The sequence below is a fragment of the Candidatus Clavichlamydia salmonicola genome, from assembly GCF_015356765.1.
Classification (GTDB): domain Bacteria; phylum Chlamydiota; class Chlamydiia; order Chlamydiales; family Chlamydiaceae; genus Clavichlamydia; species Clavichlamydia salmonicola.
The window spans coordinates 57,672-115,342 of sequence record NZ_WTCQ01000004.1 but is presented as its reverse complement, the minus strand read 5'-3'; the positions used below and the strand labels follow the sequence as shown (position 1 = coordinate 115,342).

Sequence of the window (57,671 nt, the reverse complement as noted above, 5' to 3'; positions counted from 1 at the left end):
ACAATAAATAATCCTTCAGGAAAGAAAAGGCTAATGTTTTTTAAATTATGATGAGAAACTCCTTTAAGATGAATGCCTTTTCCATTAGATACCTTATGAGGGCGATTTTTAGAAAAGGATATTTCCCTTCTTAAGTAATTAGCAGTAATAGTGTTGCTAGATTTTATAAATGTGTTTAAGGGGCCATTGTAGAGGATATGACCACCTAAGGTGCCTGCACCAGGTCCAAAATCTACAATAGTATCAGCAGCAGCTATAGTTTCTTCATCATGTTCTACAACAATAATTGTATTTCCATGAGATTGTAATAATTTTAAAGCATAGAGTAATTTTTGATTATCCCTAGGATGTAAGCCTATAGATGGCTCATCTAAAATATAAGTAACGCCAGTTAATTTTGACCCTAGATGAGCTGCAAGTTTTACTCTTTGAGCTTCTCCCCCAGAAAGAGATGGCATTGGACGATTTAAAGAAAGATATCCAAGACCAAGATAATCAAGAAAATTTAATCTTTGTAAAATAGCGTCAAAGACTTCTTCCAGCCCTTTTTTTATCTTTGTGGTATGTTGAATTTCTAAAAATAAATGATATGTATTTGAAATAGTTCTTTTACAAATATCATGAATTGTATGGCCTGCAAGAAGTGCCTCAGAAGGCAAGGGTTTTAATTTAGAGCCTAAACATGAAGAGCAAATTTTACGATGAATTAATGAAGTATCTAATTTTTCTTCTATATTTGTAATGCGATGAAATTTAGGGAAATGGCTATTTTTTTTTGAAAGATCCTCTTGTTTTAAGGTAGATAAAAAAGGTTCATATCCTAGTCCTCTGCATGTCATGCACATCCCAACAGGATGATTGAAAGAAAAGTCTTGAGGAGTGAAGACTGGAACCGCATTAGCATTTTGAGTAAATAGAGAAAACCGATGATTTATTTCTGTGTCAGTATCATAAATAATGATTTGGTCTTCCCCAATTTTTAAGGCAGAAAAAAAGCTTTCTGTAAATCGAGTAGGGTTATTTTTTATAATTTTTAAACGATCAATAAGAACATCAATAGATGTTAATGAATCATATTCTGCATCTAAAGCATCTTCAGTATCTTGTATAAGTCCATTGATACGTATTTTATAAAAACCTTTTTTTAGTAAGTTTTGTAAGATTTTTTTTATGCTAATTGTTTTTACTAAAAGCAGAGGGGAAAAAATAATAATTTTTTTTTGATCAAAAAATAATAATATTTTATTTAATAAACTTTCTTTATTCTCTTTTTTAATTGGATTTTTTGTAATAGGATCTATAGGAATAGCTATCTTTGCGAATAATAAGCGTAAATAATCATAAATTTCAGTAACTGTTCCTACTGTAGAACGAGGATTTTTAAAAGAGGAGCTTTGTTCTACAGCAATAGTAGGGGATAATCCTAAAATATTATCAGCATCAGGTTTTTTAATATTTTTAAAATATTGCTGTAAAAAAACAGATAAAGATTCTCCATATCGTCGTTGTCCCTCAGCAAAAATAGTGTGAAAAGCTAAAGATGATTTACCAGAGCCTGATACGCCAGTAAAAACAATAAATTCACCTATCTTTAAACATAACGAAACATCTTTCAAGTTATGCACAGAAACATTTTTTAAAATGATACACTGAGAATTCATATCAACACATTTTTTTTTCTAGTATAATTTTTCGAAAGAAAAAAATCTGTAAAAATAAAATAGATATAAAATAAACAAATAGTTTTTATTTGTGATAAAAAAATATGATAGTGGCAAATTATAAAAAAAAGTAAAAAATGGTGATAGTTTTATGTTTAGTCACACAAAAATTGTATGTACATTAGGGCCTGCTGTTGCAGATAAACAAAAAATCATAGAATTAATCGATGCAGGTATGAATGTTGCTAGATTAAATTTTAGTCATGGAGATTATGAAACACATGGCAATTTTATTAGATTAATTAAAGAAATTAGAGAATCTTTAAGTGTACCGCTTGCTATTTTATTAGATACAAAAGGGCCAGAAATTCGTTTAGGACATATTAAAGATAATAAAATTTCTGTTAATAATGGTGATCGAATCAAGTTAGTTAAAAAAGATGTGGAAGGAACATGTGCAGCTATTTCATTAACACCATCTGATTTAATTGATTGTGTGACAGTAGGTACTCAAGTCTTAATTGATAATGGTTATATATTGGCACATGTTATAGCTACTGAAGAAGGCGCTATTGAGTTAGAAATTGATCATGGAGGGGTAATATCATCGCGTAAATCTTTAACTTTTAAGGGTGTTGAAGCGCCTATTTCTTTTTTAACTGAAAAAGATAAAGAAGATATTATATTTGGATGCGCTCAAGATATTGACTGGATTGCAGCTTCTTTTGTTCGTTGTGGGCAAGATATCTCTTCTTTAAGAGATCTTGTTGAAAAAGAAGGAAAACCAGCGATTAAAATAATGGCAAAAATTGAGCATCCTTCTGGATTAGAAAATTTTCAAGATATTGTTCTTCTTGCAGATGGTATTATGGTTGCGCGGGGAGATTTAGGTGTTGAAACATCTTTAGTAGAAGTGCCTATATTTCAAAAGCGTATGTTAAAAAGTTGTCTTTCACATGGTAAAACTAGTGTAACAGCTACGCAAATGTTAGAATCAATGATTACTAATCCAATACCTACTCGTGCAGAAATTTCAGATGTAGCTAATGCTGTGTGCGATCATACATCAGCTGTAATGTTATCAGCTGAAACAGCAGCAGGAAATTATCCTAAAAATGCTGTGATGTTTATGAAAAATACTATTATAGCTACAGAAAAAGAATTTTTAAAAAAAGATCATTATGAAAATCCACTTTTTTTTAAAAATGTTATTCTTCCCTCTCAGGCTATTTTAAGTGCTTTAGATCCTATTTCTTCAGCTCCACATATTAAAGCAATCATTGTGTTTACTAAAGATGGTTTTTTACCGCGACAAGTTTCTGGCATTTGTTTGGCAATTCCAATTATTGCAGTCACAGACAATGAGCAATTATTTCATCAAATGGCATTAGAAAGAGGTATTTTACCATGCCTAATTAAAGATAGTGGTTGTTGGAAAAAATCTGCAGTATTACAAGGAATTCGACATCATATAATGGCTGCAGAAGATTATCTTATTATACTAGAAAAAGAAGGAACACCAGATGAATGTGATAGCCTTTTCGTCAAAGCTGTAGGAGATTTATTAATTTAAAGATCTTCTTGATGCCTAAGAAGGGCAGCTACAACTAAAGAAGCAGTATCTGTTTTAAGAATAAATGGATGTAATTTTGTGCCTTTGGCTCCAAGGGCACGTATATGCTTTTCTTCAAATTCTGATAATCCAGATTCAGGACCAATAATAAATCCTAGATCTTGATTAAGATGTTCTTTGTGTAAAGATACAAAAGGTGGTGCTGTTGGGCTTAAATCACCAAAATAACATAAAGGAGGTAATTCATTGATTTTCCATTTAAGAATATTTTTTACAACAGAAATGGAAGGCAAGTCAGTACGGCCACATTGTTTCATGGCAGAAATAGCAAGTGTTTGAAGACGAGTTAATCGATTAGGACTTAATTGTTGGATTTCACTTTTTTCTCCAGGGAAAAAAATAAAATGATTAATACCTAATTCTGTACCTTTTTCTACAATTAAATCTAAGCGATGGGGACGAGGTAATGCTTGATAGAGGGTTAGTATAGATTTTTTTGGGAAAACTGTAACATTAATAACTTCTAAAGATACTTTATGAGCAGAAATTTTTATAATTTGGCATTGAGCTAATTCAGAACAACCATTAACTATTTCTATTATGTCACCCTCTGAACTTTTCATAACTCTTATTATATGATGAAATTCTTTAGGATCATCAAGAATAAAAATTAATTTATTAGAAAGAGGTACATTACAAAAAAAGCGATCAGCTGGCATTTTTTATCCTTTATCATCATGTGGTTCTAGCAAAACAGTATTATTTCTATTAAGGTCTATATTCAAATTTAAAGGTTTTCCAGAAGCAGTATAAAGTAAAAGTTCTCTAAGGTATTCTTGAAAACGTAATCTTAATGATAGTTCTTTTTCTTCTTGAGCTTTTGTAAATAAATCATGGTCATCTTCCTTTAAAGAAACTTTTACAAAAGTATTCTCTAAAAATTTATGATTTATAACTTCAATGCTATGATTAATTTGAATATTATTATCGTGATTAGAAATTACTATAGCTAGTAATAAGTGGTCAGAAACAATATCTAAAAAAAGACGACTAACATTTTTTACAAATAGAGGAATGGAAAGTACTTTAAAGCCATTTTCTTCTTCAATAATTCCTCCTGTTCCTAGTTCATACAAATGAGGATTAAAATTAGTAGAGGTATTTTTAGGAAAAAAAAGAATTACAGGAATTTTTTTTTCAAGAGCAATCAATTCTTGTCTTAAAAAAACTATCCGTAAATTATCTGAATGAGGATCATTTAATGGAGTAAGAGCATTGCCTTTAAAAGAAATAGGTATTTGCTTCCATATTTCTGGAATTAAAAAAGATATTTCATGATTAAGGTTATTTTCTTCATATAATTCAGAAAGTTCTTTTTTTGAAATATTATTCATATTAAAACAAAGCTCTAATCCTTGTTGTTTTAATTTTTTTACAGGCTCTAAAGGCCCAGTAACTTCTTGAGAAAGTATTTTTGGAAAAACATCTAAGTACTGATAGCCAGTAGGCGCATGTCCAATAGGAGGTTTGACAGATATGATAATTCTTTCAGTAACAAGAGGTGAAAGATTAATAAATACATCATTAGCTAGTATGGTTTGAAGGTTATTTTGAATATCTGAATGATGATGAACACCTACTAAATTGCGTTTATCAAATGAAGCTACCCAACTTTCTCGTCGTCCTTCAGCATTAATAACTAATTCAAGATCAGAATTACGTAATTCAGAAACAAGTTTTTTATTTCCACTTAAAGTAATAGATACCTTTTTTTCTAATATTCCATCAGGTAATAGACCTATGACAGTTTGGTCTGGTACGAGATTAATAATACGTATTGGAATATCTGAAATGGTGCGAGTTAATGTAATGGTTTGATTTACTAAAACCCAGATAATGATAGCAAAAATTAAAGAAACACTTAATTGCTTCCATTTTAAAAACAAAAAATTTTTGAAAGAGGATTTCATGATTAACCAAGGAAGGAGTTAAAAAATTTACGAGGATGTTCATTAAAAAAGACACTTCGTAAAATGGCTTTAAAACGATCAATTTTAATACCCCGAGTTAAAATACCATTACGAGAAATAGAAACCTTACCAGTTTCTTCAGACACCATGACCACAATAGCATCACATTTTTGACTTGCTCCTAAAGCAGCGCGATGACGAGTTCCCATAGATGCTGATAATTGAGAAGTATCATGTGATAAAGGTAGGATAGCTTTAGCTGATATAATTGTTGTTCCTTTGATAATGACAGCTCCATCATGAAGAGGAGAAGATGGATGAAAAATGGCCTCCAATAATTCAGCTGAAAAATTAGCATTAAGACTTATTGATGATAAGACTATGCTTTCATAGGATTCTTGATTTTCTAAAACAAATAAAGCCCCTATTTGTCTTTCAGAAAAGCTATAAACACAAGCAGAAAATTCACTAATAAATGGGTCTGCTTCACTAATTACTCGATATTTTCTTCCTCTAATTTTAATTTTTGAAAGAGCTAATCGAATTTCTGGTTGAAAAATAATGAAAACAGCAATGGCAGCTATATTCACAACATGAAGCATAAGTTTTTTTATAACTGGAAGATTAAATTCAGTAGCTATAAAAAAAATGAATAAAAAAACAAGGAAACCAAAGACAACATCCATAGCTCTAGTTCCCCAAAAAAATTTAAGAAGATAATTGAGCATGAGCCATATGAACATAATTTCAAAAAACGGAATAAGAACATATATCACAATATTGCCTCACTTTCATTAAAAGGGCTTTTCGTATCTTAAACACCATAAGATTTGTTAAAAGGATAAAAATTATTTAATCGACGCGATAGTATACTCATTTTTAGTCTTCTTAATAAGAAACGTATCAACTTCAAATAGATAAAAATTTATTAAATATCAAAAAAATAAAATTTTAATTGTTTTTATTGCATATTTTTAATCAATTGCGATTATTTGCAGTTGTTGTTTCTAAAACAAAATAAGCAGGGAAAGCAAAATGATTATTGGGCCGAGAAACACAAATTATAGAAACTTGTTTGCCAACAAATTTATCTAAATCTATACATGTGCTATATAAAAAAGCTACAGGTAAGCCATTATTGCGCAACAAAAAATCACCTGGACAATTTTTTGCTATACGATTATAGGGTTCAACTATACCTGACAAGACAATGCTATTCTCTCTTTCAGCAGCATAAAATTCTTTTTTGGAAAAGGTGCTATCTTCTTTCATGGTTATCCAAAGAGAGCATAAGGCATCTTCTAAAGGAACCCATGCTAACATTTTTTCACTCAATAAGGGTGATGTAGAATCATTTTTTAAAGGTAATAGTTCAGTAGCAGAGTCTTCTGTATTTGGTTCTTTAATCGATGACTTTCCAGAAAGAAAAGAAAGTTTTTTTTGAATATATTGAGAATAAACTTTTTCCCAGGCCTCATTTGCAAAGCGTTGAATTTCTAAAAGATCTTTAGCGCCTTCAGATTTAAAAAATTCGAAATCTTTCTTTATTAACTCAAAATTTACAGCTTCAAAAGGTTTTTCAAGTTCTTTTTCAGCTATAATGATGGCTGTAGATAATAAGTTTTTGGCTTTTTCTGTTCTTTTTCGAATATCAGCCATAAGGTGGATAGAGCCTTTTTTTTCTACAAATTGTTTGGCTAAATAAAAATGACACATTGATGGAATTTCTATCTCAAACCATTGATCGACAGCAGCAGATGTAATATTAATCTGTTGACCTTTGGTTAATTGACCAATAATAGGCGCTTCAAGACCTGGAAAAAGACGAATATTGATGCGCTTACCTGTAACAACTCCATCAGCAACTAAAGTTTCAAATACATATCCACGCATATCTTCTAAAGGTTGTATTTTATAAAAATCTCCATCTTCTCCTACAACAGTAACTGCTTGACCTAAAGAAATTTCCCTAGCTATATACGATTGGGTGCTAGAGCCAGTGCGTAACCGTACTTTATTATCTGTAATTGAACCAGTAAAAGGCTCAAAAACAACAGTAGAAGCAACTATTTGACCACTATCAGGATTAATGGTGTTACCTAATAAATGAGCTTGGTTAAAACAAGCACATGAAAGGCAAAAAGTAAGAGCCAAAAGAACTGGTGCCTTTTTTGACATGCGAACAATCTCCTGATAAATCTTCGAGTTTCAGAACGTTTTTAAGTTTTCTATGTTAGATGTAGTGCAAGCAAAAATCACTATCATATTAAATCAGCTGTATAACACAGCTTTAATGTGTTCGCAATCTTTTTGTCCACACGTACAACCTATAGGATCACCTAAGAATACATTATACTGTTCATTAGGATCTAGAGGATTAATTACTGTAAATAAATTATCACCTGTTTGAGCTATTTCCCATGAAGAAAAATTTAATTCTTCATCTTTCACATCTTCTTCACTGTGAATAGATCGACTAGTTTGACAATGGATACATGTACAATGTGGTTCTGGATTTGGAAAAAGTTTGAGATTTCCATTGGTTACCACATGGACAATTCCTATCATTTTTTCTAAACTATCTTGATCTAAAAGAGGGTGATTATTTTGTGCAGAATTATGTTGTAAAATCATTTCAATACCTTCTAATCCTTCTATATTTGGAATTATAGTCTTACTAGAGTTACCAGAAAAGTCATTACCAAAATTACTCAACATTTGTTGCAGTAAAACACCAATTGTTTTTGATAATGGTGCTTCTTTGGTTTGAGGAAGCATTTTTGAAGCTTGATTTAGGTGTTGTAAATGCTCTAAAAATGCAATGTCAATTACTCCAGAAGCTAAGTTAGGTATCTGTACAACAAAACCATTATGTAAATGTAAAATTAATATAGGTTTTTTTGTTTCCACATCTTCTTCGGTACGAATAAGAGAAACTTGATCCCAATGTGTAGAAATATATGGAGGTATACAAATTAGATTTTCTGTAATTTTTATATTCATAAGCTTTCATCTTTGATTAGAGATTTTTATTTTTTTTGTTATTTGGATTATTTTATTTTAAATATTGATTTTTGGCCAAGAAATTAGCAGTCATTCTTGTTGAGCGCCAAAAAAAACTGTGTTTACCTAGAGGGATTTATTAAAAAAAACTCAAACATAAGGGGTAACAAAACAAAGCGCTAATAAAGAAAAGTAAATATTCAATTAAAAATGTAAGAAAGAAATTTCCTAATAAGAGTAGCGGTAGTCGGATTCGAACCAACGACCCACAGATTATGATTCTGTTGCTCTAACCAACTGAGCTATACCGCCTCTAAAATAGCGGGAGAAGGATTCGAACCTCCGGCCTTTGGGTTATGAGCCCAACGAGATAACCTCTACTCTATCCCGCGATAGATGACAGATGTTACTGCATTAGGACTATTTTAAACAAGCAACATATGCATAAATTTACATGAAAAAAAATGATCATTAATAAAACGCAAAAAAATCCTGAGCCTTTTTATAAGCAGCAAATTCTTATGAACACATGATAATTGAGTAATCGAATTAAAATCATTGCACATAACTGAAAAAAAACATGCAATTCAAGAAAATAGCGGGAGAAGGATTCGAACCTCCGGCCTTTGGGTTATGAGCCCAACGAGATAACCTCTACTCTATCCCGCGATCAAAGAGAGATCATATTATATTGCATGCATTTTATACAATAAAAAAGAAATTAAATAACAAAATTAATCAATTTTCCTGGTATGAAAATAGTTTTTTTTGGTGAAGAAGTCATGTATTTACTGATTTTAGGTTGCTCCAAGGCTTGTTTTATAATACATGCTTGGGGGGTATTATTTTTTATTGATATGTTATCACGTAATTTACCATTTACTTGAATTGCATAAATTATCACGTCAGTTATAAGGTATTTTTCATCTGCTATAGGCCAATTAGCTTGATCTATACCTGGTTTTTCTCCTAATAAAATCCATGCTTCTTCTGCAGCGTGAGGAGCAAATGGAGAAAGGACTTTTGTCACCATTTTTAAAGCTTTTTTTGATTGAATAGAAAGAGAGGAAAAATCATTCAAAAATTCCATGAATCGAGCTATGGCTGTATTGAAAGACATATCTTCTAAATCTTTAGTGACAAAAAATACTAATTTATGTGCTAAAGATAAACTTTCTTCATTATCTACATCAGTTAAATTTTTAGAGGAAACTAAAGCAAAAAAACGATTTAAAAATCGACGACAGCCATTGACCCCATCGTTATTCCATGTTTTTTCTTTTTCTAAAGGACCTGCAAACATTGCATACATACGCATCGCATCAGCGCCATACTCCTCAAGTAATTCTAAAGGATTAATGCCATTTAATTTTGACTTAGACATTTTTTCTGTACGTTTTTCGAGAAGATCCAAAGTTCCTTTTTTATAAAATAGTCCATCAGGGCCATTTTCAACATTTTTAGGATCAATATAAAGGCCTGAATTATCTTTATAAGCAGGAGACATGATCAGTCCCTGATTGATCAATTTATGAAATGGCTCTTTTGTAGAGACTAAGTTAAGATCATAAAGGACTTTATGCCAAAAACGGGCGTATAAAAGATGTAAGACAGCGTGTTCAGCACCACCTACATAAAGATCAACAGATCCCCAATATTGTTCAGCTTGTTTGTCCCAAGCTTTATCTTTATTGTTAGGATCACAAAATCGTAAATAATACCAAGAGGATCCAGCCCATTGAGGCATTGTATTGGTCTCTCTAAAACCTTCTTTTCCAGTTATAGGATCTTGTTGTATATGGACCCATTCTTTAGATTTAGCTAAGGGGCTTTTTCCTGAATCATCAGGATGATAATCTTCCAAAGTTGGAGGAAGTAAGGGTAATTCATCTGCATTTAATATACGACCAGAGCCATCTTTAAAATGAATAAATGGGATAGGCTCTCCCCAATAACGTTGTCTTGAAAAAAGCCAATCTCTAATTTTATAACAAACTTGATATTTTCCTAAGTGTTGTTCTTCAATAAATGCTGTTAGTTTATCACGACCTTCTTTGGTTGACATACCATTAATATCAATCCCATTAAATGAAGAATTTTGACAAATACCATCACCTTCCCAGCAACTAAATCCTTGCCTTACTTCTTCTTGAAGGGAGTGATCATATGGAATTATTACAGGAATAAAAGGAATATCATGAGCGATGGCAAATTCAAAATCTCTTTGATCATGAGCAGGAACTCCCATTACAGCGCCTGTTCCATAACCAGGTAAAACATAATCAGCAATCCAAATTGGAATTTTTTTTGTTGTATCTAGTGGATTGATAACATAGGCACCAGTAAATACGCCCTTTTTTTCAACAATTTTTTTTAATCTATCTCGTTCGCTGCAAAGTTTGGCTTTAGTTAAATAATTTGTTACAGCAATGCGGCAGTTTTCTGTAATTAAAGATTCAATTAAAGGGTGTTCTGGACTGATGGCGATAAAAGAAATACCACCTAAAGTTTCTATCCGAGAAGAAAAAATTTCTAAAGAAAATGTTTTTAGTAAATTATGAAATATTAAGGAAGTGCCTTCGCTACGACCAATCCAATATTTTTGTAATTTTTTTAAACTTTCTGGCCAGTCTAATTCTTTTAAATCTTCTTCTAATCGATCTGCATAATGAGTGATACGTAACATCCATTGTTTAAGCATTCGCTTTTCAATAGGATAACCACCTTCTTTTGAAACGCCATTATCGATCTCTTCGTTAGACAAAACAGTTTTTAAATGAGGGCAGAAATTAACAGGGATATTACTTTCAAAGGCTAAGCCTTTATTATATAATTGTATAAAAATCCATTGAGTCCATTTATAATAATCTGAATCACTGGTTGTGATTTCTCTGCTCCAATCATAGGAATATCCCATAGCTTTTAGTTGAAAGCGAAAGGTGTCAATATTTTTTTTTGTGGTAATGGAAGGGTGAATCCCTGTTTTTAAAGCATATTGTTCTGCAGGTAACCCAAAGCTATCCCAGCCCATTGGATGCAAGACATTGAATCCAATCGAACGCTTATAACGAGCTATAATATCTGTTGCTGTATAACCTATTAAATGCCCCACATGCAGGCCACTACCTGAGGGATATGGGAACATATCTAGTACATAATATTTAGGTTTTTTAGCATCTTCTTTTGTTAAAAAAATTGCGTTATCTTCCCAAAATTTTTGCCATTTTTTTTCTATTAAAACAGGATCATATATCATAATAATGAGGGGTGGGTAAGATTTTATAATTTATTGAAAAAAGAGAATATATAATAGTCTTTCAATAAAATCCAAGAAATCACTTCAACATCACATTTAGATCATCAAACATGTATTATGATTAAGAAATAGTAATGTAAAAAAATGATCACTAGTTTTAAATAAGATTTTTTAAAATATCTAAGCGAATTTTTTCCATCATATCTACCATGTATTGTAAATTATGAATAGAAGCTAAAGATAAACCAGCAAGTTCATTAGACTTAAATAAATGATGAATATAGGCGCGATGATGTTTTTGACATGTAAGGCATTTGCATAAAGAATCAATTTTATTAAAATCATTAGCATATTGTCTTTTTTCAATCTTCAAAGGACCTTCAGAAGTAAATAATGTTCCATGCCGAGCAGCTTTAGTGGGATAGGAGCTATCAAAAGAGTCAATACCATACTGAACTAAATTTTTTATAGAAGTAGGGTCTCCAATTCCTAATAGGTGTACAGGTTTTTCTGGAGGAAGGTGGTTTCTTGTAAATTTAACAATAGTATCAAGTTCTTCTTTGGTCTTTCCAACGCTACCCCCAATTGCAAATCCATTAAAAGACATGTCAGATAAAACATCACAGCTATATTTACGTAGATCTAAATTAGGACCCCCATGGACAACTCCATACATAGCTTGCTTTCTAGGATCTTTTAAATGTGTATCTAAAGAACGCTTTTCCCATCTATGCGTTCTGTTTAAAGATTCCTTTAAATACTCTTGATCAACATGATAGGGTAGAAGTTCATCTAGAGGGATAATAATGTCTGCGCCCAAATTTTTCTGAGTAGTAACTGAATTTTCTGGAGTTAATAAAATAGCTTTACCATCTCGGTATGATCGAAATAAAACACCTTCTTCAGTAATTTTTAATACACAACCAGAGCCTTTTTGTTTTCCTTTACTTTTTAATTCTTCAAACACAGAGCCATAAGCAAGGCTAAAAACTTGAAATCCTCCTGAATCTGTAATCAAAGGAGCTGAATGGTTCATAAAATTATGTAATCCCCCAGCAAGAGATATTGTTTCAGGTCCAGGTTGAAGAAGTAGGTGATAAGTATTGCAAAACATTAGTTCGATGTTAGGAAAAGGATTTAATAAGCTTTCAGGTACACCTTTTAATGAAGCATTGGTGGCAACAGGAACAAAGCAGGGGGTATTAATTACTCCATGAGGGGTTATAATTTGACCTAACTTGGCTTTAGATTTAGATGATTGATGAAGAATTTTAAAGCTAAAATCAGGCATAATATTTTCTCACTTTGCGCGCACAGACAATAGCAGGCGTAGAAATTAATGCAATTACAAGTTTAACTAAAAAAACAGAATAAATAATACTCCATAAAGGAGTTATAACGCCATACAGAGCTAAAAAAGAAAATAAAATACCATCAACAGCATGTGCGACCATATAACATATAAAAAATCTTAAAAACGTATATTTTGAAGAAAAATACGTTTTTAATTTTTTAAATAAAAATATATTTAATATTTGCATTATTAGGAAGGCAATGCATGAGGCGCAAGCAACTCTAAAATTTAAAAGAAACACTATTTTAAGGTGAGGATGCGCTATATCATGAAGAGAAGGTGTATAAAGCAGTTGAAAAGAAGACAAAAGAGCGAAAATACAAGAAATAATCATAGAAATTTTTAAATTATCTCTACTTTCTTGAGGAGAAAAAAATTCACTAAAGAAATTTATGGATAAAACGTATGCTACAGCCATAACATTGCCCAATGTTAGGTGTAATCCATATACAGATATTTGCTCAATTACAAAGATATTCATGGTGATTAATAAAAGGATATTCCATGCAAATAGCCATTTTGCGCCAAGGCATAAAAAAATTAGTGTTAAAGAGAATATAACAACAGATTCTATGCCTAAAAGTAAAAAATTATCTAAAAAAAAATGAAACATTATTGGGTCTAAGTAAAAAAAAGAGCCTTTATTAAATCTAATTTCTAAATTTTTAGTCATTATTTTTTAAAACGAAAGACCTAGTTTTTTTTCTGGATTACTGGTAAAAGATAAAATCTTTTTTTTATTTAGATCTTAAGAGGTGATACTATGTCGAGCGGCTTTTGTTCAACTATTCGTTCTTGCTGTTTCTCAGTTGTTAATTGTCCTTTATCTACAATGAAGATAAACCCTGATAATAAACCTCGTGTTGCAACTTGTGTTAGTATTTCTTTAATTATAGTAGGTATTTTATTATCTTTATTAGGTTTATTAACATTATCTGGAGGTCTCTCTTTTGTTTCAGCTGGATTTGGTGTTTCTTTATTAATAATAGGTTTTGGATTTTTATCAATTTGTTTAGGTAGTATTTGTTGTTCTGTTCGAAAAAAAATGATGCAAGAAGCTGAATTAGCAAAGCAACCAGCATTGAATTTGGCAGCTTTGCAAAGCTTGTTTACCTCGCCAGTAACATAATTTTAAAAAAGATTTTTATTGAATAAATAAAAAAAAAGCATATATGTCTTCTAAAATATGCTTGCCTGATCCTTTCCTTATGGGTTATATTGATGGCCTATCTTTATAGATTGACATCATGAGTTTTCCTAAAAATAAAAAGAAATTTTTTAAAAATTTTCACAGAACTGGTAATTATGATCAGAAGAAAGTGACTTCGAAGCACATGAGTGATGTTGCAGAAAAGTGGCTAGATTCCTTGAAACGTTTGCGTAAAACTCGCCCAGATTTGATTTTAGCTGCTTGGCCCAGGATTGTTGGTCCAGAAATGGCAGTTAATACTCAAGCAGTGTCTTTTTTAAAAGGTATTTTAACTGTTAAAGTAAAAAATTCTGTTTCTTATAGTATTTTACAACAGTATGATAAACAGATTTTATTAAAATCTCTTTGTGAAGAATTTCCAGAGCTTTTGATAGAATCAATACAATTTCGTTTAGGATAACCTCATGAGTGAACAAGATCTTTCTTCAAGATGCAGAACTTCTAAAGATTATAATGCCAGTGCTATTACAGTGCTTGAAGGTTTACAGGCAGTTAGAGAGCGGCCAGGTATGTATATTGGAGATACAGGATCTGGTGGATTACATCACTTAGTGTATGAAGTTATAGATAACAGTATTGATGAAGCAATGGCAGGCTATTGCTCTTCAATACTTGTGGTTATACATGAAGATAATAGTGTTACTGTAGAAGATAATGGACGAGGAATTCCTATAGAAATACATGAAAAAGAATCCATAAAAGCAGGTAGAGATATCTCTGCTTTAGAAGTTGTTCTTACAGTTCTTCATGCAGGAGGAAAATTTGATAAAGATACTTATAAGGTGTCAGGAGGTCTTCATGGCGTAGGTGTTTCTTGCGTTAATGCTTTATCTGAATATTTTCTTGTCACAATTTTTAAAAATAATCAAATGTATGAAATGACTTTTTCAGAAGGAAAACCTCTTTGTGTTTTACAAGAAAAAGGAGCAACAGAAAAGCAGGGAACACGCATTACATTTAGACCAGATACTACGCTGTTTTCAGTCTTAGAGTTTGATGCTAACATTTTAATTAAACGTTTTCGTGAGTTAGCTTTTTTAAATAAAGGTATCACTATTAATTTTGTTGATGAAAGGGATGGTGGATCAGAAAATCTTCAATTTTGTTATGAAGGTGGGTTAGTATCTTTTGTTGAATATCTTAATGAAAACAAGGAAAGTTTATTACCTACACCAATTTGTTTTTCTCAAACTAAGCAAGGAAATGATGGGCCGATCGTTTTTGAGGCTGCTTTACAATGGAATACAGGGTATCAAGAGCTTCTTTGTTCCTATGTTAATAATATTCCAACTCGTCAAGGAGGCTCTCATTTAACTGGATTTTCAACTGCTTTAACACGTGTTTTAAATTTATATATTAAAAATCATAATTTACTTAAAAATGACAAAATAGCACTGACTGGTGAAGATATGAGAGAAGGTCTTTCTGCTATCATTTCAGTTAAGGTTGCTAATCCACAGTTTGAGGGCCAGACAAAACAACGTTTAAGTAATGGTGATGTAGGCACAGTAGCTCAACAAATTACAGGGGAAGCTCTTTCTGAATTTTTAGATCAAAATCCTCAATTAGCTAAAATTATAGTAGAAAAAGCAACTTTAGCAGCCCAAGCAAGAGAAGCTGCTAAAAAAGCTCGTGAATTAACCCTACGTAAAAGTGCTTTAGATAGTGCTCGATTACCTGGAAAATTAATAGATTGTCTTGAAAGGGATCCAGCTAAATGCGAGATTTATATTGTCGAAGGTGACTCTGCAGGGGGATCAGCAAAGCAAGGAAGAGATCGTAAATTTCAAGCTATACTGCCTATTCGAGGAAAAATTTTAAATGTTGAAAAAGCACGTTTACAGAAAGTATTTCAAAATCAAGAAATAGGTTCTATTATTGCTGCTTTAGGGTGTGGCATTGGATCAGATAATTTTAATGTTGAAAAACTACGTTACCATCGTATTATTATTATGACAGATGCTGATGTAGATGGTTCTCATATTAGAACATTATTATTAACTTTCTTTTATCGACATATGCCTTCTTTAGTAGAAAATAATTTTATTTATATTGCTCAACCTCCTTTATATAAAGTTAGTAAAAGAAAAGAATTTAAATATATTCTTTCTGAAAGAGAAATGGATGAATATATTTTGGAGTTAGGCACGAAAGAAGCTGATATTTTCTTAGAACATAGTGATACACCTCTTAGTGATGTAGATAAAGAAGCATTAAAAAGTCTAATCATTGATTTTGAATCTTTTGAGCAAAGTATTGAAAGAAAAGCTATTCCATTTAAAGAATTTTTGGAAGCTGGAATTTCCAAAGGGAGTTATCCAACGCATGTAGCTGTAAGAACTAAAGGTGATAGAGGCAGGGGATTTGTGTTTGTTTTTTCAGATGAAGAAGCACAAGCGCTTGTTCAAGAACAAGAATCTGTTGAAGCAAATACTAATAAAGAGGAATTAGCAATTATTGAGCTATATAAGCCAGGTACATTAGTGAAATTTACAGAACGATTAATGCCATTTGGTTGTACTATACAAGATTATGATCTACCTTCAAAAGTATTATTTTGTCACTATACAGAAAAATCTGAATCAAAACCTTTATCTACATTAAAGGATGTAATGAATTTATTACGTACTTTGGGAAGAAAAGGTATAGATATTCAACGTTATAAAGGGTTAGGAGAAATGAATGCTGACCAACTTTGGGATACTACTATGAATCCTGAATGTCGTACATTAGTGCAAGTAAAGTTATCTGATTTAATGGCAGCAGATCATACCTTTACGATGTTAATGGGTGAAGAAGTCCCTCCACGGCGAGCTTTTATTGAAAGTCATGCGTTGTGTATTAAAATGAATAACCTTGATATCTAGGAGAAATTACAGTGTTAAATGATAGTCATGAGTCAGTAATTTCTCGTAATCTCGAAGATGAGATGAAGGAAAGTTATCTGCGATATTCTATGTCTGTTATCATTGCACGGGCTTTGCCTGATGTGCGTGATGGATTGAAACCTTCGCAACGGCGTATTCTTTTTGCTATGAGGCAATTAAATTTGAATCCAGGCGCAAAGCATAGAAAATGCGCAAAAATTTGTGGGGATACATCTGGGGATTATCATCCACATGGTGAAAGTGTTATATATCCTACCTTAGTGCGGATGGCTCAAGATTGGGCGTTACGTTATCCTTTGGTTGATGGACAAGGAAACTTTGGGTCTATAGATGGTGACCCACCAGCTGCTATGCGTTATACAGAAGCTAGATTAACAAATGGCTCTTTAGAGTTAATGGATGATTTAGATAAAGATACAGTGGATATGGTTCCAAATTATGATGAAACCAAAACAGAACCAGTTGTTTTTCCTTCTAAATTTCCTAATCTTTTATGCAATGGATCTTCAGGTATTGCTGTTGGGATGGCTACTAATATTCCTCCCCATAATTTAAACGAACTTATTCAAGCAGTTTTGCTTATACTTGCAAATCCAGATACTACAATTGCTGAAATTTTAGAAGTTATGCCTGGTCCTGATTTCCCTACAGGAGGAGAAATTTGTGGTAAAGAAATTATTCAAGAAATTTATGCTACAGGTCGAGGAAAACTGCGCTTAAGAGCAACTTTAGCTACTGAAGATCATGCTGAAAATAATAGACAAAGTATTGTTCTTACAGAGATGCCATACAGTGTAAATAAATCTCGTTTAGTGGAACAAATTGCTGATTTGGTAAATGATAAAGTTCTTTCTGGTATTTCAGATGTTCGAGATGAATCTGATAAAGATGGTATTCGTGTTGTTTTAGAGTTAAAAAGAGGTGAGTGTCCAGAAGTAGTTATCAATCAATTGTACCGATTCACTGATATTCAAACGACTTTTGGCGCCAATATGTTGGCTTTAGATAAAAATCTACCAAGAACTATGAGCATAACTAAGATGATCAAAGCTTGGGTTGATCATCGTATGGATGTCATTTGTCGTAGAACACGGTTTGAGCTTGGAAAAGCTGAGGCGAGAGTTCATATCCTTGAAGGATATATTCGAGCTATATCAGTCTTAGATGAAATTGTTAAAGTTATTAAAAATAGTTCAAGTAAAGAAGAAGCTCGCTTACAATTAAGGAGTCGATTTGATTTTTCTGAACGCCAATCCAACGCTGTTTTAGATTTACGATTGTATCAGTTAACAGGACTTGAACATGAAAAAATTCAAAAAGAACATGATGAACTATGTGCTAAAGTTCAAGAATATAAAGCAATATTGTCTGATGATCTTTTAGTTAAAGAAATTATTAAAAATGAGTTAGAAGAAATTAATCGCAAGCACTCTTCTCCTCGTCGTACAAGAATTATCGCAGATATCAATGATTTTCATATGGAAGATATTATTCCTAATGAAGAGGTTATCATTACTGTTTCTCGTGATGATTATGTTAAGCGTATGTCTGTAAGCTTGTTCAAAGAGCAGCGTAGAGGTGGACAAGGGGTAACAGGTGTTGATATTCGTAAAGATAAGGACTTATTAAAAGCTATTTACGCAGCATCAACGCATGATTATTTGCTCATGTTTACCCAATTAGGACAATGTCACTGGGTTAAGGTGTGGCAGTTACCTGAAGGAGAAAGACGTTCTAAAGGACGACCACTTATTAATTTCCTTGAAGGCATCAGTCAAGAAGAGCGGGTTGCAGCAGTATTAAAGGTGAGTGATTTTGAAGAAGGTGGTTATGTCTTTTTAGCAACTAAAAATGGTGTTGTTAAAAAAGTTGCTTTAGCTGCATTCAGTCATCCTCGTAAAAAAGGTATTCGTGCATTAGAAATTGATGAAGGTGACGAACTTATTGCTGCTCGAAGAATTTTAGCTGATACTGATCAAATTATGTTATTTACTCATAGAGGAATGGCAGTGCGCTTTAACCATGATAATGTACGACCCATGGGACGTACAGCTCGTGGAGTTAAAGGTGTAAGTCTTAAGAATCCTTCAGAAGATCGTGTTGTTGCTTGTGAAGTTGTATCTGATCAAAATTTAGATACAGTTTTAGTGGTATGTGAAAATGGATTTGGAAAGCGATCTGCAGTAAGTGATTTTAGGCAAACTCAAAGAGGTGGGCTTGGTGTTCGATCTATTATTATTAGTGAAAGAAATGGTAATGTGTTGAGTGCAGTCACAGTTTCTGATAGTGATGGTATTGTTATGATGTCAGCTTTAGGTCAAGCTATTAGGATTAATATGCATGATGTAAGAGTAATGGGAAGATCTACACAAGGTGTAAGACTGGTTAATTTAAAGGATAGTGATATCTTGGTGGCGATAGAAAAGCTTGCTGAAGGAGTAGTAGAAGAAACTTCCATAAGCATAGATACAGATGAGTCAATGAAGGAAGAGATTTCATTAGCATCTGATATATTATCTGAGCCTGAAGTTAATTCAGTGGAGTAAGTAGATGAAAGGTTTTTTTATCTCTTTAGAAGGTGGTGAAGGCACAGGGAAGTCATCTTTAGCAGCAGAGTTAGAAAAAGATCTTTTAGCTCATGGTTTAAAGGTTATAAAAACACGAGAACCTGGAGGATCTTCTTTAGGAGAATATTTAAGGCCTTTACTATTAGATGAAGAAATTTTAAAAAAAGGTGCTATAGGGAAATATGCTGAGCTGTTTCTTTTTTTAAGTATTAGAGCGCAACATATTGAAGAAATTATTTTACCAGGATTAAATGATGGTAATGTCATTATTTCTGAACGATTTTATGATTCTACAGTAGTTTATCAAGGATATGTTAAGGGGCTTGGGGTAAATTATGTCAGAGATTTATGTATAAAAAATTATCAGCCTTTTCCTGTGCCACAGTTAACATTATTGTTAGATTTAGATCCTGAAGAAGGGTTAAAAAGAAAATATATTCAAAAAATGCCAGATCGTTTTGAAAAAGAATCCTTAATTTTTCATGAACAAATTAGAGCAGGGTTTTTAAAAGAGGCTGCTCAGGCTCCTGAAAGAATAAAAATTTTAAATGCATCACAAGATAAGTTACATGTATTGCAACAAGCATTAAGGGAAATAAATACCCATGTATACTCAAACGTATCTTAATAAGCTCCTCGCAACTAATTGTATTCCACATTTAATGTTATTTGCTGGGCAAGATGATCTTTTAGTAGAAATAGCTGCTAGGTCATTTGCTTTAAGGCTTGTATTTGGAAGTAATAGTGATAACTGCCCTTTAAAAGATAAAATGCACCCAGATATTCATGAGTATCGGCCAGAGGGTAAAACTGGCCTGCATTTATTAGAGACTTTAAAATCTGTAAAAGATGATATTTGGCTTAAATCAGCAACAACTCAACATAAGATTTTTATTATTTATCGTGCAGATCAAATGCTTCCTTCTGGAGCTAATGCTATGCTAAAGATGTTTGAAGAGCCTTCAGAAGGCACAGTAATTTTATTAACAACATCTAATATTAATCGAATGTTGCCTACTATTGTTTCTCGAAGTCGGGTTTTTCATTTTTCTTTAAATGAACAACGAGCATTTTCACCACGAGAGCAAGCTTTGATAGATATTTTACAAGAAAGGCCATTTTCTTATTCAAAAATCAAAAATTTTTCTATTGCGTTTGAAACGCATAAAAAAAATAAAGAAAAAGAATTAAAAAAAAAATTTTGTGAAAAAAATGATATTAATGAATATTCTGCTAAAGAATTATCAGGCATCCTTGCTATTTGGTCTAAAGATGAAGTGGAAAAATTATTAAATGTTATTTTTCTTTGGTATAGAGATCTTTTTTTACAAAGCATTCATATTAAAGAGGAATATGGAACTTTTAAAAATTTCAATATTCCTCATAATTTGATTAAAGTTTTATCTTTGAAAAAAATAGAACTGCTTTTAGAAGATGCGCTTATTTTTTTAGAAAGATCAGGAAAGTTATCAGCATGTTTGGAATGGTTTTTTTGTAAAATTGAACAGCTAGAATCTTATACAAGCACAACTTTTTTATAATTTAATTTTAAGAATTTTTTAATTGTAATTCATCTATAAAATCGAATAAAGCAGATTGACAATCTGCAGTATAATAGTGAGCTTTTTCTACTTCTACAAAAGAACCTTCACACCCTTTGGATATTAAGTATTCATAAGCATCATCATTAGTTTCTATAGAAAAATATTCATCATCAGCAGAATGGACCCATAATAATTTCATTGGAGTAATAGTTTTAGGTAGTTGATCAGGAGCGATTACTGTTCCCATGAGAACAGCTAATCCCATAGGACTTTCTCTTTGTTCAGATAAAGTGTATTCTAAAGCCATAATAGCGCCTTGATTAAACCCACTTAAAATTATTGAACTCATAGGTATATCTAATTCTTTAAAAAAATTATCCAAAAGAAATAGAGAGTCGCTGATATCATTAGGAATATCATAGCATAATTGATTATCTTTAAAAGAAGCTTTCATTTTGAACCAAGAGCATCTGTAAACAGGTGGGGTTGATTTTGCAAAAATTTCAGTTTCTTCAAAACTTGAAAGGGTAGATTTTTTAGTTCTAGAACCTTGAAACTTTCTAGAGCTTTTAGGATTTTCAGCTAATTTTTTAGCAGTATAGCTTAGTACTGTATCCGCAGTAGTGCTTCTATTAGCAGGAATAACTGGATCAGGAAATTTAAAAGGAGCTTCTGGAATTATCCATGTAGGACGAGAAACATGACCCATAGAATAATCCATATTTAAGCTGCTCATGATAAAAGATGCTGCTGACATTTTATATCCATGAAGGCTAACAACATATGGAGCACCTGGATCTCCTTTTTTAATATAAGTTTTTAATCCACCTATAGTTTGTATTTCGAATAAATTTACATCCATTAGAACCTCTTTTAATTAAAAAATTAATAATTAAATTAATATCCAATTTAAAATAATTAAAAACAAATTTTAATTTAATCACTAAAAAATCATTTAGATTTTTTTAGTGATTATGAAACATTTTAGAATAAGAGGTGTGTTATAAATATTCTTATTATTCAAAAATGTAAAAGCTTATAGGTAAATTTATAAAAAAAACAACTACTTAATATTAAGCAGTTGTTTTAGATGTCTATGTAGAAATGAATATTAGATATAACTTCTTTCTTGCATAATTTTTGAGCAATTTTGAATAAAAAGACTTATGGAAACCCAACAAATCATTGTTATTTCATGTCCTCCTGGAAAATCAACAACAGTACCCTCACAACCTTTTGTTTTAAATGCTTTTTCGAGAATGAGAGCTTTATCCAAGGAAAAGAATGGATCATTTGTGCCATGAGTAATTAAAAATGGTAAAGCCAGCATATCTCTAGCCATAAATGCATCTACGTTTAAAAGAGTCCCTGAAGACATGATAATACCTAATAAAGAAACTTCTTTACGCGTAGAAGCAAATTCAGCAGTTAACATAGCACCTTGGCTAAATCCTGATAAAATGATGTTGTCTAAAGGATGATTGAGTTCTTGAAAAAATTTTTCAAGCAGATCACAAGATTCAGGTACAGCTTGAGGTAATATAGGAGTTACTTTATCTCCATCATTTATAAAGCTAATGCTAAACCATGCATGAGCATCTTCTCCATGTGTGCTTACAGGTAAATTTATAGGTCCTTGGGGAATGATCCAAGTGATATCATTATTTAAGTTGCCTACTTGATTTAGAGAAGAAACTATTTGTTGTGCTGAGGATCCAAATCCATGAAGAGCAACAACAGTAGGAAAACCAGGAGAGCCTTCTTTTATGTAGGTTGTTAATCCAGCAATTTCTTTTTTTATAAAATTCATTATAAAATCCTTTATAAAAATTAATAAATATTAATTTGATAACGCAGAATGATGGTTAATAAATTCTGCTATGCTAGATAAACATGTTTGATTTAAAACATGCTCTCCTTCAAAAATAACAGATTTTCCAGTCATTCCAGCATTAAGAAAAGCTGCTTCAGTAGCTGTAGCAGCAAAGACAGGAGCAATGCAATCCTGAGCTCCATGTGTAATTAAAAAAGAAACGTCAGCAACTTGATTAGGATCTAATTTATGAGCTTGAGTTGCAAATGAAGAAGATAAAATAATCCCCAAAGGCATCTCTTCTTTATTCAAGATATTTAATAAAGCAGCAGCTACCATGCCACCTTGGCTAAAACCACCTATAATGAGCTTCTTAGGAAAGATTTTCAAGTTTTTAATGAGGTTTTTAATAATTTGTGCAGGTGGGTCAACTTCCCAGGCTGCTACCATTTCTATCTTAGAAACAGAAAAATTAAATGAAAAATCAAACCAGCCTCGAAATTTTTCTAATTCAGTTTCGTTAACATCATAGGTTATTTGAGGAGGAGCAATAAGAGAAGACGTAATACTCTCATCAGGAGAAAAATCAAATGGATTTTGTAAAATATGGGGAGCTTCTGGAAAAATCCAGGTATGGGTAGTGTCAAAATCAGTAATTGTTGATACGTATTCTTTAACTGTAGCAGCTGAAGAATTATAGCCATGGAGAAATATAATAGTTAAAGGGTCTTTTTGCCCTCTAGAAATAAGTATATCTGTATCTCCAACTTTTTCTTTTTGAAAAGATGCTTTCATCATGGATGGATTCTTATGGGGTAAAATAATTAATAGAAAAAATTTATTAGACTCATTTTTTTATTTCAAGAAAGATTTTAATTATTTTTTAAAAGTTTTAAAATAAATTAAAAAGATAATTATTTATTTTGATTTTACGAAAATTAAGAAATCTTTAATAAGCTGTAAATATTTTTTTTGAGAATTGATTTTTTAATTATTGAAAATATTAGATGTAAATTGAAAATTGCTAAGAAAATAATATTTTTAAAATATATACTTATGAATGTAATTTTCTTATTTTAAATAATAAATCATTATTTCAGTATGTCATGTAAAAAAAATAGATATTTGTGCAAGATAACTTTATCAGAAAAATTTACTATGATTTTTATATGAAGGAGGTTTGTAATGACTCTAGGATGGTTACTTGGGCTATTATCTGGTTTTTTAGCAGGTATTGCGGGATGGGTTTCAGGGTTAATGTCAGGGGTATTATCATATGCAATTGGAAATGATGCTCAAGCTATTGCTCAGTGTCGAAATACATCTTTTGCATTGAAAGACCTTTTAGATCAAATTGATCATAATTATAAAATAAAAAATGAAAAAGCTTTGTTTGATTCATTAAAAGATTTTAAAAGAGTAGTAGAAAAATTTTCTGTTGAAAAAATTGGATTAGCTTTTTCTATTAAATTACTTGATTATTTACTTCAAGAAAGTCTTTCAATTATTCGAAAAGTAAAATTTTATCAAACAGATAATTTGCAACAAATACATGAGGCTGCAGAAGCAGTAGTTCATTTATGGAAACCAAAACAAGTAGATATTGATAGGTTTGAAGAACTAAAAGGTGTAGAGGGTTTATTAGATGATGAAGATGATGGCTGGTTATTAGCAGAGGTCCAAGGGATTTTGTATCGTTCTTTATCAGGTCGATTTTTTGCAAGAGCAACAGGTGGGATTTTTTCTTATTTTCGAGAAGAAATGAAAATACGACGTCTTAAGAAAAAAGCAATGAAATGTAAATTAAAACAAGAGCGTCAAGAACAAAAACAGCAAGCTATGGATGATTCAAAATAATAATTGAAAAGCCATAAATTTATTTTATGGCTTTTTCTAATACTTTTACTTTGCTATTTGACGATGTTACATTTTCAATAATTTCAGTCCCAGTATTTTTCCCAAAATGTTTAAAAGCACTAGCTAAAAGATAATTCAAGGAACTACGTAAACTTTTATTTTCTTGAACTGTAATAGCAGATCCTTTCCAAATAGGACGAGCAGCAGATCCTTTCGCAGAATGTACTTGCACAGTTAATTTATAAGTAAAAAGAGTAATTTCTGTTGGCACATAAACAAAAGAACCTGTAGAAATTTGACGTTCTTGGTAACGCATTGCATTATTTCCAGTAAACATTTCTCCAAATTTAAATGATGGTAAGCCAGGAATATACTTTATATTTGAGATTTTTCGAGATTCTTGTCTGGTTATAGTTTTAAAATTTAAATGATAATCAGCATTACTCTTTTCTGATATTCTGTATCCAGATGATAGTAATAAAACTTGAATCTTTTCTTTTAGTTCTTGATGTTCTAAAGAATATTGATCTTCAGCAGAGGCAACATAAAAAGAACTATTAGCATGAAATCCATTAGGTAAAACGGATGCATCCTTGAATGTACTAGTATAAACAGATAGACTTGAACATGAAGTAAGCAAGATGGCAAGCAAGCTATATACAGTTAATAGAAGGCTTTTTCTCATTTTTAGGACCTATAAATAAACATAATGCATAAGAGGTAAGAATCTTGCTCTTAAACACTAATGATGGTCAATAAAAAAAAGAAAAAGGAAATGATTTTAGAATAGAAATATTTTGTTTGTTATTTTTTTTTATTAAGATAAGGCTGTTTTAACAGCTTTATTAAGATAAGTGGCGTCAGCAAATTCTTCTACTGAAGGAATAACCCTATAAGACCAATTAGTAAAGGCAACTGTACCAGGTTGGTTAATTCGTTCACGGCATGACATAGGTGAAACAAAAGAAGGATCTAGAGCCAAGTAATCTTGCAGTAAATTAATATGTAAAATACTACCAGAACGATGACTGTCTTGTAAAATAGCCATATGATAAGGGTAAGATAAAAATCGATTATAGGTCCAATTTTTTATCTTACAAAAAGAAGTTGCTTCAGCTGCAGCATGTCTCCACCAAAGTTGAAGTGTTTCTGAATCATGAGATGATATATTAGTCATTGATAATAATGGGTATGATTTAGGATCAATAAATGATTGATCTGTTTTCCAATTACGTTCCCACCTTATAATTTTAGTTCCACAGATTCCCATAGAAGATAAAATTATCTTCATTTCTTCAAAAACCACTTCTCCAATGTCTTCTCCAATAGGAAGTAGTGTAGAACTATCAAGTAACATATGAAGAAGACGTTTTCCTTGTTTTAATTGGTCTACACGTTTTTCAGGAAGAAATATTCCAGTTAGATGGTTATCATGCTTGATAATAGACCATGCTCGAAAAAAACCACCAATATGATCAACTCTGTACATATGATAAAATGATTCATAATAATATAGTCGCTCACGCCACCATAAAAAATCATCTTGGGCCATACTTTTCCATTCATATAATGGAAAGCCCCAGTTTTGCCCTTTTGTATTGTGTTTGTTAGGGGGAGTTCCTAACGATGCATTAGAATTAAATAAGGAACGAAAATACCAAGCATCGACGCTATCTTTGCTAATAGAAAAGGGAATATCTCCTTTTAAAAAAATTTTATTTTTTTCTGCTATTTTTTTAACACTGCTTAATTGCTGAAAACAGAGATATTGTAAAAAGATATAAAATTCATATTTATCTTCATAATCAGTTAATAATTTTTGAAAATTAGAAGGATTTTTAAATTTTTCTGGCCAAAACCTCCATTCAGTCCATTCATATAATTCTTTAAAATATCGAAACAGTGCATATGGTTTTAACCATGTTTTAAATTTATTTTTAAAATTAGCATAATGTAAATCTGTAGCAAATTCATGCATAACTAAAGAAAAATATTGTTTAAGAAATTCTATTTTAAGAGTTTTAATTTTTGAATAATTTAATCTTACAGTTTTATTCCAAGCTTGCATTTTTTTTATGAGGTCATTAAAAAATGGAACTTTTTCTTTATTAGGTAATTTATGAATACTAATATAAATAGGGTTAAGGGCATGAGCAGAAATGCCATTGTATGGAGAAGCATCAGCACCAGAGTCATTTAATGGAAGTAATTGAATAATATCGAAGCCAACTTGTTTGGCCCATTCAATAAGTGGAATAAGATCATAAAATTCTCCAATTCCACAGCTATCTTTAGAATGCAGCGAAAACAAAGGAACACAAAAACCATGGTGGTCATAGATGCCAATTTTTTCCCAATGTTTGCCAGCTGCAGATTTTTTAATTTGCTCTATAACTTTTGGATCGAGGATACGCTTCATCTCTATGATATCCCAAGTTCTCTGAGGTCAGGAGTTTCTCCTTTTGGCAAGCATATAGCCCAAATAGAAGCATGCTTTTGTATTTCTAATAATCTTTCATGGATTTTTTTAGCCTGAATTAATTCTAAGTTTATTTTTTCATATATATAGAGAGAGTCGCTAACTTCGCCATAACATAGAATACCTTTTCCACAGTTAGAAAAAGATGCATTAATAGACAAAGCAGCATCAAAAATACGTTCTTTGTAAGTAGGCGCTCCAATTGGACCTAAATTTACTGAAATGATTAATGTATGCAGATTTTGACTGACATCTAATTCTAGACGCACAGAAATATTACTTTGATTAAACTTTAGTTGACAAACATGGTTTCTGTCAGGAGTAATGGGTATGCCCATTAAGGAGCTTAATTCTGTAGCTAATTTATCTAATTCATTCACGATAAGCTCCTTTGGGTGAGACAGCTGAGGATCCAGGTTGAGGATAGTTTTCATTATCTTTATTCAATAGATCCAATGTATTAGATATGACAAGTTGTAATTGTTGTCTTTGTCCTAATGTTGAAAAGGTGCGAGGGGAAACTTGATATAATCCCTGATAGAACATATTAAGAATACAACTTTGTCCTATGGGATTATTTCCAACTAAGGGTTCTAATACTCGTTTAACTTTTTCTGTATTTAAGAATTTTTCTCCTATTAAATTTGTAAATGCAAGGGCTAAATCTTTTGTAGTCACAGAATCAGGGAGTTTTAATCCTTCATCAGAAAATGATCGAGATAATGTACCCCTAGATGATTCAAAAAAACCGTACACACGCAAAACCGCTTGAAGAGTGTATGTTTCAGACATTAAAGCTCTTAGCTTAGGATGTTCTATAGAGGCACCCTCAGTTCTTAGTTCTGCTGCCATTCCTCGTAATAAAAATTTAGCGATTGATTTGATTTCAGGAAGAGAATAAGACTTACTCAATAATTGGAACATTTCTTGGTGGGTTTGTATATTTCCCGTGACATCATGATAAATTCCTCTTAAAGCAGAAGGTTTTATAGTAGAATCTGCTGCATTAGCTGATGATCCTACATATAATTCTGATGCAATATTAACTCCAGCTCGGATAGCGCGGGGGTTTTCAGCCATGAATTTAGTTTTAGCTTGAATGATTAAATTTTTGGCAGCTGTATCAGAAGCAGGAACACTTTCTTCTAAAAATGTTAAAGCTTTTAAGGCTAAAACAGGATCTGGAAACATTGCTGATACTCTAGAAAGGACATCTTCAACTGTATCTTCTGGATGAGAGGCTGCTTTTAATTCACGTAATTTAGGAGCTTCTAATTCAGGTGTTTCTTGTTGTTCATGCTCTGCTAAATCCTCCTCTTGCTTATCTTCGATACCTTCTACTTTTTTTTCATCTGGAGTAGAAGTTTCTGTAGATTTGCGTCTTTGCGCAAGAGTTTTAAAATCTTTTAATTTAGTAGTGACTCGTGTAGCTGCTGCAGGATTTGTAAAATCAGGATTATCATTTATTTGTGCCTGACTTTCTTGTTGTGCAACAGCTATTTCTTTTGCTTCAGCAGCAGCTGCTTTAGCAGCTAATGATGCAACATCAATAGTAGGGTATCCACCAATCCCTTTTGAGCTTGATGCAGCCATATCATACCTTTTTTAATCTTTAGTTATAGAGATTAAAATATTTGAACTCGACCTAATGGTTGAATTCTGATGTCTGGTAAAACTTCTTGGTAAGAAATAACAGCAACATCTGGGAACTCACTCTCTATTAATTTACGTACATAACGCCGAATGTCTATTGCTGTCAATAGAACAGGTGGTTGTCCTCCTTGAGGGACAGGTGTCATCAGGTTTCTCATAGATTTTAAAATTAAGTTAACAGAATCAGGATCAAGAGCTAAGTAGGATCCTGCAGATGTTTGTTTAATTGCACTTCTAATCATTTCTTCTATTTCAGGATCTAACAAATAGACTGAAATAGAAGATTGTCCTTGAGAAAATTTATAACTAATATAAACTTTTAATGAAGAACGAACATACTCTGTTAATAAAACAGTATCTTTTTCTGTTTGAGCCCAATCGCTCAAAGATTCCATAATAGTCCTTAAATCTTTGATAGAGACTTGTTCTTGTACCAATCGTTTGAAAATTTCGGTCAGTTTTTGTAATGGAATAAGTCGAGTAACTTCTTTAACGAGATCTGGAAATGAACGTTCCATAAACTCAAGCATAGAGCGTACTTCCTGAATACCTAAAAATTCTTGACCATGTTGCATAAAGAAATATGATAAATGTAGAATGACTACTTCAAGAGGGGCCCAATATTTAATGGAAGCTTTATCTAGAATGGCTTTAGCTTTTTCATCCACCCATGTAGCAGGTAATCCAGCAGCATTTTTATAAGTTGTATAAGGTAAGTTATAACGAGCTAGATTTTCTTCTGTTTCATTTGTTAATAAATGTTGACCAATTACTTTGCCTCTAGCAAATGGAACTTCATTAAGCATAATCACATATTCAGATGGCTCTAAACCTGGTGATTCTGTTTTAACATGTACCCCAGGAAAGCGAATACCAATATCATGGTAGAGAGCTTGTCGCATTTTAGGTATCATGTCATCAATTAAATTCTGGCCTGTTTTTCCTTTTTGGATAAGAGTTGATAAGTCTTTTCCTAATTCTAAAATGACAGGAAGAGTTAAAGTATAATCTTCATGTTTAGCATCATGATCTGTGTGTCCATCCATATCCATAGAGGCCACACCTGCTCCAGACATACCTGCTTTTCCTGCAGCGCGTTTTTTCTTATGTAAAAGAGCAAAACCACATCCAGCAAATATAAGAGCTAAAAAGGTAAAGGACCAAAGAGGGAATCCTTTAAAAAATCCTAATCCAAAAGCAGCAGCAGCAGCAATAAATAGTGCGCGAGGCTCTTTTAGTAATTGTGAAGAAATTTCCTTACCTAGATTTGTATTTTTATCACTAGATACTCTGGTAGTAACGATACCTGCTGTTAATGAAATTAATAATGAAGGGATTTGAGATACTAAACCATCTCCAATAGATAAGAGGGTATATATTTTAGCAGATTGACCAAGGGTCATTCCATGCATCGCCACCCCAATGATTAAACCCCCAATAATATTAACAAAGGTGATGATAATCCCTGCGATAACATCTCCTTTAATAAATTTCATAGCACCATCCATAGCACCATATAATTCACTTTCTTTTTGAATGGTTCCTCGTTTTTCACGAGCTTGATTAGCATCAATAATGCCAGCGCGAAGGTCAGCATCAATAGCTAATTGTTTACCAGGCATTGCATCTAAACGAAAGCGAGCTGCTACTTCAGCAACCCGTTCAGCACCTTTTGTGACTACGATAAATTGAACAATGGTAATAATGAAAAAGATGATGAATCCAACAACATAGTTACCTCCAACAACAAAATCTCCAAAAGCCTGAATTAGGTGACCTGCAAATGCTTTTAAAAGAATTTGTCTTGAAGATGAAATGTTAATACCCAAACGAAAAAGAGTAGTGATGAGCAATAAAGATGGAAATATAGAAAGGTGGATAGCACTTGGTATATAAATAGCTACCATCAGCAAAAATACAGATGCTGAAAGGTTAAAGGTAATGACTAAATCAATTATTCCAGGTGGAACTGGAAGAATGATCATTAAAATAACACCAATTAACCAAAAAGCCAGCAACATATCACTGGAACGATTAATTAGGTTAAGAGCGCCATCACCTCCAAGATTACGGCTGAAAAAATTCATTAGTTTTTTCATTTGATCCCATTATATTTGTTAGTTTTTGTTTCAGGACGCTGATCATTATTAGAACGAGGACCAAGAGCCGCTATGTAAATCAAGATCTCTCCTATCGCTTCATAAGTGGATTCTGGTATAAACTTCAACTCTTTTCCTTCATCTAATAATTGATGCGCTAATGGAACATTCCTCATTACTGGAATATTATATTTTTGTGCTTCTGCTATAATTAATTGAGCACGACGTTCAGTACCCATGGCAATAATCCAAGGAGCTTTATATTTGTCAGGCGCATAACCAATAGCTACAGCAATGTCTTTGGGGTTTGAAATTATTGTACTGGCATTTTTGATTTGGCCAATATTTTCTTCATAGGCAATTTCTTGTGCAATTTGTCTACGACGACCTTTAATTTCAGGATTACCTTCAGTATCTTTAAACTCTTGTTTAACTTCAAATTTTTCCATCTTTAATTCAGATGCAAAGTTATATTTTTGATAAAATAAATCAATAATAGCTACGATAATAAAGAATACACCAATATAAATAGTAGCTTTATAAAGAATTGATTTAAATACTTGTGCAATTGCTAAGGGCTCTAGGTTAACAGTGCCTATGATTGTGCCGAACTCATTTTTTAAAAGGATGTATAAAATCCAAGCAGCTCCAAAAATTTTAAAAATAGATTTAAGTAATTCAATAATGGTTTTCATTTTGAATTTTTGCTTAATATTTTCAACAGGATTGAATTTTTTAATATCTGGCTTTAGTACTTCAAAAGAAAATGTAGGTCCAACGACTAAAAAGCCAACAATAATACCAGCTATTGATACAGCTAATAGCACAGGCATGGAAGCATAAAGAATTAAAAAAAGGGAATCATTAAAATATTTAATAATTTCGCGTGAAGAATGAGATATTGGAGCTGAACTTAATATTGATCCTAAAAATGATCCAAGTTGTCCACAAAAAAATGATCCTAAAGAAAATGTTAAGCTCATAGAAACTATAAAAGTAACAGCAGAAGGAAAGTCTTGAGATTTAGCTACTTGCCCCTTTTTTCTTGCATCACGCAAGCGTTTAGGGGTTGCTTTTTCTGTTTTTTCGCCCATTAATAATATCCAATCAGATCTGGTGTGCTTGAAGAAATAAGCATTTAAAGGAAAGAAAAATCAAACACATTTTGAAATTATCTTATTTTTCTTTTTTTCTCATAGTAAAAGAAATAGTTTGGAGGCTTTTCTTCTTATTTTGTTTAAACTGGTCATGGTAAAACATATCTTATGATATTCTATATGTTTATTTTTTTTAGGAGATAATTATTATGTCCAGTTTAGATTGTGGTATTCTTGGATTGCCTAATGTAGGAAAGTCCACATTGTTCAATGCATTGACGAATGCAGGTGTTGAATTTTCAAATTATCCATTTTGTACAATAGAAAAAAATGTTGGAGTGATACCTGTTATTGATGATCGCTTAGATGCTTTATCTGAAATTTCTGAAAGTAAAAAAATTGTTTATGCAGATACCCGATTTGTAGATATTGCAGGTTTAGTTAAAGGTGCGTCTCAAGGAGAAGGATTAGGAAATAAATTTTTAGCTCATGTAAGAGAAGCTCATGCTCTTCTTCATGTTGTGCGTTGTTTTGAAGATGATGAAATTACTCATGTTGCAGGAAAAATTGATCCTATTAATGATATAGAAACCATTAATTTAGAATTGATATTAGCAGATATTCAATTAGCTGAAAATGTTCATGCGCGTCTTGAAAAGCAGTTTCGTTTAAAGAAAGAAGGGGGAGCTACAGTAGCTTTATTAGAGCGTGTTATTAAACATCTTGAAGCAGCTAAACCAGTACGTCACTTAGATTTTACTGAAGATGAAAAACTTTTATTACAACCTTATCCATTTTTAACAGCTAAAAAAATGCTGTATGTAGCAAATGTTAAAGATCCTGATATGCCATTTGATGAGAATCCATATGTAAGACTTGTTAAAGAATATGCTGCTAAAGAAGGTGCAGAAGTAGAACCTATATGCATAAAATTTGAAGCAGAGCTATCACAATTATCTAGAGAAGATAGAAAAGAAATGCTTAAAGACGCTGGATTAGAATTTTCAGGCACTGAGCTTTTAATTAAAAAAGCGTTTAACATGCTTGGATTAATTAGTTTTTTTACTACAGGTAAGCAAGAAACGCGTGCTTGGGCGATTACAGAAGGTACTTTAGCTAGGGATGCAGCAGGAAAGATCCATACAGATATCCAAAAAGGTTTTATACGTGCTGAAGTTATTTCTTATGATGATTTTATAAAATATGAAGGAAGATCAGGAGCAAAGGACTTAGGATTGTTAAGAGCTGAAGGTCGAGATTATTTAGTTAAAGATGCTGATGTTATTTTATTTCTTCATAACTAAATATCAAAATAGCGCTATGATCATGTTGATCATAGCACTAAAATCGTAACATTTTATGTACAGACATGTTAACACAATAGAGAAAAAAATTAATGCTATATTTTAAAAAAATTAATTTAATTTGTGGTGGCAATGTCATTTTCTGAAAAACATCGCAGATATGGAAGCACATTAAAATCATTATCTTCTAATAATTTGCCATCTAAACACTCACTCAATAAGAATTGGCCACTACGTGATCGTTGTAGATTACGAAGATATGCTCCACAGCCTAATAATAAGCCCATTTCATGAGCAATGCTTCGAATATATGTACCTTTACTACATGAAACGCGTATAGATATTTCTGGATAATCATATGAAAGAAGTTCTGAAGTTACTTTAATAGTGCAAGGAGCTCTCTCAATAGTTTGTCCTTTTCGGGCATATTCATATAATTTTTTTCCATTAACTTTTTTCGCAGAAAACATAGGGGGAATTTGTTGAATTTCTCCTTGAAAATGAGTAATAACAGATTCTATTTCTGATAATGTTGGAATTTTTTTAGAACGGCCTACTATTTTACCATCACAGTCATAAGAATCTGTAGTAGCTCCTAAAGAAACAAACGCAAGATATTCTTTGTCTTGAAATAATAATTTGTCAGATAAACGAGTATAATTACGTCCTACTAAAATTACCATTACCCCTGTTGCAAAAGGATCTAAGGTACCAGCATGACCAATTTTTTTAACGCCTAATAAACGCGTTAATCTTCTAATTAAGCTAAAAGAAGTTCTTCCTTGAGGTTTATCAACCAATAAAAGCCCTTCTTTTAATTCAGTAACGATTTGCATAACACTTAACAATTGGCAGTAATTGTTTCTAAAATCTCTTCTTCATTATTCATATTGGCAGCTCTTTCTAGCTGAATTTTATAAAATAATGATTCTATTTGATATTCAAATGCAACAGAGTTATCAGCATAAAACATCAAAACTGGAAAATACCGTAAGGTAACCTCCTGAGCAGATCTTAAGGCTATAAATCCACGAGCAGATTTTAAAGCAGCTAATACTTCTTTCTGTTCTTCTTCAGAACCTAAAACAGTAATATAAACTTTTGCATATCCTAGATCACTAGAAGCTGATACTGAAGTGACAGAGATGCATTGTCCTGAAATTTTAGGGTGCTTTACATCTCGATGAATAACTTTTGCAATTACTTCTTTTAATAAAGAATTAATTCTGATTACACGTCGTGCTGACATAAAATTAATACCTTTTTATAATTCTTGAGGAACATACTTAATTTCATAGCTTTCTATAATATCTTGTAATTGTAATTGATTAAATCCATCTAAAAGAATGCCACATTCAAAACCTTTTTTAGCATCTTTCAAATCTTCTTTTTCTCTCTTTAAAGAAAGCATAGAGCCTTTCCAGATAACTTCACCATCTCTTTTTACTCTTAATTTATGATTTCTGCCAATAATACCTTCTGTGACTAAGCATCCACCAATAAGACCAAGACGAGATGATTTAAATACAGCCTTAACTTCAGCTTTACCTAATTCATGCTCTTCTTTTAATGGATCTAAAAGATTCTTCATCAATAATTTTACATGATCCACAATATGGTAAATAATGTTATTTAAAAAGACAGATACGCCTAATTCTTTGATTAATGGATCAGCATGAGATTCAATTCCTGTGTGAAATCCAATAATCATTGCAGAAGAAGCAAAAGCTAAACGAATATCTGATTCAGAAATTTCTCCAACTTCATCAGATACTATCTCTACAGAAACTTTTTCTGAGATAACACCTTTTAAAGCTGTAACCAATGCTTCTAATGAGCCTTGAACATCAGCTCTGATAACTAAATTAAGATCTTTCTTATTAATGATTTTATTTTGCATCAAACTTTCGATCAAAGGTTTTTTCTTCTGTTGAAGTGCAAAACGTTGTTTTCCTTCCAATCGTGCTTCAACAATCTCTTTCGCTAGTTTTTCATTTTTTACACCAATGAAAGAATCTCCAGCTGATGGTAATGCAGAAAGACCTGTAATTTCTACAGGCATTGAAGGTTCAGCACCAATTAAAGAAATACCTTTTTCATTTCGCATTGTTTTAATACGACCATAGCATTCTTCAAAAACAATGGCATCACCCTGTTTTAACGTTCCATTAAGAACTAAAACAGTAGCTAAAAAACCAAGCCCTTTGTGTAACTGAGATTCTATAACCACGCCACGGGGTCTAAAACTAGGATTAGCTCTAAGTTCTAAAACTTCAGCTTGTAAGATTAAGGTTTCTAGTAATTCTGTAATCCCATCACCAGTAATAGCTGATGTATTCACAGTCGCTATTTGACCACCCCAAGCTTCAGGCAACAAATTGATGTTTGCTAATTGACGATAAACTAATTCAGGATCAAAATTGGGACGATCGCTCTTGTTAATAGCGACCACAATAGTAATACCTGCTTTTTTTGTATGTTCAATAGCTTCTAGGGTTTGTTCTTTAAATCCTTCTTCTCCAGACACAACCAATACCACAATGTCACCAACTTCAGCACCACGACTTCTCATTGCTGAAAATGCTTCATGACCTGGCGTATCTAAAATAGTTAAATTTCCAGAAGGGGTAGAGCAAGAAAATGCCCCAATATGTTGAGTTATAGAACCTGCTTCACCAGAAGCTACGTTACTGTGTCGAATCGCATCTATTAAACTTGTTTTTCCATGATCAACATGACCCATAAAAGCCACAACTAATGGACGTGTAACAAGATCATCAACAGGCATGCTGGCTATTTCTTCACGAATAGTTTGGGCTGTAATTTGAATGCGTTCTTTTTCAGAAGTATCGATTTGAATATCACATCCAAATTCAGAACCAATAAATTGAACTACTGTTTCATCATCCAAAATGTCATTTACAACATAAACCATTCCATGAATAAATAATTTCTGAATAATTTCAGATGCTTTTAACTTCATGTCAGCTGCTAAATCTTTTAGCATTATAGGTAAAACAATTTTTAAATTTGATGGATAAATTGTAACAGTGTCTTCCTTGAAACTTTTTCCTTTAGAAGATCGTCTTTTACGCCATTTATCATCATCTCCATCAGAACCACGACGATTCCATGAAGTAGATCCTTTACCAGCAGGGGCTCCACTAGGTCCACGACGAGATACTTGTCTTACATCTTTAAAAACAATTCCTTGAGGTTTTCTGAAATCTTTTTTTGGAGCTGTTGTTTTATTTGTAACAGATGCATCCTGAGGTTTAGCTGTTGGCGCATTTGAGGAAGTTCCCCAAGTTTTAGGACGAAAACCTTTATTTTGCTCATTTAATCCTTGGACACGTGGGTAAGCAGATGTTGTTTCTTCAGTTTTAGGCGGTAAAGGAGGTCTAGTTAAAAGTTGTTTTACATGTCTTCCTGTGGGTCCATATCTTTCCTTGACAACTGAAAAAGGCTTTGGAGGGGTAATAGTAACCAGAGGAGCTTTAGCAGAAGCAGAAACATTTAATTGAGGAGTTACTTCTTGTGTTTTTTCAATGAAGGAGCCCAATGGAACATTACTAATTTCTTCTTTAACAGAATGTATTTCTACAGAAGAAGTAGGAAAAGTTTTTTCTTTAGAAAATTGAGTAGTTATTGGTTCATTTTTCAAAATATTGATAGATTTTTTTTCTTCTACACAATGAAAAATTTCTTTTGCTTCATCTAATTTAACGCTCGTTTTCTCGTTTTCTACAGAAATTACTTCTTTTGAAACAGAGCTAAGAACAACTTCTTCTGAAGTAAATTCATCAGGTTTATCTATCATTCCAAAAGATGACCTTGATTTAGCACGAATACGAGGAGTGTCTTTTTTATGTTTATTTTCTTCAGGTAAAGAAGGAGAAGGTTCTATAGAAGGTATATTTTTAACCTTTAATAAATCTACAAGCGAATGCTTGTCTCCTGGTTTCTTAGCCAATTTAGCTTTTAATTTATCAAGACCTGCTGCTTGTGCTAATTGAAAATTTTTAATTTTGAGTTTCAGATTCTTTGTCAATTTTGGTGTCTCCGTATTTGCTAACTTGTTCTAAAATTTTACTGGCAATCTCCGCACTAATATTTGGAACCGCAGCCAGTTCTTCATTGGTTGAGAGTAGTACTTTTTTTAATGTATCATAACCAGCATGAACAAGATTTTGAACCACTAATTTACTAATATTTTCTAGCTCTAATGGTTGATCTAATTGAGGGTTATCAGATTCAGCTAACTGTAATCGTTGAATTTCAAGTAATTTATTATATTCACTCATGCGTTGAACTTCTAGTTCATAACCAAGCATTTGACTAATTAAACGCGCATTAATTCCTTTTTTTCCAATAATAGTTGCATAATCACTATCATGAACAACAACAGCAATTATACCATCTTCTTGAAGAATAGCAATTTTTTGAATTTCGACAGGAGAGGCTAAATTTTGCAATAACTCGCTAGTATCATTGTTAAATAAAACAATATCTATTTTTTCATCGTTTAATTCACGAATGATATTTTTAACACGGTTACCTCTCATCCCAACGAAAGCTCCAACAGGATCAATCTTTGGATCAACAGATCGAACAGCTAATTTTGTTCTATAGCCAGCTTCACGAACGATTTTAACAATTTCAACATTACCATCTTCAAGCTCAGGTACCTCTTGTACAAATAAATGCGAAACAAATTCAGGGCAACTGCGACTTAAAATAACTTCTGCTCCACCATTTTCCAGATCTTGAACTTCATAAAGAAGAGCGTACACTTTATCGCCAGGCTTATATTTTTCTATCTTAGGATAATGTCTAGCAGGTAATAAAGCTTCAACTTTTCCTAAATCAATGATTAAATTTAAACCATGAGAAAATCTTTTAACAATTCCAAAAACTAATTCATTAACTCGATGACGATATTCTTCATAAATAACATCTCTTTCAGCATTTCTTAATTTTTGATTAATAATTTGACGAGCAGCTTGAGCAGCTATTCTACCAAAATCAGCTAAAATAACTGGCATGTCAATAAATTGACCAATTTGACAATCAGGATCAAGTTCTTGAGCATCTTCTATTGAAATTTCTATAGAAGGATATTCACAAATAGCAACAATTTCTTTTTCTAAAAAAACTCCTACATCTCCAGTTTTTGGCTGAATTTGTACTGTAATATTTGCATCTTCTTTCAAAGTTTTTTTAGCAGCTGTTTTTAAAGCTTCTTCAATGGCTTCTATAACAACTGTTCTTTTGATGCCTTTTTCTCGTTCCATATACTCAAATATGGCAACCAAGTCTTTATTCATATAACCCCTTTAACAATAATGCTCTTTTAATCAAAAAAACATTAATAAATTATCTTCATGAATCATCATCTTGCTTAAAACAATAATGGTATAAGATTCTTTTCTTAAAATGAAAAAGAATCTTATATAATTCAAAATAAAAAACAATGTAGTAATATTGTTTTTTTACTTTATATCATTTTCTGATTCATCATCAGCTTGATCATTATCTTTGATAACAATCTCATCCCAATTTTTATTGTTTTTCTCGATCAAATACTCTTTTACAGATAAAGAAACTTTTTTGTGTTCAGGATCTAGTTTAATAACTTTTGCTTGAACTTCTGAATTTAAAGAGATTACATCTTCTACTTTAGAGAAAGCTTGATCAGATAATTCTGATACATGAATTAAACCTTCAATGCCATTATCTAATTCAACAAAAGCACCAAAAGCAGTAATTTTAGTAACAATACCTTTCACCAAGCTACCAATTGGCATCATTTGGCTAATTTCAGTCCAAGGATTAGATGTTAATTGCTTAACTCCTAAAGTTATTTTTTTACTATCTTTATCAACAGTCAGTATAACCGCTTGAACCATGTCTCCTTTTTTGAACAACTCTGAAGGATGAGCAACTTTTTTAATCCAACTCATATCAGAAATATGAATTAACCCTTCAATGCCAGGCTCTAGTTCAACAAAAGCTCCATAATTTGTTAAATTTTTAATTTCAGCTTCAACATTTAATCCTATTGGATATTTTGCTTCAGCATCATTCCAAGGATTACGTTCAGTTTGTTTTAGCCCAAGAGATATTTTACCATCTTCTTTTTGAACTGAAAGAACAACAGCTTCAACTTCATCGCCTTTATTAACGACTTCACTAGGATCAATAATATTTTTTACCCATGACATTTCAGAAACGTGAATAAGTCCCTCGATGCCAGGCTCGATTTCAATAAAAGCGCCATAAGGAAGTAATTTAACAATTTTTCCACGAACTCTTTTTCCTGGAGGATATTTTTTCTCAATATCGTTCCAGGGATTTTCTTCTTTTTGTTTCAGGCCTAAGGCTACTCGACCTTGTTTTTTATCTACATTTAAAATAACAATTTCAAGTTCTTGGTTTAATTCGACCATTTCAGAAGGATGTTTAATGCGCTTCCATGTCATGTCTGTAATATGCAAAAGACCATCAATACCATCTAATTCTAAGAAAACACCAAAGTCAGTAATATTTTTTACAATACCTGTACGAATTTCGCCTACTTCAATTTGTTCAATAAGTTCAGCTTTTTTAGAAATTCTTTCAGCTTCAAGCAATTCTCTTCGAGAAACAACAACATTTTTTCTTTCAACATTGATTTTAAGAATTTTAAATTCACAAACTCGGCCAACATAATCATCAATGTTTTTAATTTTTTTATTATCGATTTGGGAGCCAGGAAGGAATGCTTCCATTCCAATATCAACCATAAGTCCACCTTTAACTTTACGGATAATACGTCCTTTAACAATTGAGCCCTCTTCACAATGAGCTAAAATATATTCCCATTGGCGTTGACGAGCAGCTTTTTCTCTCGAAAGAACAACTTTGCCTTCTTCGTCTTCAGCTTGATCTAGATATACTTCAACTTCAGCTCCAATTTCTAAGCCTTCTGCACTGGCAAATTCTGGCATTGGTATAACGCCTTCTGATTTAAGACCAACATCAATAACTACAAAATCTTTGCTGATATCGACGACCGTTCCTTTTAGAATAGTTCCAGCAATGACTTCGTCCTGTTTACCACCTTCTTTATGATTTAATGGAGAGGTTCCAAGAAGAGAACAAAACTCTTCGTAATCTTTCTGATCGTATTCTACATCATCAAAATTTTTTTTTGCCACCCAGGTGTATTCTGCTTGTTTGGTCATTTATTATTTTCTCCTAAAAAATCGATAAAACTTAAAAGAAATAGTCTAAGTAGAAAGATTAAAAAAGGCAAGGTTTCCGTGGGTTAATAACAGGCCTTTCCAATATGCAATAAACATCTTACTCAAAAGCTCAAAGCGTTTTGCTTTTTTTCTTTTCAAAAGTCCAGTCTTTTTTTATTATTTTTTAAATTGTTCACTGTATCATTAACAAAATATTGCACCAACACGGAGAATATTATCCATGAATCATCAAAAATTGATTATAATTGGCTCAGGACCGGCGGGTCATACAGCTGCTATTTATGCAGCACGAGCTAACTTAGCGCCTTTATTATTTGAAGGTTTTTTTTCTGGCATTTCAGGAGGACAGCTTATGACAACCACAGAGGTAGAAAATTTTCCTGGATTTCCAGAAGGAATTACTGGACCAGCTTTAATGGACTTGATTAAAAAGCAAGCAGGTCGTTTTGGTACTACTTTTTTACAAAAAGATGTAACAGCTGTAGATTTTTCTATTCGTCCTTTTAAAATATTTTCTAAAAATGAAGAATTTACTGCAGATGCAGTAATTATTGCAACAGGGGCTGCAGCTAAAAAAATTGATATTCCTGGTGCTGGAGAAGATGGGTTTTGGCAAAAAGGCGTAACTGCTTGTGCTGTTTGTGATGGAGCAAATCCTATGTTTAGAAATAAGCCATTATTTGTGATAGGGGGAGGAGATTCTGCAGCAGAAGAAGCTATGTTTCTTACTAAATATGCATCTACTGTTTTTGTTGTTCATAGACGAGACTCTTTAAGAGCTTCAAAAATTATGGCAGATCGATTAGTAGCACATCCTAAGGTTAAGATGTTGTGGAATAGTGCCATAACAGCTATTCATGGAGATAAGGTAGTACGTTCAGTAACTGTAAAAAATCTTTTGAATAATGTTGAAAAAGAAGAAGAAAGTGCTGGGGTATTTTTTGCAATTGGTCATAAGCCAAATACAGATTTTCTTAATAATCAATTAGAGCTAAACCCACAAGGTTATATTCAAGTAACAGATGGTACAAAAACTTCTATAGAAGGTGTTTTCGCTGCAGGTGATGTATACGATCATCGCTATAGACAAGCTATTTCTGCAGCAGGAAGTGGATGTATGGCTGCTTTAGATGCTGAAAAATGGCTGCAAGAAAATAGTTTATAAAAATAATTTATGTACTAGTTTTTAGGTAAATTAATCATTTGTTTTTTAATAAAAATGACAAAAGCTGATGCATATTTTTGGCAATGAGATAAAGAAGTTATAAAATGTCCCCCATCAAGGATAATAGCACTTTGTCCTAGCACCTTTATCTCTGGTTTGCCATATTGATCATTAAATATTTCAAAATCTTTCCATTTTATACCATTTGTAAATCCATATCCTAATGCTTTAACCGCAGCCTCTTTAGCGCAAAAACGAACAGCATAACGCGCAGCTGGTTGTTGAAAAGATGAACAATAGGCATTTTCTTTTTCTGTAAAAATTTTTTTTGTGAAACGAATAGGATAACGTTTTAATAATTTTTTAATTCTTTCGATTTCAAGAATATCAGTGCCAATACCTGCGATAATGTCCATAAACAAGGGATTTGCATACATATATTTTTTATAAAATTTAATTTTGGCTATGTTTTTTTGTTAATCACTTATTGATAAAAAATAGTCTGTATTTTACAGGCTCTTAAAATAAAGAAAATGAATTACAAAAATTATGAATAGTATAGCTGACAAATTTATAAAAAATAACATCTAATGAAAAATTATGGTTTTTTTCTATCTTTTTTTTGAGTTTAATTTTAGATGCATAATAGAAGTACCTCTATATAGGTGACCCATGTTTTTTTCTGTTTTTGGCACCATTTATTGGTCATGTCCTAAAATATTTTTTGTAATACCCTTTATTAATAGAGAGGTAACTTGGTATGGGATGTTTTTTTCAGCAGGATTTTTTATTTGTGTTGAACCATTATTTATTATTTTAAAAAAAAAATTTGCAGAGCATGCTCCAAAAGGTCAGGAACGTTTATTATATGATAAATTTGTTCTAGTAACTATTTTAGGACTTTTGATTGGGGCTCGTTTAGGGCATGTAATTTTTTATGACGCTACTTATTATTTACATTTTCCAAGCAAAATTTTTAAAATATGGGAAGGTGGTTTATCAAGTCATGGTGCAGTTTTAGGATTGTTATTAGCTTTTAGTTTATTTACAAAAAAACAATTAAAAAAATTTTCCATGCCTATGTTTCTTTTATTAACAGATGCAGGATCTTTGGTTGGAGCAATTCCAACAGCTATTATACGAGTAGGAAATTTTTTTAATGGGGAATTACTTGGAACACCTACCGATAAACCTTGGGGAGTTATATTTACAAACCTAGAAGCTAATACTATGACTGTTTCTTTGCATCCTGTTCAAATTTATGAAAGTATAGGTTATGGCATTTTGGGACTGTATTTGTTTTTTTTAAATCGAAGATACAAACATTTTTTAGGAAGTGGATTATTTACAGGAATATTTTTTCTTATAGGTTTTGGAATACGTTTAAGTGGAGATTTTTTTAAGCAAAAAATAATTATTTTTTCATTAGGGAGTGAAGGCATTGGGATAGGGCAAATTATTTCTATTCCATTTATTTTGTTAGGAGCATTTCTTATTTTAAGAGCCATCGTTCAAAAAAATTCCTTCAACAAATGTACTTTTAAGGAAAAATTATAACATTTTTTGGAAATAAAAAATAATCTCCTGCTATTTTTGAGGGATAATATCCATCTATGGTATCCTTTTTTTTTATTGTCGATATTGAGAGCACTTATGAAAAGACGTATTTTCTTTTTTGTTGGTTTAACAGGTTTGCTATTCTGTGGAACACAAGTTTTTTTTGCTTATCGCCAACCAAGGGAAAGTTCAGAGCAGTCACTAATTTCTGAAAAAAAATGTTCAACAAGTGATTATGTAAACATAGATGATTTCAAAAAAAAATCATTCCCACTAGAATATCTTTCTTTTACAAAAAATTCTTCAGCAAATTGGGTAATTCATTTAAATAACTTGATTGTTGTTCAAGGTGTCACAAGTGAAAAAGAAATATTTTATCAAGGTAAAAAATATCTTTTTTCAGAAAAAAAAGAAATTAATAAAGGATTGTTTTTTTCTTTTTTTCACGAAGCGAATGTTACTGATGTGCCAATTGCAATTAATGTCCCATCTTCTTTGCAAGGTCATCCAGTCGCGATTCAAGCAGTTTCATTTAATAAGTTTGATAAACCATGTGTAACTTCTGCAATCCTTTTTAAAGGATTTGTTACCTCTGAAAATGAAGCAGAAAAGCCACCTTTAGATGGGGCGTTATTATTTTATTTTCAAGATAATAAATGGTTTTTTGCTGGAATTTATGATGCGCAGTATCAAAAAGTAAAGCCTTTAGATGTTCCTTTTCCTAAAGTAATTTTTTCCAATAACAAAAATAGAGCAGTTGTTAATGAAGCTGTTGAAAAATTTTTTGTGTTAGAAAATTCTTATTTGCAATTAGTTTTTTCTAATAAAGGTGCTTCTATCGAAGGGATCAATCTTTCTTTTGATAAAAAGAGAGATAATCTTTCAATAGTTAAGGAAATTGAAGTAGATCGTAAGTTAAAGGCAATACATCCATCTAGTAGTACTTTCCCAGGGTTTCCACACATTTTAAGTGATTCAAAAATTATAAATGAAACAACTGGTGTCGTGGGTAGGTATTATCCATTATTAAGAAGAGTGGGATTAATTAATCCAAAGAAAAATAACCCTAATTTTTATGCTTTCAATGTAGTTTCAGATAGAGATGATGAAGCTATTCCTTTTTATAATGTAGTTGAATTTTCTAATGAACGCATCGTTTTTGAAGGATATCAATTTGGAAGATTGATTAAAAAAGAATTTAGTTTGTCTGAAATGGACCCATATTGCATTAATTGCTCAGTTTCTGTTGATAATGGAAATGGTTTATGGATTACTTCAGGAATTCCTGAAGTAGAAATGTTATCTAATGCTCATATGCCCTTTGTAAAGTGTGCTTTTAATAAAAAACAATCCCTTGAAGTAGAAAAAATTCGGTTGCCAAAAGTTAATAATCAAATTTCAGTAGGTTCATCTAAACCAAATTGGATAGTTAACTCTAATGGGTACTTTGGTATTATTGTACAGCCATTATCAAGTACTGCTCAAGGATATAGAATTAATGCTTATGCAGCCACTAACGCGCCTTCTCGCTTTTCATTATTAAACACCAAGCAAAGAAAAAATCCAGCAGGAAAATATGTAGGTTATGAGGTACTAATACCATTGGCTTCTAGTAAGGAAAAATCACAAGCTTTCCGTATTTATGCAGGTCCTTTTGATAAACAAATTTTAAAATCATTAGATGCTAAAATTGCTACTGAAACAGGTGTTAATCCAAAATTTCTTTTAAGTTTAGATTCTAAAGGTTTTTTCTCTTTTATTTCGTTACCGTTTTCTAAATTTTTGTTTTTGGTAATGCAGTTATTTCAATATATGACTCATTCTTGGGGTCTTTCCATTATTTTACTTACAATCTTTTTAAGATTGGTTTTATATCCATTAAATGCATGGTCCTTAAGATCAATGAGAAGAATGCAATTGCTTTCTCCTAAACTTCAAGAGATTCAGAAAAGATACAAAGGAGAGCAAAGAAAAGCTCAATTAGAGACAGTAGCTCTATATAAAAAACATAAAGTAAATCCTTTTATGGGCTGTGTTCCTATATTAATTCAGATACCATTTCTTTTGGCTATGTTTGATTTACTTAAAACATCCTTTCCATTAAGAGGTACAAAATTTATTTCAGGTTGGATTGATAATTTGACTTCTCCTGATGTTATTTTTCGTTGGTCAGAGCAATTGCCTTTAATTGGCAATGAGCTTCATTTATTGCCATTGTTATTAGGTGTAGTCATGTTTATACAACAAAAAATTTCATCTAAGAAGACATCTATAGAAGAAATGAGTGATCAACAAAGGCAGCAAAAAGCTATGGGCACGCTTATGACAGGATTTTTTACTATCATGTTTTATAATGCTCCATCAGGATTAAATTTATATTGGCTATGTTCAATGTTGCTAGGAATTCTTCAGCAGTGGTTAACTAATAGATCTTTAGAGAATTCATGTTCAGGAATTTTGGAAACAGCAGATTCTAAAATTATTTCAGGAAAGAAATAAAAAGAGACTTAAAACAAGAAAATATGAAAGATCTACTTAAAGATTATACTTAAAGGCATACAATCGATCTTCTATGAAAGCTTGGGAAGAATTTCTGCTTGCGCAGGATAATGATTTAGGAAAACAAACTGTTGATAAATGGTTACGTTCTTTAAAACTTGTTTGTTTTGATGCTTGTAATTTATATCTAGAGGCGGATAGTTCATTCAAGCTATTATGGTTTGAAGAACATATTCGGCCTTTATTACCTAAACTTTTGCTTAATAATAATAACAATCAAATAAAGGTTCATTTATCGATAGCAGAAGATCGTCAATTTCAAAGAATTTTACAAGATCGCATAGATAAAATTGACAAAGAGATAGCTTTAGGTGTTCAAGAAAATTCTATTTATAAGAAAGACATTTCTTCTTTTGATTCCTTTATTGTTAATGATGCGAATGAGATGGCTTTTAGGATTCTCTTAGATAGTGCTTCAGGAGAAGTAACCTTTAATCCAATCTATTTATGGGGAAGGTCAGGCACTGGTAAAACACATTTGATGCGGGCTGTTGCAAGTGCTCTAAAATCACAAAATAAAAAAGTTATACATACTGATGCTTCTTCTTTTACAGATCATTTAGTTAATTCAATTCGTTCAGGAGAGATGCAATCTTTTAGAAAAGTTTATAGAAAAATAGATGTTTTATTAGTTGATAATATTCATATTTTGTCAGGAAAGTCAGCCACACAAGAAGAATTTTTTCATACTTTTAATACCCTTCATACAGAAGGAAAGCAAATTATCTTAAATTCTACATACTCTCCACATGATTTAAAATTTATAGCAGAAAGATTGGTAAGTCGTTTTGAATGGGGGATAGTACTTTCTTTAGCTCATTTAGATCGTAAGGAGGTTAGCGCAGTATTAACCCAAGAATTAGATAAAATTAATCTTCCTCTTGATGAAGTTGCTTTAACATTTTTGATAGATGCTTTTGGGCATAATATGAAATCTTTAATGAAAGCTAAAATAGTATTAGCTTCTCATATAAAACAAGATGATTTGTTAAAAAAAGATTTTGTTCTCTCTGCAGAGTTTGTAGAAAGTATTCTTACAGATTTAATAGAAGAAGAAGCAAAAATTAAATTAACGCCAGTTCGTATTATTCGTTCTGTCGCTGAATATTATGGCGTACGCGTAAAAGATATTCTTAGTGCGTCACAATCTAGGGATTGTGTGTTACCTCGGCAAGTAGCTATGCATCTTTGTAGAGAGCAATTACAGCTTCCTTATATGAAAATAGGAGATATATTTCTCCGGGACCATTCAACAGTAATGTCTTCTGTAAAGCTTGTTCAAAAGGGTTTAACAGAAGATAATTTGGAGATAACAGCTTCAATTAAAGGGATTTTAAGATTATTAGAAGCCTCTGCATAAAAATAAAAGAAGTTTACCTTCATGTTTTATTATAGTATTTGTTATTGACTTCGGTTCTTTTTTTTGTTCGAATGAGTAAATATTTAATGGTAATACTGTAAAAGGCTATGATATCTCTATGGTAAATGGCCTTGAAGGTTATAATTGAACATGGCAAAGCCATAAAATGGATCTCATTCTATGCAAATGGAATTTTTGGGCGATTATCGCATTTTAAAAACATTAAAAGAAGGTCTATTAGGCCCAATTTTTTTAGCAGAACATCGTTTCATTAAAAAACAGTATATACTTAAAACACTTTCAACAGAATTAAGTTCTGATAAAGATTTTTTAGAAGTATTTCAGAATAAAATATCCCAATTAGCTGTTCTTGATCATCCTAATATCATTAAAATTCATAATGTCTCATATTCAGATGGAATATATTTTTTAGTTACTGATTCTATAAATGAAAGAGATGGAGAAACCTTTTCTTTAAATCGTTATCTTGCAGCTAAAAAATATGAGTTATCGTCAGAAGAAAGTATGTCTATTTTAGAGCAGGTAGCAGCAGCACTTGATTATGCACATCAAGAAAAAAAAGAAGCGCATTTGGCTTTAAATCCAGAAAATATTTGGATAAAACGATCTAATGGTAAATTACATGTTTTTTTAGTAGATTTTGGTATAAGTAAATTTTTTCCAGCAAATATACTTCCTAATTTTTCTTTAAATGTTCTTTCTTTATTACGTGGTGCAGAAGAAAAAAAAATTCCTAATAAAGAAATGAAACAACAATTAAAGTTATTGACTGATACTCTTGTATTTCTTTCACCAGAACAAAAAAAGCACTCTGAAGGTGATTGTAAGAGTGATATTTATTCATTTGGAATTCTTGCTTATTACTTAATGAGTGGAAATTTTCCTGAAGGATTATTTCCACCATTATCAGAATTAATTACAGATCAAAAAGTAAATTGGAATTTATTGATTAGGAGTTGTTTAGTATATTCGCCATTAAAAAGATCTTCTGGATTGATTAATTTATTAGAAATGATTAAACCAGTCACTATTCCAGATCAAGATCTTTCAATGATTCATCACACAGCTACTGTAGATGCAGAAGTACGTACTTTAGATCAAGATTCATTAATTGAAAATTCTTTAAGTATTCTGAAAGCTTCTTTGGACAAATCAGAAGAAATTCAAGAAGTAAAAGAAAATTATGAAGAAATAAATTTCACAGACAAAGAACCTGAATTCATTTTAGTGACAGCTAAATCAATAGATGAAGGTCCTATGATGCAGAAAAAATTTATTTCAACAAGAGAAACTTCATCGTCAGGTTCAGCAATTCTTCAACCATTATCTAAGAATGATCAAATAGAAGAATCTTCTTTAATTACAACAGATTCTTATGATGCAAATTATGCAGAATCGTTACGTTCTTTATTGAATAAAGAGCCAATAGTAACTCCATATGCACCAATAACCTACAATAAATCTTCTATTGAACCTTTAAAATCAGAAATGCTGCTTATTGAAGCGGGAGAATTTTTTAGAGGAGCAGAAAATGGATCACGTGATGAAAGCCCAGCACATAATGTTATAATTAATTCATTTTTATTAGATGTACATCCTGTAACTAATGAGCAATATGTTCGATTTTTAGAATATACAGGAAGTGAAAAAGATGCTTTTTATAATGATCTAATCAGGTTAAGAGAATCACGAATTCAACGTCGTGCAGGCAGCTTATTAATAGAGCCAGGTTATTCTAAACATCCAGTTGTAGGGGTTACTTGGTATGGTGCTCATGGTTATGCGAAGTGGATAAATAAACGTTTGCCAACAGAAGCAGAGTGGGAAATTGCAGCAAAAAGTACTAATAAAGAAACTATTTATCCATGTGTTTTTCCTGAAAAATCATGGGCTAATTTTTTTAGTTCAGATACAACTCCAGTAATGAGTTATCCAGCGAATGAGTTAGGGCTTTATGATATGGCTGGTAATGTTTATGAATGGTGTCAAGATTGGTATGGATATAATTATTATGAAACCTCTATTCTTGAACCAGATAATCCTAAAGGACCTGCACAAGGTGTTTATCGGGTGTTAAGAGGTGGTTGCTGGAAAAGCTTAAGAGAAGATTTGCGTTGTGCTCATCGTCATCGTAATAATCCAGGCACAGTAAATGGTGCATATGGTTTCCGTTGCGCTATTGATATTTGATCTCTCCCTTGTGATTTTATAATGAATAAATTTGAATACGTAAATTTATGTGAAGAAGCATGGAAGCATAATAAGCTGTATTATGTTGATAATGCACCTATTATATCTGATGTTGAATTTGATCAACTAATACAGTCTATTATAGATATCGAGAAAAAACATCCTGATTGGATTATTTTAGATTCTCCTTCGCAACGTGTAGGAAGTTGTTTAACAGGCAATAGAGAGGTGGTGCAACATATAAAACCAATGTTGTCATTAGCTAATACATATACTGAAGCTGAAATAAATGAATTTTTTAAACGTGTAGAAAAGTATGTAGATAATAAAATTATATCCTATGTAGTAGAGTTAAAGATAGATGGAATAGCTATTGCTCTTCATTATGAAAAAGGCTCTTTAATCAAAGGATTAACAAGGGGTAATGGTGTTTTAGGGGAAGATGTTACAGCAAATATTCGAACCATTAAAAACCTTCCTTTGCAGTTAAGAGGTGAAAAAATAGATTTTTTAGAAGTACGAGGAGAAGTATTTTTGCCAAAAAAAGAGTTTATAATGTTGAATCAAAGGCAACAGAATAAAAATAAGCCCTTATTTGCTAACGAAAGAAACGCTGCTGGTGGTTCTTTAAAATTGTTAGATCCTCAAAAAACAAAAGAACGAGGATTATCATTAATGATTCATGGGATATCATCCTCATCCCTTTCAATTTTTTCTCATTATGAAGAATTATTTTTTTGTAAAGAAGCAGGATTACCAACATCTTCTTTTACTCATTTATGTCATTCTCAAGAAGAAGTACATCAAGTAATAAAGTATATATCAACTTTAAGGGATACATTGCCTTATCAAATAGATGGTGTTGTAATTAAAGTAAACGACACTACATTGAAAGATAAGATGGGAATAACAGGTAAAAATTATAAATGGGCAATTGCATATAAATTTGCTGCAGAACAAGCTGTCACTCAAATTAAAAAAATTACTCTTCAAGTAGGCCGGACAGGGAGTATAAACCCTATAGCAGAATTAGAACCCACATTTTTAGCTGGAAGCATGATATCAAGAGCTACTTTACATAATGAAGATGAAATTATTAGAAAAGATATTAGAGAAGGGGATTGGGTTATTATTGAAAAAGGTGGAGATATTATTCCAAAAGTTGTTCAAGTTCTTTTTGATAGACGTATGGAAGAAGGAAGACCATGGAAGATGCCATCTAGCTGTCCTTGTTGTGGAGTCACATTAGTTCAAAGTAAGGAAGAAGTAGCTATACGTTGTCCTAATTACTCTAATTGTCAAAATCAATTAATAGCTCGTTTATCATTTTTTGTTGGAAAATCAGGAATGAATATAGACCATATGGGAGAAAAAGTGGTCATTGGTCTTATTCATAAGGGTAAGATTCAAAAATTTTCAGATATTTATTGTCTTAAACGAGAAGATCTATACGAGTTAACTTTATTTAAAGATAAGGCTGTTAGCAATCTTATTAATTCAATTGAAAAATCCCGAACAGTCTCTGCTGATCATTTTATAGCAGCTTTAGGTATTAGGCATGTTGGTAAAGAAACCGCGGAATTAATTGCTCAACAAATCAAAGATCCTTTAGATTTACTAAATTTAGATGAAGATGATTTACTTAAGATAGAAGGAATAGGGCCCATAGTTGCTAATTCAATAATAAATTTCTTTTTTTCAGAAGAAAATAGAAAAGAATTAAGGAAGTTAATTTCTTTATTAAATATTACGCCAATCATTATCTTGCAAAACAAAGAATTATTAGTATTTTTTAATAAAACTTTTGTAATTACAGGAACTATAGAAGGGTATTCTCGTAAAACTTTAGAAACTATTATTAAAAATAATGGTGGTAAAGTAATATCAGCTATATCTTCAAAAATTGATTTTATACTAGTGGGAGATAAGCCTGGATCCAAGCTTAAAAGCGCTAAGTTATTAAATATAGATATTTTAGATAAAAATCGTTTTTTTGATATACTTAACTCTTAAGAAACAATAATACTTTAACGTTTTTCTAAATGATTAATAGTGTTTTGTTTTGTTTATTAAATTTTATTAAAACAAATAAATAATAATCATTAACATTTATAATTATATTAATAAAACAATCATAATTCTATATGATTTTCAAATAAATTAAAGATATGACAGCACCATCTTCAGGAGCGAGTAATCATCCTCATCCTACTCACAATCAAAATAGATTAAATAAAGATGTAAAAGCGGCTTTATTAAGATCAGATTGGGTTCAAGGACAGCGTGTTATTAATCAATTAAATACAGAAATAGCTGAAATAGAAAAATCTAAAAAAAAAGCACATATTTTTCATGTAGCTTCGATCACGACTAAGGTCATTAGTATTAGCATTATGTGTTTAGTGCCATTTATAGTTTTTTTAGGAGTACCAACATGGGTCCCTTATGTGGTGACATTATTTGGTTCTATGTTGTTTATGATCATAGGAGCAAAGCTTGCAGATAAACGGAATGCAATTCTAAAAAAAAGAGGTGAGTTAATTAATTATAGGGATGAGCTTGTTAATACAAGAGTTGCTTTTCTAGATAAAGCTCCTGTTTTACAAAAACTAGAAACTGATACAGGTAAACAGATATCAGAATCAAATTTAACAAAGATGCTGAAGCAAGCATCAACTAGTACAGAGCATTATGACGCAAAAATTGGGAATCGTTTAGGTTTAGAAGGATCAGTAAATCTTACTCGCTATATTATGATGACGGAAGAAGAAGCAGCAATAAGAGATAAGTTATGGAAAGAAGTTCAAGGTAATGTAGTTAATCTCAAAAGAGAAAATAACTTAGTGGCTTTAAAAGATCTTGCAAGTTCTACACTACATGCAGGAGGTGTTCAAGACTCTCCTTTACTGTTAACATCCTTAAACCAAGATTTAGTAGATGCATCTAAAAATCTTTGTGGAATAGCCTTAAATGCTATTCATGAACTTTTGCAATCTTTTGAAATTTTTGAACAAAAATCTTCACAATTACAATTTTTGCCACATGATTTATTATTAGTTAATCAATTTATTGATATCAAAAAACAAGTAAATGAATTTTCTGTAACAGTCTATAGCATGCTTCATGCTTTAGAAGATGCTAAAACTTCTAAAGAACAATTTCATTGTTTGGTTAAAATTGAAAAATTAGGGATATTAACCTCTCTTACTTCTATACTAAGTTCTTTGTCTAAAACAAATAATGCTTTAAATACACAGATTATGGCTCTGCCAGAAGCACAATTTAATAATTATTCAGAAGCTTTATTACAAATGCGGCGTGTATTAAGGGAAGATAGAGATGTTGGAGCAGGATTAAGCGCAAGAAAAAAACTAGAATTAGAAAAAGAAGGTAATGATCTTTTAACTAAGGCTGATACCTATCTTCAAGAAATTCGAGAACAGTATTCACATTTTATTATTAAAGGATATGCTGAAGGGGATATTTCAGAAAAAACTCAATTACTTTTAAATAATATAGAGCAGGGTCAAGATATAGATGTTGCTATGGTTGAACAATGGCTAAAAGATACGCAAGCTATTATTAAAGACAGGAGTGTAGAGAAAGCTATTCAAGTTGCGAGTGAATATAATGCTATTAAAGAAAAGTTAGAAAATTTTTATCAAATAGCTATAGCTCCAATAGAAGAAGTAGCTTTACAGCTAGAAGGCTCTTTGACACAAGCAGTTTTTAATGAAATTAAGGATAAATTTTTAAAAAGAAAACCGAAAGCAGTAAAATTTGTACAGCCAATCCAACAAGTTACAGAAAAGAAAATCATAGATTTGCTATCTGGGATTGAATCACTTAGCTCAAAAGAAGACTTACCTGAGAATATTATTAACAAATTTCAAAGCGAGATAAATTTTTTTGATTATCAAGAGGTAATTGAAGAATCGTCTAACCTTTTATTGCGATTAAATAGACAAAACACTGTTCTAAGCCAAATAGATGAAGGGGTGTTTTCAACTGATTCTGTTTCTACATTTTTTACATCAAATCAACAAAAAATTAGCCACCTTATTAAGAATTTAAAACAACAGATTCGCAAAATGGGCATATTAAAAGCTTCGACTGTATTTGCTTCTGTAGTGATTAGTATCATATTTTTAATATTAAATATGTTTTATAGCCTAAGTTTTCTACCTTGTATCTTTTCCTTGGTAGGCTTATTAATTTGGGGAGTGACAACAGGTATCACATATATTGTTGATCAGAAGCAAAAGAAAATTAATCATCTTCATTATCAGCAGGATCTACTAGAGGGTGGAAAAGAAAGAATTGTAGCTGCGCCTGTTCTTAATTCAAAATTAGCAGAATATAAAGAACTGCAAGCTAAATTTGGATTAGAAGGCATTCAGCATACATGGGCAAAAATTTTGCTAGATAAAAAACAATATCAAGATATGGGCTCTGAAATTAGTAATAAAAAGCATGTTTTTGCTGAATTAAAGAAAGATGCAAAAAGATTTTCTTCATTAAAGATAGATAAATTACCTGTAGCCATTACAGGGAATCAAAATTTTATTTATAGTAACGAAGATCAGAGAAAGCTTAAGCAGTTACATAATGAACTAGAAGAGATTGATATTCAAATTACTTTATTAGATAAAGAGTTAGAATCTGTAGCAGAGGAAGATAAGAGTATTCGTATTAGCAAGCAGCGTTTGACTGTAAAAAATAATAGTGACATCGCATTATTAAAAGAAAAAAAAGCAGCACTTAATGCTAGTGTTTCTGAATTTACATTGCAGATTGAAATTAAGCAAAAAATGAGAACAATCTTTTCTTCTGCTTTAGCAGAAGTGACTAAGGTTGAAGAGTTTAATCGAGAAGAAATTCAACAAATGCTCATGGCTTGTAAAGTATTAAAGGATAATATCCTAGTCTTCTTAAGTGAAAAAAATACCACAGAAGATATGTTGAAAAAATTAAAATCTACAGTAAAGCAACTTACATTAGATCAATTAAAGATATTAGAAGAATTATTAGAAGTAGAATTAGTTGCCTTAACTCCATTAATAGGTTTGTTTGGATATGCTTTAAAAAATCAAATAAAAACATTAAATAAGTCAACTTTACCTATTGCTAAGGAAATCTTTTCAGATATTCGTACAAAATTAAGTAGTTTATCAAAAAATGAGTTAGAAACTTTGCAAATATTATTAATTGCAGAAACAACATTAAATCCTGTTTTAGAAAAATTGGTTAAAGAAGCAGTTAACCTAGGAACAGAAGAAAAATCAGACATTGTACTGTTAGACGAATTAAATCAAACTAGGATTCAATTACAAAATTCTTTTAAAAATGATAATAATGAACTTGTAATATCTAGTTTTTCTGATACTTCTGAGCAAAGATTGAACAAAATACAATTATTAAATCAGTTAAAAATGAACATAGATGAAATAAAGAATAAAAAAAACAGACTTATTGTTAATACACCTGAAATAAAAAATCTTGAAACAATTTTATTAAATGGACAAAAGCAGATTAAAAAAATTGAAAAAGCACAAAAAGCAGAACAATATAAAAAATTGAAAAATTCTATAAGTGTTATTCGGCATTTACAAACTAATAAAATTAAAAAATTGAAAAACGAAGAATATAAAAACTTACTTTCTGATATCGAATTGTTTATAAAAACAAATGCATCATCATTACAAGATAAAACAGCAGAAATAAATATTTTTTTAAGTAAATTATCCATAAAACCCAAAACTTTTCTTCAAGGAGAACTAGAATACTTCAGTAGCCTGATTAATAAGGAAAGTCTTAGTTGCAATCGCTTGCAAAAAGAACAGTACATTTTAGAAAAATCAATTCTAGATAATGTTAAAAATGAGCAGGATTCAATCTTAAAGGATGAGGATACAAAATCTTTGACAGAGCGACATATTTTGTTAGAAAAAAGAAAAGAAAAATTAAATACTACTATATCTTCTTTAAAAAATGATCAGATACTTTTAAATTTAAAAAGAGAATTTATATACGAAGAGTATCCTCAATCTCCATATTATAGACAATTTAGAGATCTTAAGGATGGGCAACAAATATTTAATACGCAAAAAATAAAAAATTTGAAAAAACAAAAAGCAAAAAATTTAGAAAAAAGAGCAGGTCTTTTACATAATGAATATATAGACAGAGTAAATCCACCTTCTGTAGAAAGAAAAACAAGGATTTCAGAGGAATATAGTCGTATACAGCTAGTTTATAAGGAATTAAAAGAGCATATTACTGCAATTAAAGAAGACGAAGAAAATTTTATAAAAAAATTATCGATTATGAATAGGAAAGATTCTTAAAAAATAAGAAATAAGTTCTTTAAGTTTAAAATGATTACTACGGTAACTGATATAACCATCAGGACGGATTAGATAAATAGATTGAGGGCTACCATGGTAAAGAGCTAAAAATTGCTCATCAGTAATCACGATAATATTAAGCCAGGGGGCATACTCAGCTTGTAAAGCATGAATTAACTGTGGGCGATCCTGAAAAAATATCAACAAATGCTTTCCAGCATTTAAAAATGAAAAAGGTAGATTGTTATTATTAGAAATAATTGCAGGAGCATAGCTGCCTGGTCGAGGACCAGGCCATTCCTTATCGCTCACATGCTCTTTAATTATAGGGCTATGTTCATAATTTAATTTTGGAAGAATAAATTTGTTATATAATAATTTTTTAATACATTGGGAATAAGAGGTTATTTTTAATAAAAAATGTAATAAACCAGGCCAAATAGCTCCTAGATTATTTAGTATTGAATAATAACGTGCTTGTTTAGCTAAATCATTTTTAGCTATTTTTGACATTTCTTTGTCATAACTACGCATTAATACTTCTGAAGCATTATCAGATACAGATAAAATAAGCTTCCATGCAATATTAAAAGCTTCTTTTATATTTATTCCTATAGAATAAGAGCCAAAATTATAAAAGTTACGAAGAAATCTTCCAGCAAAAAATAGATTATATTTTTTAAAAGGCATTTTATAAATTATAGGTTCAAAAATAATAGGAGTAACATCTGATAAGTAGTTTTCAAGCTCAGCAGAGTCTTCTTTAAAGAAAATTTTATTTTTATACCCCATTAACCCATAAAGACCATTTAGTTGAGGTAAAAAGCTATAAATATATTTTCCTGATCCAAAAACATGTAAGGTATTTTCTTGTACTAATGATGGAGCAGAGATATCTGGATAACAATAGAATAAAGATTTTTTAGAATTACGTTTTGAAATATGCAAAGTATCCATTAGATCAGGATAAGTATCTCCTTCACATATTACAACATATAAAGGATCCATGATAGTTCTAGGGCCAATGTCATTATTGAGCACTTCCTTGGTATCTTCTAGCATGATTTTTTTATCTATTAAAGTAACAACACGCTTATTCCATTCTACTTGAATACCTTTTTCTTCCAAAGAGCGAAGTAGAAAAGTGGTAAAGGTATTAAATGTTAAAGTAAAAAATGACTGAAGAGACGTGTACTCAGACATATTAATGTAAATAGATTGTTTATTAGCATTAAAAGATAGCCCTGTTAATGGGATCATTTCTTGAATGAGCTTATTCAAGAGACCAGCTCTATCTAATAAATCTATTGAAAAAGGATCTAAAACTATAGGAAAAGAAAGAGAAGTAAGGTTTGAATGAGGATCTATGATTCTAAAAGGCACATTACATCGGAGTAATTCATGTGCTAATATCAGACCAGTAGGGTTTGCTCCGATGATCAACACCTTTTCCACGAAAAAACCTTTTTAAGGATATATTAATGACATTTTATGAAAAAAATAAAGGGAAAGCAAGATTGTTTTTACATAAAAATAAAAAAGCTAGTTGCTATTCTTAATTTACAATTATCAAAGAAATTTCTAAATTTATACAGGACAATTTTCTATCCATTTTTCCATTTCAGAAAGAGTATCTTCTATCAATTCTGTTTTCCCACAAAGCCCTGATAAACAAGAGTTTTTATCTTGTTCGCTAAGAATGGCGTTTACATCCTCTATGCTTATAAAGGAGGTATTGATTAGGCCATCATTAAAAGCCACAACTAACAGGTCATAAACTGTATCAGGGTATAATGAACAACAACATGCTACTAAATTATCCCAGACAAATGAATACTTTCTTTCTAAACGCCAAGATAAAAGTTCTTTAAAATAATCAAGAACTTCATCTCTATTT

42 protein-coding genes and 3 tRNA genes (2 of these 45 cut by a window edge) are annotated in these 57,671 nt (G+C 31.4%); 16 read left to right on the top strand and 29 right to left on the bottom strand.

Features of this window, described 5'->3' with window-relative positions; genetic code table 11:
* Nucleotides 1-1,661 carry the 5' portion of an excinuclease ABC subunit UvrA gene (gene uvrA / locus CLAVI_RS04630; RefSeq protein ID WP_194844426.1) on the bottom strand. 3,667 nt of this gene lie to the left of the window's left edge, so only the first 1,661 of its 5,328 coding nucleotides appear in the window; it begins with the start codon at nucleotides 1,659-1,661; its stop codon lies beyond the left edge, outside the window.
* A gap of 151 nt (nucleotides 1,662-1,812) precedes the next feature.
* Here uvrA and pyk point away from each other — a divergent pair, with 151 nt between their 5' ends.
* On the top strand, nucleotides 1,813-3,234 hold the full coding sequence (pyk, locus tag CLAVI_RS04625; protein ID WP_194844425.1) for a pyruvate kinase: 1,422 nt from the start codon (nucleotides 1,813-1,815) through the stop codon (nucleotides 3,232-3,234).
* On the opposite strand, the gene CLAVI_RS04620 is transcribed toward pyk, so the two are convergent.
* The 11 genes from CLAVI_RS04620 to CLAVI_RS04570 form a co-directional block, all read right to left on the bottom strand.
* Entirely contained in the window at nucleotides 3,231-3,953 is a 723-nt protein-coding gene (locus tag CLAVI_RS04620) for an RsmE family RNA methyltransferase (RefSeq protein ID WP_194844424.1), read from the bottom strand. The two genes, pyk and CLAVI_RS04620, sit on opposite strands and share 4 nt — an antisense overlap.
* 3 nt (nucleotides 3,954-3,956) lie before the next feature.
* Nucleotides 3,957-5,204, bottom strand: a complete 1,248-nt coding sequence (locus CLAVI_RS04615) for a YbbR-like domain-containing protein (RefSeq protein ID WP_194844423.1) — start codon at nucleotides 5,202-5,204, stop codon at nucleotides 3,957-3,959.
* A 2-nt stretch (nucleotides 5,205-5,206) separates the two neighbouring features.
* Nucleotides 5,207-5,947: a diadenylate cyclase CdaA gene (gene cdaA / locus CLAVI_RS04610; RefSeq protein ID WP_194844422.1), complete on the bottom strand. Its 741-nt coding sequence runs from the start codon at nucleotides 5,945-5,947 to the stop codon at nucleotides 5,207-5,209.
* 235 nt (nucleotides 5,948-6,182) lie between these two features.
* Entirely contained in the window at nucleotides 6,183-7,382 is a 1,200-nt protein-coding gene (locus CLAVI_RS04605) for an SH3 domain-containing protein (RefSeq protein ID WP_194844421.1), read from the bottom strand.
* Nucleotides 7,383-7,475: 93 nt separating this feature from the next.
* Complete coding sequence (locus tag CLAVI_RS04600; protein WP_194844420.1) at nucleotides 7,476-8,207, bottom strand: hypothetical protein; 732 nt, start codon at nucleotides 8,205-8,207, stop codon at nucleotides 7,476-7,478.
* 238 nt (nucleotides 8,208-8,445) lie between these two features.
* Nucleotides 8,446-8,519 (bottom strand) — tRNA-Met (locus CLAVI_RS04595).
* 7 nt (nucleotides 8,520-8,526) lie between these two features.
* Nucleotides 8,527-8,599: transfer RNA gene (locus CLAVI_RS04590), tRNA-Met, on the bottom strand.
* Between the two features lie 204 nt (nucleotides 8,600-8,803).
* Nucleotides 8,804-8,876: transfer RNA gene (locus CLAVI_RS04585), tRNA-Met, on the bottom strand.
* Nucleotides 8,877-8,928: 52 nt separating this feature from the next.
* On the bottom strand, nucleotides 8,929-11,463 hold the full coding sequence (gene leuS, locus CLAVI_RS04580; protein ID WP_194844419.1) for a leucine--tRNA ligase: 2,535 nt from the start codon (nucleotides 11,461-11,463) through the stop codon (nucleotides 8,929-8,931).
* A gap of 157 nt (nucleotides 11,464-11,620) precedes the next feature.
* Nucleotides 11,621-12,754 (bottom strand): tRNA guanosine(34) transglycosylase Tgt, encoded by a 1,134-nt coding sequence (gene tgt / locus CLAVI_RS04575; RefSeq protein WP_194844418.1) that lies wholly within the window; start codon nucleotides 12,752-12,754, stop codon nucleotides 11,621-11,623.
* A complete protein-coding gene (locus CLAVI_RS04570) occupies nucleotides 12,747-13,430 on the bottom strand; it encodes a queuosine precursor transporter (protein WP_194844417.1) in 684 nt (227 codons plus the stop codon). Before CLAVI_RS04570 ends, tgt begins: the two co-directional genes overlap by 8 nt.
* A 150-nt stretch (nucleotides 13,431-13,580) precedes the next feature.
* Between CLAVI_RS04570 and CLAVI_RS04565 the strand changes: the two genes are divergently transcribed.
* The 6 genes from CLAVI_RS04565 to CLAVI_RS04540 all read left to right on the top strand — a co-directional run bounded on the left by CLAVI_RS04565 (nucleotide 13,581) and on the right by CLAVI_RS04540 (nucleotide 21,023).
* Nucleotides 13,581-13,946, top strand: coding sequence for a hypothetical protein (locus tag CLAVI_RS04565; protein ID WP_194844416.1), 366 nt, complete (start codon nucleotides 13,581-13,583; stop codon nucleotides 13,944-13,946).
* Between the two features lie 118 nt (nucleotides 13,947-14,064).
* Entirely contained in the window at nucleotides 14,065-14,427 is a 363-nt protein-coding gene (locus CLAVI_RS04560; protein ID WP_194844415.1) for a DciA family protein, read from the top strand.
* A 4-nt stretch (nucleotides 14,428-14,431) separates the two neighbouring features.
* The gene (gyrB, locus tag CLAVI_RS04555) at nucleotides 14,432-16,894 is read left to right on the top strand and encodes a DNA topoisomerase (ATP-hydrolyzing) subunit B (protein ID WP_194844414.1); all 2,463 of its coding nucleotides are present in this window, start codon (nucleotides 14,432-14,434) and stop codon (nucleotides 16,892-16,894) included.
* Nucleotides 16,895-16,905: 11 nt separating this feature from the next.
* Complete coding sequence (gyrA, locus tag CLAVI_RS04550) at nucleotides 16,906-19,461, top strand: DNA topoisomerase (ATP-hydrolyzing) subunit A (protein ID WP_228547644.1); 2,556 nt, start codon at nucleotides 16,906-16,908, stop codon at nucleotides 19,459-19,461.
* Between the two features lie 4 nt (nucleotides 19,462-19,465).
* Complete coding sequence (tmk, locus tag CLAVI_RS04545) at nucleotides 19,466-20,110, top strand: dTMP kinase (protein WP_194844413.1); 645 nt, start codon at nucleotides 19,466-19,468, stop codon at nucleotides 20,108-20,110.
* Nucleotides 20,088-21,023 carry a DNA polymerase III delta subunit-related protein gene (locus CLAVI_RS04540; protein WP_194844412.1) on the top strand — a complete coding sequence of 312 codons (936 nt, stop codon included), beginning with the start codon at nucleotides 20,088-20,090 and terminating at the stop codon, nucleotides 21,021-21,023. The genes tmk and CLAVI_RS04540 overlap by 23 nt, the downstream gene beginning before the upstream one ends.
* 7 nt (nucleotides 21,024-21,030) lie before the next feature.
* Here the strand turns inward: CLAVI_RS04540 and CLAVI_RS04535 are convergent, their stop codons facing one another.
* From CLAVI_RS04535 to CLAVI_RS04525, 3 genes are all read right to left on the bottom strand, one after another.
* Nucleotides 21,031-21,888 (bottom strand): alpha/beta hydrolase, encoded by an 858-nt coding sequence (locus CLAVI_RS04535; protein WP_194844411.1) that lies wholly within the window; start codon nucleotides 21,886-21,888, stop codon nucleotides 21,031-21,033.
* Between the two features lie 249 nt (nucleotides 21,889-22,137).
* Nucleotides 22,138-22,836, bottom strand: a complete 699-nt coding sequence (locus CLAVI_RS04530) for an alpha/beta hydrolase (protein ID WP_194844410.1) — start codon at nucleotides 22,834-22,836, stop codon at nucleotides 22,138-22,140.
* 30 nt (nucleotides 22,837-22,866) lie between these two features.
* Nucleotides 22,867-23,637: an alpha/beta hydrolase gene (locus CLAVI_RS04525; protein WP_194844409.1), complete on the bottom strand. Its 771-nt coding sequence runs from the start codon at nucleotides 23,635-23,637 to the stop codon at nucleotides 22,867-22,869.
* 387 nt (nucleotides 23,638-24,024) lie between these two features.
* Here CLAVI_RS04525 and CLAVI_RS04520 point away from each other — a divergent pair, with 387 nt between their 5' ends.
* Nucleotides 24,025-24,696, top strand: coding sequence for a hypothetical protein (locus CLAVI_RS04520; RefSeq protein ID WP_194844408.1), 672 nt, complete (start codon nucleotides 24,025-24,027; stop codon nucleotides 24,694-24,696).
* Nucleotides 24,697-24,715: 19 nt separating this feature from the next.
* Here CLAVI_RS04520 and CLAVI_RS04515 read toward each other — a convergent pair whose 3' ends face one another.
* From CLAVI_RS04515 to sctU, 6 genes are all read right to left on the bottom strand, one after another.
* Entirely contained in the window at nucleotides 24,716-25,381 is a 666-nt protein-coding gene (locus tag CLAVI_RS04515; protein ID WP_194844407.1) for a DUF4136 domain-containing protein, read from the bottom strand.
* Between the two features lie 132 nt (nucleotides 25,382-25,513).
* Nucleotides 25,514-27,115, bottom strand: a complete 1,602-nt coding sequence (locus tag CLAVI_RS04510) for a 4-alpha-glucanotransferase (protein WP_194844406.1) — start codon at nucleotides 27,113-27,115, stop codon at nucleotides 25,514-25,516.
* 2 nt (nucleotides 27,116-27,117) lie between these two features.
* On the bottom strand, nucleotides 27,118-27,555 hold the full coding sequence (locus tag CLAVI_RS04505) for a CesT family type III secretion system chaperone (RefSeq protein ID WP_194844405.1): 438 nt from the start codon (nucleotides 27,553-27,555) through the stop codon (nucleotides 27,118-27,120).
* Nucleotides 27,548-28,768, bottom strand: coding sequence for an HrpJ domain-containing protein (locus CLAVI_RS04500; protein WP_194844404.1), 1,221 nt, complete (start codon nucleotides 28,766-28,768; stop codon nucleotides 27,548-27,550). Before CLAVI_RS04500 ends, CLAVI_RS04505 begins: the two co-directional genes overlap by 8 nt.
* A 32-nt stretch (nucleotides 28,769-28,800) precedes the next feature.
* On the bottom strand, nucleotides 28,801-30,927 hold the full coding sequence (gene sctV, locus CLAVI_RS04495) for a type III secretion system export apparatus subunit SctV (RefSeq protein WP_194844403.1): 2,127 nt from the start codon (nucleotides 30,925-30,927) through the stop codon (nucleotides 28,801-28,803).
* The gene (gene sctU, locus CLAVI_RS04490) at nucleotides 30,924-32,021 is read right to left on the bottom strand and encodes a type III secretion system export apparatus subunit SctU (RefSeq protein ID WP_194844402.1); all 1,098 of its coding nucleotides are present in this window, start codon (nucleotides 32,019-32,021) and stop codon (nucleotides 30,924-30,926) included. The genes sctV and sctU overlap by 4 nt, the downstream gene beginning before the upstream one ends.
* Nucleotides 32,022-32,233: 212 nt before the next feature.
* Between sctU and ychF the strand changes: the two genes are divergently transcribed.
* Nucleotides 32,234-33,328 carry a redox-regulated ATPase YchF gene (gene ychF, locus CLAVI_RS04485; protein ID WP_194844401.1) on the top strand — a complete coding sequence of 365 codons (1,095 nt, stop codon included), beginning with the start codon at nucleotides 32,234-32,236 and terminating at the stop codon, nucleotides 33,326-33,328.
* Between the two features lie 116 nt (nucleotides 33,329-33,444).
* Here ychF and truB read toward each other — a convergent pair whose 3' ends face one another.
* The 5 genes from truB to rpsA form a co-directional block, all read right to left on the bottom strand.
* Nucleotides 33,445-34,164, bottom strand: coding sequence for a tRNA pseudouridine(55) synthase TruB (truB, locus tag CLAVI_RS04480; protein WP_194844400.1), 720 nt, complete (start codon nucleotides 34,162-34,164; stop codon nucleotides 33,445-33,447).
* Nucleotides 34,165-34,169: 5 nt separating this feature from the next.
* On the bottom strand, nucleotides 34,170-34,577 hold the full coding sequence (rbfA, locus tag CLAVI_RS04475; protein ID WP_194844399.1) for a 30S ribosome-binding factor RbfA: 408 nt from the start codon (nucleotides 34,575-34,577) through the stop codon (nucleotides 34,170-34,172).
* 15 nt (nucleotides 34,578-34,592) lie between these two features.
* Nucleotides 34,593-37,379 (bottom strand): translation initiation factor IF-2, encoded by a 2,787-nt coding sequence (gene infB / locus CLAVI_RS04470; protein WP_194844398.1) that lies wholly within the window; start codon nucleotides 37,377-37,379, stop codon nucleotides 34,593-34,595.
* Nucleotides 37,351-38,655, bottom strand: coding sequence for a transcription termination factor NusA (nusA, locus tag CLAVI_RS04465; RefSeq protein WP_194844397.1), 1,305 nt, complete (start codon nucleotides 38,653-38,655; stop codon nucleotides 37,351-37,353). Before nusA ends, infB begins: the two co-directional genes overlap by 29 nt.
* Before the next feature lie 165 nt (nucleotides 38,656-38,820).
* A complete protein-coding gene (rpsA, locus tag CLAVI_RS04460) occupies nucleotides 38,821-40,554 on the bottom strand; it encodes a 30S ribosomal protein S1 (protein WP_194844396.1) in 1,734 nt (577 codons plus the stop codon).
* 241 nt (nucleotides 40,555-40,795) lie between these two features.
* Here rpsA and trxB point away from each other — a divergent pair, with 241 nt between their 5' ends.
* Nucleotides 40,796-41,740: a thioredoxin-disulfide reductase gene (gene trxB / locus CLAVI_RS04455; RefSeq protein WP_194844395.1), complete on the top strand. Its 945-nt coding sequence runs from the start codon at nucleotides 40,796-40,798 to the stop codon at nucleotides 41,738-41,740.
* Between the two features lie 14 nt (nucleotides 41,741-41,754).
* Here trxB and acpS read toward each other — a convergent pair whose 3' ends face one another.
* Complete coding sequence (acpS, locus tag CLAVI_RS04450) at nucleotides 41,755-42,177, bottom strand: holo-ACP synthase (protein ID WP_194844394.1); 423 nt, start codon at nucleotides 42,175-42,177, stop codon at nucleotides 41,755-41,757.
* Between the two features lie 235 nt (nucleotides 42,178-42,412).
* Between acpS and CLAVI_RS04445 the strand changes: the two genes are divergently transcribed.
* The 6 genes from CLAVI_RS04445 (at nucleotide 42,413) to CLAVI_RS04420 (ending at nucleotide 55,774) form a co-directional block, all read left to right on the top strand.
* Nucleotides 42,413-43,297: a prolipoprotein diacylglyceryl transferase gene (locus tag CLAVI_RS04445; protein ID WP_194844393.1), complete on the top strand. Its 885-nt coding sequence runs from the start codon at nucleotides 42,413-42,415 to the stop codon at nucleotides 43,295-43,297.
* A 96-nt stretch (nucleotides 43,298-43,393) separates the two neighbouring features.
* Nucleotides 43,394-45,796: a membrane protein insertase YidC gene (gene yidC, locus CLAVI_RS04440; protein ID WP_194844392.1), complete on the top strand. Its 2,403-nt coding sequence runs from the start codon at nucleotides 43,394-43,396 to the stop codon at nucleotides 45,794-45,796.
* Nucleotides 45,797-45,869: 73 nt separating this feature from the next.
* The gene (locus CLAVI_RS04435) at nucleotides 45,870-47,216 is read left to right on the top strand and encodes a DnaA ATPase domain-containing protein (protein ID WP_194844391.1); all 1,347 of its coding nucleotides are present in this window, start codon (nucleotides 45,870-45,872) and stop codon (nucleotides 47,214-47,216) included.
* Between the two features lie 186 nt (nucleotides 47,217-47,402).
* Nucleotides 47,403-49,427: a bifunctional serine/threonine-protein kinase/formylglycine-generating enzyme family protein gene (locus CLAVI_RS04430; protein ID WP_228547643.1), complete on the top strand. Its 2,025-nt coding sequence runs from the start codon at nucleotides 47,403-47,405 to the stop codon at nucleotides 49,425-49,427.
* Between the two features lie 21 nt (nucleotides 49,428-49,448).
* Entirely contained in the window at nucleotides 49,449-51,440 is a 1,992-nt protein-coding gene (ligA, locus tag CLAVI_RS04425; RefSeq protein ID WP_194844389.1) for an NAD-dependent DNA ligase LigA, read from the top strand.
* 155 nt (nucleotides 51,441-51,595) lie between these two features.
* Complete coding sequence (locus CLAVI_RS04420) at nucleotides 51,596-55,774, top strand: coiled-coil domain-containing protein (RefSeq protein WP_194844388.1); 4,179 nt, start codon at nucleotides 51,596-51,598, stop codon at nucleotides 55,772-55,774.
* On the opposite strand, the gene CLAVI_RS04415 is transcribed toward CLAVI_RS04420, so the two are convergent.
* Nucleotides 55,745-57,229: an FAD-dependent monooxygenase gene (locus CLAVI_RS04415; protein WP_194844387.1), complete on the bottom strand. Its 1,485-nt coding sequence runs from the start codon at nucleotides 57,227-57,229 to the stop codon at nucleotides 55,745-55,747. The two genes, CLAVI_RS04420 and CLAVI_RS04415, sit on opposite strands and share 30 nt — an antisense overlap.
* 132 nt (nucleotides 57,230-57,361) lie before the next feature.
* On the bottom strand, nucleotides 57,362-57,671 hold the end of the coding sequence (locus tag CLAVI_RS04410) for a DUF1186 domain-containing protein (RefSeq protein ID WP_194844386.1). It continues 437 nt past the right edge of the window; 310 of the gene's 747 nt are visible here — the last part of the coding sequence; the start codon falls outside the window, past its right edge; it ends in the stop codon at nucleotides 57,362-57,364.

Excerpts from the sequence above, each read along its gene's own strand:
- pyk (WP_194844425.1), top strand. The coding sequence starts at position 1,813 with ATGTTTAGTCACACAAAAATTGTATGTACATTAGGGCCTGCTGTTGCA.
- CLAVI_RS04620 (WP_194844424.1), bottom strand. The coding sequence starts at position 3,953 with ATGCCAGCTGATCGCTTTTTTTGTAATGTACCTCTTTCTAATAAATTA.
- CLAVI_RS04615 (WP_194844423.1), bottom strand. The coding sequence starts at position 5,204 with ATGAAATCCTCTTTCAAAAATTTTTTGTTTTTAAAATGGAAGCAATTA.
- cdaA (WP_194844422.1), bottom strand. The coding sequence starts at position 5,947 with ATGTTCATATGGCTCATGCTCAATTATCTTCTTAAATTTTTTTGGGGA.
- CLAVI_RS04605 (WP_194844421.1), bottom strand. The coding sequence starts at position 7,382 with ATGTCAAAAAAGGCACCAGTTCTTTTGGCTCTTACTTTTTGCCTTTCA.
- CLAVI_RS04600 (WP_194844420.1), bottom strand. The coding sequence starts at position 8,207 with ATGAATATAAAAATTACAGAAAATCTAATTTGTATACCTCCATATATT.
- leuS (WP_194844419.1), bottom strand. The coding sequence starts at position 11,463 with ATGATATATGATCCTGTTTTAATAGAAAAAAAATGGCAAAAATTTTGG.
- tgt (WP_194844418.1), bottom strand. The coding sequence starts at position 12,754 with ATGCCTGATTTTAGCTTTAAAATTCTTCATCAATCATCTAAATCTAAA.
- CLAVI_RS04570 (WP_194844417.1), bottom strand. The coding sequence starts at position 13,430 with ATGTTTCATTTTTTTTTAGATAATTTTTTACTTTTAGGCATAGAATCT.
- CLAVI_RS04565 (WP_194844416.1), top strand. The coding sequence starts at position 13,581 with ATGTCGAGCGGCTTTTGTTCAACTATTCGTTCTTGCTGTTTCTCAGTT.
- CLAVI_RS04560 (WP_194844415.1), top strand. The coding sequence starts at position 14,065 with ATGAGTTTTCCTAAAAATAAAAAGAAATTTTTTAAAAATTTTCACAGA.
- gyrB (WP_194844414.1), top strand. The coding sequence starts at position 14,432 with ATGAGTGAACAAGATCTTTCTTCAAGATGCAGAACTTCTAAAGATTAT.
- tmk (WP_194844413.1), top strand. The coding sequence starts at position 19,466 with ATGAAAGGTTTTTTTATCTCTTTAGAAGGTGGTGAAGGCACAGGGAAG.
- CLAVI_RS04540 (WP_194844412.1), top strand. The coding sequence starts at position 20,088 with ATGTATACTCAAACGTATCTTAATAAGCTCCTCGCAACTAATTGTATT.
- CLAVI_RS04535 (WP_194844411.1), bottom strand. The coding sequence starts at position 21,888 with ATGGATGTAAATTTATTCGAAATACAAACTATAGGTGGATTAAAAACT.
- CLAVI_RS04530 (WP_194844410.1), bottom strand. The coding sequence starts at position 22,836 with ATGAATTTTATAAAAAAAGAAATTGCTGGATTAACAACCTACATAAAA.
- CLAVI_RS04525 (WP_194844409.1), bottom strand. The coding sequence starts at position 23,637 with ATGATGAAAGCATCTTTTCAAAAAGAAAAAGTTGGAGATACAGATATA.
- CLAVI_RS04520 (WP_194844408.1), top strand. The coding sequence starts at position 24,025 with ATGACTCTAGGATGGTTACTTGGGCTATTATCTGGTTTTTTAGCAGGT.
- CLAVI_RS04515 (WP_194844407.1), bottom strand. The coding sequence starts at position 25,381 with ATGAGAAAAAGCCTTCTATTAACTGTATATAGCTTGCTTGCCATCTTG.
- CLAVI_RS04510 (WP_194844406.1), bottom strand. The coding sequence starts at position 27,115 with ATGAAGCGTATCCTCGATCCAAAAGTTATAGAGCAAATTAAAAAATCT.
- CLAVI_RS04500 (WP_194844404.1), bottom strand. The coding sequence starts at position 28,768 with ATGGCTGCATCAAGCTCAAAAGGGATTGGTGGATACCCTACTATTGAT.
- sctV (WP_194844403.1), bottom strand. The coding sequence starts at position 30,927 with ATGAAAAAACTAATGAATTTTTTCAGCCGTAATCTTGGAGGTGATGGC.
- sctU (WP_194844402.1), bottom strand. The coding sequence starts at position 32,021 with ATGGGCGAAAAAACAGAAAAAGCAACCCCTAAACGCTTGCGTGATGCA.
- ychF (WP_194844401.1), top strand. The coding sequence starts at position 32,234 with ATGTCCAGTTTAGATTGTGGTATTCTTGGATTGCCTAATGTAGGAAAG.
- truB (WP_194844400.1), bottom strand. The coding sequence starts at position 34,164 with ATGCAAATCGTTACTGAATTAAAAGAAGGGCTTTTATTGGTTGATAAA.
- rbfA (WP_194844399.1), bottom strand. The coding sequence starts at position 34,577 with ATGTCAGCACGACGTGTAATCAGAATTAATTCTTTATTAAAAGAAGTA.
- nusA (WP_194844397.1), bottom strand. The coding sequence starts at position 38,655 with ATGAATAAAGACTTGGTTGCCATATTTGAGTATATGGAACGAGAAAAA.
- rpsA (WP_194844396.1), bottom strand. The coding sequence starts at position 40,554 with ATGACCAAACAAGCAGAATACACCTGGGTGGCAAAAAAAAATTTTGAT.
- trxB (WP_194844395.1), top strand. The coding sequence starts at position 40,796 with ATGAATCATCAAAAATTGATTATAATTGGCTCAGGACCGGCGGGTCAT.
- acpS (WP_194844394.1), bottom strand. The coding sequence starts at position 42,177 with ATGTATGCAAATCCCTTGTTTATGGACATTATCGCAGGTATTGGCACT.
- CLAVI_RS04445 (WP_194844393.1), top strand. The coding sequence starts at position 42,413 with ATGTTTTTTTCTGTTTTTGGCACCATTTATTGGTCATGTCCTAAAATA.
- yidC (WP_194844392.1), top strand. The coding sequence starts at position 43,394 with ATGAAAAGACGTATTTTCTTTTTTGTTGGTTTAACAGGTTTGCTATTC.
- CLAVI_RS04435 (WP_194844391.1), top strand. The coding sequence starts at position 45,870 with ATGAAAGCTTGGGAAGAATTTCTGCTTGCGCAGGATAATGATTTAGGA.
- CLAVI_RS04430 (WP_228547643.1), top strand. The coding sequence starts at position 47,403 with ATGGAATTTTTGGGCGATTATCGCATTTTAAAAACATTAAAAGAAGGT.
- ligA (WP_194844389.1), top strand. The coding sequence starts at position 49,449 with ATGAATAAATTTGAATACGTAAATTTATGTGAAGAAGCATGGAAGCAT.
- CLAVI_RS04420 (WP_194844388.1), top strand. The coding sequence starts at position 51,596 with ATGACAGCACCATCTTCAGGAGCGAGTAATCATCCTCATCCTACTCAC.